General features: G+C 66.8%; 55 protein-coding genes and 1 tRNA gene (2 of these 56 only partly in view). 33 read left to right on the top strand and 23 right to left on the bottom strand.

Annotation, left to right across the window (positions count from 1 at the left end; all coding sequences use genetic code 11):
- Nucleotides 1-436, bottom strand: the start of a protein-coding gene (locus ACTXG9_RS07190) for an MBL fold metallo-hydrolase (protein ID WP_456115607.1). The gene continues 641 nt to the left of window position 1, outside the view; only the first 436 of its 1,077 coding nucleotides appear in the window; it begins with the start codon at nucleotides 434-436; its stop codon lies beyond the left edge, outside the window.
- A 104-nt stretch (nucleotides 437-540) separates the two neighbouring features.
- Here ACTXG9_RS07190 and ACTXG9_RS07195 point away from each other — a divergent pair, with 104 nt between their 5' ends.
- The gene (locus tag ACTXG9_RS07195; RefSeq protein ID WP_021202877.1) at nucleotides 541-1,152 is read left to right on the top strand and encodes a TetR/AcrR family transcriptional regulator; all 612 of its coding nucleotides are present in this window, start codon (nucleotides 541-543) and stop codon (nucleotides 1,150-1,152) included.
- On the opposite strand, the gene ACTXG9_RS07200 is transcribed toward ACTXG9_RS07195, so the two are convergent.
- Together ACTXG9_RS07200 and ACTXG9_RS07205 are read right to left on the bottom strand one after the other, a co-directional pair.
- On the bottom strand, nucleotides 1,149-3,095 hold the full coding sequence (locus ACTXG9_RS07200) for an EAL domain-containing protein (protein WP_456115608.1): 1,947 nt from the start codon (nucleotides 3,093-3,095) through the stop codon (nucleotides 1,149-1,151). The two genes, ACTXG9_RS07195 and ACTXG9_RS07200, sit on opposite strands and share 4 nt — an antisense overlap.
- A gap of 96 nt (nucleotides 3,096-3,191) precedes the next feature.
- Nucleotides 3,192-3,908, bottom strand: a complete 717-nt coding sequence (locus tag ACTXG9_RS07205) for an SDR family NAD(P)-dependent oxidoreductase (RefSeq protein ID WP_005413133.1) — start codon at nucleotides 3,906-3,908, stop codon at nucleotides 3,192-3,194.
- A gap of 90 nt (nucleotides 3,909-3,998) precedes the next feature.
- On the opposite strand from ACTXG9_RS07205, the gene ACTXG9_RS07210 reads away from it, so the two are divergent.
- Entirely contained in the window at nucleotides 3,999-4,802 is an 804-nt protein-coding gene (locus tag ACTXG9_RS07210; protein ID WP_111103743.1) for an APH(3')-II family aminoglycoside O-phosphotransferase, read from the top strand.
- Here the strand turns inward: ACTXG9_RS07210 and ACTXG9_RS07215 are convergent.
- On the bottom strand, nucleotides 4,775-5,200 hold the full coding sequence (locus ACTXG9_RS07215; protein ID WP_188249773.1) for a DoxX family protein: 426 nt from the start codon (nucleotides 5,198-5,200) through the stop codon (nucleotides 4,775-4,777). The genes ACTXG9_RS07210 and ACTXG9_RS07215 overlap by 28 nt on opposite strands.
- Nucleotides 5,201-5,342: 142 nt before the next feature.
- Between ACTXG9_RS07215 and ACTXG9_RS07220 the strand changes: the two genes are divergently transcribed.
- From ACTXG9_RS07220 to ACTXG9_RS07230, 3 genes are all read left to right on the top strand, one after another.
- Complete coding sequence (locus ACTXG9_RS07220; protein ID WP_206621813.1) at nucleotides 5,343-5,933, top strand: TetR/AcrR family transcriptional regulator; 591 nt, start codon at nucleotides 5,343-5,345, stop codon at nucleotides 5,931-5,933.
- Nucleotides 5,930-6,964, top strand: coding sequence for a DUF418 domain-containing protein (locus tag ACTXG9_RS07225; RefSeq protein ID WP_111103731.1), 1,035 nt, complete (start codon nucleotides 5,930-5,932; stop codon nucleotides 6,962-6,964). The genes ACTXG9_RS07220 and ACTXG9_RS07225 overlap by 4 nt, the downstream gene beginning before the upstream one ends.
- 99 nt (nucleotides 6,965-7,063) lie before the next feature.
- On the top strand, nucleotides 7,064-8,068 hold the full coding sequence (locus ACTXG9_RS07230; protein WP_019661358.1) for an aminoglycoside phosphotransferase family protein: 1,005 nt from the start codon (nucleotides 7,064-7,066) through the stop codon (nucleotides 8,066-8,068).
- A 118-nt stretch (nucleotides 8,069-8,186) separates the two neighbouring features.
- Here ACTXG9_RS07230 and ACTXG9_RS07235 read toward each other — a convergent pair whose 3' ends face one another.
- The 7 genes from ACTXG9_RS07235 to amaB all read right to left on the bottom strand — a co-directional run bounded on the left by ACTXG9_RS07235 (nucleotide 8,187) and on the right by amaB (nucleotide 14,844).
- Nucleotides 8,187-9,074, bottom strand: a complete 888-nt coding sequence (locus ACTXG9_RS07235; protein WP_019661359.1) for a DMT family transporter — start codon at nucleotides 9,072-9,074, stop codon at nucleotides 8,187-8,189.
- Nucleotides 9,075-9,106: 32 nt separating this feature from the next.
- Nucleotides 9,107-10,168, bottom strand: a complete 1,062-nt coding sequence (murB, locus tag ACTXG9_RS07240) for a UDP-N-acetylmuramate dehydrogenase (RefSeq protein WP_180832249.1) — start codon at nucleotides 10,166-10,168, stop codon at nucleotides 9,107-9,109.
- Nucleotides 10,169-10,176: 8 nt separating this feature from the next.
- Nucleotides 10,177-11,232 carry a quinone-dependent dihydroorotate dehydrogenase gene (locus ACTXG9_RS07245; RefSeq protein WP_049483210.1) on the bottom strand — a complete coding sequence of 352 codons (1,056 nt, stop codon included), beginning with the start codon at nucleotides 11,230-11,232 and terminating at the stop codon, nucleotides 10,177-10,179.
- A gap of 8 nt (nucleotides 11,233-11,240) precedes the next feature.
- A complete protein-coding gene (locus tag ACTXG9_RS07250; protein WP_180832247.1) occupies nucleotides 11,241-12,011 on the bottom strand; it encodes a class I SAM-dependent methyltransferase in 771 nt (256 codons plus the stop codon).
- Between the two features lie 4 nt (nucleotides 12,012-12,015).
- On the bottom strand, nucleotides 12,016-12,300 hold the full coding sequence (locus ACTXG9_RS07255; RefSeq protein WP_019661363.1) for a DUF4190 domain-containing protein: 285 nt from the start codon (nucleotides 12,298-12,300) through the stop codon (nucleotides 12,016-12,018).
- A gap of 161 nt (nucleotides 12,301-12,461) precedes the next feature.
- Entirely contained in the window at nucleotides 12,462-13,271 is an 810-nt protein-coding gene (locus tag ACTXG9_RS07260; protein ID WP_134735664.1) for an SDR family NAD(P)-dependent oxidoreductase, read from the bottom strand.
- Between the two features lie 40 nt (nucleotides 13,272-13,311).
- Nucleotides 13,312-14,844, bottom strand: a complete 1,533-nt coding sequence (amaB, locus tag ACTXG9_RS07265; protein WP_111099074.1) for an L-piperidine-6-carboxylate dehydrogenase — start codon at nucleotides 14,842-14,844, stop codon at nucleotides 13,312-13,314.
- 526 nt (nucleotides 14,845-15,370) lie between these two features.
- Between amaB and ACTXG9_RS07270 the strand changes: the two genes are divergently transcribed.
- The gene (locus tag ACTXG9_RS07270; RefSeq protein WP_227844668.1) at nucleotides 15,371-16,723 is read left to right on the top strand and encodes an undecaprenyl-phosphate glucose phosphotransferase; all 1,353 of its coding nucleotides are present in this window, start codon (nucleotides 15,371-15,373) and stop codon (nucleotides 16,721-16,723) included.
- 107 nt (nucleotides 16,724-16,830) lie between these two features.
- The gene (locus tag ACTXG9_RS07275) at nucleotides 16,831-17,265 is read left to right on the top strand and encodes a low molecular weight protein-tyrosine-phosphatase (RefSeq protein ID WP_058982710.1); all 435 of its coding nucleotides are present in this window, start codon (nucleotides 16,831-16,833) and stop codon (nucleotides 17,263-17,265) included.
- Nucleotides 17,266-17,331: 66 nt separating this feature from the next.
- Here ACTXG9_RS07275 and ACTXG9_RS07280 read toward each other — a convergent pair whose 3' ends face one another.
- The 6 genes from ACTXG9_RS07280 to ACTXG9_RS07305 all read right to left on the bottom strand — a co-directional run bounded on the left by ACTXG9_RS07280 (nucleotide 17,332) and on the right by ACTXG9_RS07305 (nucleotide 23,213).
- The gene (locus ACTXG9_RS07280; RefSeq protein WP_111103723.1) at nucleotides 17,332-19,521 is read right to left on the bottom strand and encodes a YjbH domain-containing protein; all 2,190 of its coding nucleotides are present in this window, start codon (nucleotides 19,519-19,521) and stop codon (nucleotides 17,332-17,334) included.
- Nucleotides 19,521-20,246, bottom strand: coding sequence for a capsule biosynthesis GfcC family protein (locus ACTXG9_RS07285; protein WP_181451892.1), 726 nt, complete (start codon nucleotides 20,244-20,246; stop codon nucleotides 19,521-19,523). The genes ACTXG9_RS07280 and ACTXG9_RS07285 overlap by 1 nt, the downstream gene beginning before the upstream one ends.
- Before the next feature lie 30 nt (nucleotides 20,247-20,276).
- Entirely contained in the window at nucleotides 20,277-20,951 is a 675-nt protein-coding gene (locus tag ACTXG9_RS07290) for a YjbF family lipoprotein (RefSeq protein WP_227844622.1), read from the bottom strand.
- Between the two features lies 1 nt (nucleotide 20,952).
- Nucleotides 20,953-22,062 (bottom strand): polysaccharide biosynthesis/export family protein, encoded by a 1,110-nt coding sequence (locus tag ACTXG9_RS07295; RefSeq protein WP_058982655.1) that lies wholly within the window; start codon nucleotides 22,060-22,062, stop codon nucleotides 20,953-20,955.
- Nucleotides 22,063-22,142: 80 nt separating this feature from the next.
- Nucleotides 22,143-22,493, bottom strand: a complete 351-nt coding sequence (locus ACTXG9_RS07300; protein WP_167649925.1) for a hypothetical protein — start codon at nucleotides 22,491-22,493, stop codon at nucleotides 22,143-22,145.
- A 60-nt stretch (nucleotides 22,494-22,553) separates the two neighbouring features.
- Complete coding sequence (locus ACTXG9_RS07305; protein ID WP_111103719.1) at nucleotides 22,554-23,213, bottom strand: phosphatase PAP2 family protein; 660 nt, start codon at nucleotides 23,211-23,213, stop codon at nucleotides 22,554-22,556.
- A gap of 116 nt (nucleotides 23,214-23,329) precedes the next feature.
- Here ACTXG9_RS07305 and ACTXG9_RS07310 point away from each other — a divergent pair.
- Nucleotides 23,330-23,406 (top strand) — tRNA-Arg (locus tag ACTXG9_RS07310).
- A 332-nt stretch (nucleotides 23,407-23,738) separates the two neighbouring features.
- The gene (locus tag ACTXG9_RS07315) at nucleotides 23,739-24,203 is read left to right on the top strand and encodes a GNAT family N-acetyltransferase (protein ID WP_111099126.1); all 465 of its coding nucleotides are present in this window, start codon (nucleotides 23,739-23,741) and stop codon (nucleotides 24,201-24,203) included.
- A 107-nt stretch (nucleotides 24,204-24,310) separates the two neighbouring features.
- On the opposite strand, the gene ACTXG9_RS07320 is transcribed toward ACTXG9_RS07315, so the two are convergent.
- Nucleotides 24,311-24,670, bottom strand: coding sequence for a response regulator (locus ACTXG9_RS07320; protein ID WP_021202849.1), 360 nt, complete (start codon nucleotides 24,668-24,670; stop codon nucleotides 24,311-24,313).
- On the bottom strand, nucleotides 24,660-25,823 hold the full coding sequence (locus ACTXG9_RS07325; RefSeq protein WP_425423335.1) for a two-component system sensor histidine kinase NtrB: 1,164 nt from the start codon (nucleotides 25,821-25,823) through the stop codon (nucleotides 24,660-24,662). Before ACTXG9_RS07325 ends, ACTXG9_RS07320 begins: the two co-directional genes overlap by 11 nt.
- 151 nt (nucleotides 25,824-25,974) lie before the next feature.
- Between ACTXG9_RS07325 and ACTXG9_RS07330 the strand changes: the two genes are divergently transcribed.
- The 5 genes from ACTXG9_RS07330 to ACTXG9_RS07350 all read left to right on the top strand — a co-directional run bounded on the left by ACTXG9_RS07330 (nucleotide 25,975) and on the right by ACTXG9_RS07350 (nucleotide 32,120).
- Nucleotides 25,975-29,082 (top strand): response regulator, encoded by a 3,108-nt coding sequence (locus ACTXG9_RS07330; protein WP_111103717.1) that lies wholly within the window; start codon nucleotides 25,975-25,977, stop codon nucleotides 29,080-29,082.
- Complete coding sequence (locus tag ACTXG9_RS07335) at nucleotides 29,079-29,903, top strand: CheR family methyltransferase (protein ID WP_111103715.1); 825 nt, start codon at nucleotides 29,079-29,081, stop codon at nucleotides 29,901-29,903. Before ACTXG9_RS07330 ends, ACTXG9_RS07335 begins: the two co-directional genes overlap by 4 nt.
- A complete protein-coding gene (locus ACTXG9_RS07340; protein WP_111103713.1) occupies nucleotides 29,903-30,478 on the top strand; it encodes a chemotaxis protein CheB in 576 nt (191 codons plus the stop codon). Before ACTXG9_RS07335 ends, ACTXG9_RS07340 begins: the two co-directional genes overlap by 1 nt.
- Nucleotides 30,475-31,608: a hybrid sensor histidine kinase/response regulator gene (locus tag ACTXG9_RS07345; protein ID WP_207049006.1), complete on the top strand. Its 1,134-nt coding sequence runs from the start codon at nucleotides 30,475-30,477 to the stop codon at nucleotides 31,606-31,608. Before ACTXG9_RS07340 ends, ACTXG9_RS07345 begins: the two co-directional genes overlap by 4 nt.
- Nucleotides 31,609-31,691: 83 nt before the next feature.
- Nucleotides 31,692-32,120, top strand: a complete 429-nt coding sequence (locus ACTXG9_RS07350) for a BLUF domain-containing protein (RefSeq protein WP_019661399.1) — start codon at nucleotides 31,692-31,694, stop codon at nucleotides 32,118-32,120.
- 9 nt (nucleotides 32,121-32,129) lie between these two features.
- Here ACTXG9_RS07350 and ACTXG9_RS07355 read toward each other — a convergent pair whose 3' ends face one another.
- Complete coding sequence (locus ACTXG9_RS07355) at nucleotides 32,130-32,444, bottom strand: ArsR/SmtB family transcription factor (protein WP_456115609.1); 315 nt, start codon at nucleotides 32,442-32,444, stop codon at nucleotides 32,130-32,132.
- A gap of 85 nt (nucleotides 32,445-32,529) precedes the next feature.
- On the opposite strand from ACTXG9_RS07355, the gene ACTXG9_RS07360 reads away from it, so the two are divergent.
- The 3 genes from ACTXG9_RS07360 (at nucleotide 32,530) to ACTXG9_RS07370 (ending at nucleotide 34,496) form a co-directional block, all read left to right on the top strand.
- On the top strand, nucleotides 32,530-32,967 hold the full coding sequence (locus ACTXG9_RS07360; RefSeq protein WP_021202846.1) for a YeeE/YedE family protein: 438 nt from the start codon (nucleotides 32,530-32,532) through the stop codon (nucleotides 32,965-32,967).
- Nucleotides 32,964-33,377, top strand: a complete 414-nt coding sequence (locus ACTXG9_RS07365) for a DUF6691 family protein (RefSeq protein WP_019661402.1) — start codon at nucleotides 32,964-32,966, stop codon at nucleotides 33,375-33,377. The genes ACTXG9_RS07360 and ACTXG9_RS07365 overlap by 4 nt, the downstream gene beginning before the upstream one ends.
- Nucleotides 33,378-33,443: 66 nt before the next feature.
- Complete coding sequence (locus tag ACTXG9_RS07370) at nucleotides 33,444-34,496, top strand: linear amide C-N hydrolase (protein WP_021202845.1); 1,053 nt, start codon at nucleotides 33,444-33,446, stop codon at nucleotides 34,494-34,496.
- Here ACTXG9_RS07370 and ACTXG9_RS07375 read toward each other — a convergent pair.
- The gene (locus tag ACTXG9_RS07375) at nucleotides 34,493-35,272 is read right to left on the bottom strand and encodes a DUF6491 family protein (protein WP_021202844.1); all 780 of its coding nucleotides are present in this window, start codon (nucleotides 35,270-35,272) and stop codon (nucleotides 34,493-34,495) included. The genes ACTXG9_RS07370 and ACTXG9_RS07375 overlap by 4 nt on opposite strands.
- 81 nt (nucleotides 35,273-35,353) lie before the next feature.
- Between ACTXG9_RS07375 and ACTXG9_RS07380 the strand changes: the two genes are divergently transcribed.
- The gene (locus tag ACTXG9_RS07380; protein ID WP_021202843.1) at nucleotides 35,354-36,049 is read left to right on the top strand and encodes a helix-turn-helix transcriptional regulator; all 696 of its coding nucleotides are present in this window, start codon (nucleotides 35,354-35,356) and stop codon (nucleotides 36,047-36,049) included.
- A gap of 168 nt (nucleotides 36,050-36,217) precedes the next feature.
- Nucleotides 36,218-37,168 (top strand): DMT family transporter, encoded by a 951-nt coding sequence (locus tag ACTXG9_RS07385; RefSeq protein WP_021202842.1) that lies wholly within the window; start codon nucleotides 36,218-36,220, stop codon nucleotides 37,166-37,168.
- A 60-nt stretch (nucleotides 37,169-37,228) separates the two neighbouring features.
- On the opposite strand, the gene ACTXG9_RS07390 is transcribed toward ACTXG9_RS07385, so the two are convergent.
- Complete coding sequence (locus ACTXG9_RS07390; protein WP_197575604.1) at nucleotides 37,229-37,498, bottom strand: hypothetical protein; 270 nt, start codon at nucleotides 37,496-37,498, stop codon at nucleotides 37,229-37,231.
- A gap of 27 nt (nucleotides 37,499-37,525) precedes the next feature.
- Here ACTXG9_RS07390 and thrA point away from each other — a divergent pair, with 27 nt between their 5' ends.
- The 3 genes from thrA to thrC are packed head-to-tail and all read left to right on the top strand — an operon-like array spanning nucleotide 37,526 to nucleotide 42,260.
- A complete protein-coding gene (gene thrA, locus ACTXG9_RS07395; RefSeq protein ID WP_206621805.1) occupies nucleotides 37,526-40,030 on the top strand; it encodes a bifunctional aspartate kinase/homoserine dehydrogenase I in 2,505 nt (834 codons plus the stop codon).
- Nucleotides 40,027-40,941 (top strand): homoserine kinase, encoded by a 915-nt coding sequence (locus tag ACTXG9_RS07400; protein WP_206621804.1) that lies wholly within the window; start codon nucleotides 40,027-40,029, stop codon nucleotides 40,939-40,941. The genes thrA and ACTXG9_RS07400 overlap by 4 nt, the downstream gene beginning before the upstream one ends.
- A gap of 29 nt (nucleotides 40,942-40,970) precedes the next feature.
- Nucleotides 40,971-42,260: a threonine synthase gene (gene thrC, locus ACTXG9_RS07405; protein WP_206621803.1), complete on the top strand. Its 1,290-nt coding sequence runs from the start codon at nucleotides 40,971-40,973 to the stop codon at nucleotides 42,258-42,260.
- 129 nt (nucleotides 42,261-42,389) lie between these two features.
- On the opposite strand, the gene ACTXG9_RS07410 is transcribed toward thrC, so the two are convergent.
- Complete coding sequence (locus tag ACTXG9_RS07410) at nucleotides 42,390-43,142, bottom strand: Crp/Fnr family transcriptional regulator (protein WP_021202837.1); 753 nt, start codon at nucleotides 43,140-43,142, stop codon at nucleotides 42,390-42,392.
- Between the two features lie 126 nt (nucleotides 43,143-43,268).
- On the opposite strand from ACTXG9_RS07410, the gene hisS reads away from it, so the two are divergent.
- From hisS to ACTXG9_RS07465, 11 genes are all read left to right on the top strand, one after another.
- The gene (hisS, locus tag ACTXG9_RS07415; protein ID WP_021202836.1) at nucleotides 43,269-44,663 is read left to right on the top strand and encodes a histidine--tRNA ligase; all 1,395 of its coding nucleotides are present in this window, start codon (nucleotides 43,269-43,271) and stop codon (nucleotides 44,661-44,663) included.
- 259 nt (nucleotides 44,664-44,922) lie between these two features.
- Nucleotides 44,923-45,231, top strand: a complete 309-nt coding sequence (locus ACTXG9_RS07420; protein WP_180832226.1) for a YerC/YecD family TrpR-related protein — start codon at nucleotides 44,923-44,925, stop codon at nucleotides 45,229-45,231.
- Nucleotides 45,232-45,265: 34 nt separating this feature from the next.
- Nucleotides 45,266-46,177 carry an ATP phosphoribosyltransferase gene (gene hisG, locus ACTXG9_RS07425; RefSeq protein WP_111102999.1) on the top strand — a complete coding sequence of 304 codons (912 nt, stop codon included), beginning with the start codon at nucleotides 45,266-45,268 and terminating at the stop codon, nucleotides 46,175-46,177.
- A complete protein-coding gene (gene hisD / locus ACTXG9_RS07430) occupies nucleotides 46,174-47,469 on the top strand; it encodes a histidinol dehydrogenase (RefSeq protein ID WP_111099133.1) in 1,296 nt (431 codons plus the stop codon). Before hisG ends, hisD begins: the two co-directional genes overlap by 4 nt.
- The gene (hisC, locus tag ACTXG9_RS07435; protein WP_111099134.1) at nucleotides 47,466-48,560 is read left to right on the top strand and encodes a histidinol-phosphate transaminase; all 1,095 of its coding nucleotides are present in this window, start codon (nucleotides 47,466-47,468) and stop codon (nucleotides 48,558-48,560) included. The genes hisD and hisC overlap by 4 nt, the downstream gene beginning before the upstream one ends.
- Nucleotides 48,557-49,630: a bifunctional histidinol-phosphatase/imidazoleglycerol-phosphate dehydratase HisB gene (gene hisB / locus ACTXG9_RS07440; RefSeq protein WP_111099135.1), complete on the top strand. Its 1,074-nt coding sequence runs from the start codon at nucleotides 48,557-48,559 to the stop codon at nucleotides 49,628-49,630. The genes hisC and hisB overlap by 4 nt, the downstream gene beginning before the upstream one ends.
- A complete protein-coding gene (gene hisH / locus ACTXG9_RS07445) occupies nucleotides 49,627-50,229 on the top strand; it encodes an imidazole glycerol phosphate synthase subunit HisH (RefSeq protein ID WP_006436751.1) in 603 nt (200 codons plus the stop codon). The genes hisB and hisH overlap by 4 nt, the downstream gene beginning before the upstream one ends.
- Entirely contained in the window at nucleotides 50,226-50,960 is a 735-nt protein-coding gene (gene hisA / locus ACTXG9_RS07450; protein ID WP_180832225.1) for a 1-(5-phosphoribosyl)-5-[(5-phosphoribosylamino)methylideneamino]imidazole-4-carboxamide isomerase, read from the top strand. The genes hisH and hisA overlap by 4 nt, the downstream gene beginning before the upstream one ends.
- Nucleotides 50,954-51,730: an imidazole glycerol phosphate synthase subunit HisF gene (gene hisF / locus ACTXG9_RS07455; RefSeq protein WP_206621937.1), complete on the top strand. Its 777-nt coding sequence runs from the start codon at nucleotides 50,954-50,956 to the stop codon at nucleotides 51,728-51,730. The genes hisA and hisF overlap by 7 nt, the downstream gene beginning before the upstream one ends.
- The gene (gene hisIE / locus ACTXG9_RS07460; protein ID WP_021202827.1) at nucleotides 51,720-52,340 is read left to right on the top strand and encodes a bifunctional phosphoribosyl-AMP cyclohydrolase/phosphoribosyl-ATP diphosphatase HisIE; all 621 of its coding nucleotides are present in this window, start codon (nucleotides 51,720-51,722) and stop codon (nucleotides 52,338-52,340) included. The genes hisF and hisIE overlap by 11 nt, the downstream gene beginning before the upstream one ends.
- A 147-nt stretch (nucleotides 52,341-52,487) precedes the next feature.
- Nucleotides 52,488-53,906, top strand: the 5' portion of a protein-coding gene (locus ACTXG9_RS07465) for a calcineurin-like phosphoesterase C-terminal domain-containing protein (RefSeq protein WP_021202826.1). 171 nt of this gene lie beyond the right edge of the window; 1,419 of the gene's 1,590 nt are visible here — the first part of the coding sequence; the start codon lies at nucleotides 52,488-52,490; its stop codon lies off the right edge, out of view.

Raw genomic sequence — 53,906 nt, forward strand, 5'->3', positions numbered from 1 at the left:
CGGCTATCGGCGGCAGCGCGTCGATGCTGATCGGTGGCGCATGGAAGCGGGCCGGGCCCATCCACTGCACCGGCGAGGCGCGCTCGGAGAACACCGGATCGGTCAGCCAGTACTGGCCACGCAGCTTCAGCAGGATCGTGGAGTGCCCCAGCCGGAACAGGCTGCGGTCCGGCGCGGCGTCCAGCGTGGCGCGGTCCAGCGGCTGCACCGGAATGGGGTGGGCCGGGACGGTGCCCTTGGGCTTGTTGAACAGGAACGTCCACCAGATCTCCGCACCGTCGCGCAGGCCCATCGCCGGACGGGGCAGGGCATTGCGGAACTTGCCATCACGGTACTGCGGCGAATCGGGGAAGTCGGGGAGGGACCAGGACTTGCAGAAGGTGTAGGCGGTCACAGCGAGGATTCCAAGCAGGAGGACAAGGAGCAGGCGCTTCATGGGTGACGTCCGCTGAGTACACTGCACAGTGTAGTTTCGTGTTTTTCAAAAGTACACTGTACGGTGTAAAATGTGCGCATCCGTTCAGTTATCCGGTTTCTGCCATGCCCCGTGCCCCGCAACGCCTGACCGACCGCAAACGCGAGGCTATCGTGCGCGCGGCGGTGGAGGAGTTCCGTGCATCGGGCTACGAGGCGACCAGCATGGACCGCATCGCCGAGGTGGCCGGGGTCTCCAAGCGCACCGTCTACAACCACTTCCCGAGCAAGGAAGCGCTGTTCTCGATGATCCTGGAGGAGCTGTGGGAACGCAGCGTGGCCAGCGACGCACTGCCGTATCGCGCGGACCAGCCGTTGCAGGCGCAGCTGCTGCAGTTGCTGGGCCAGAAGCTGGAACTTCTCAGCGATGCCAACTTCATCGACCTGGCACGGGTGGCGATGGCCGAGGTCATCCACTCACCGGAGCGGGCGCAGGCCATCGTCTGCCGCATGGGCGAGAAGGAAAGTGGCGAGAGTGCCTGGATCCGCGCAGCAATTGCCGATGGCCGCCTGCGCGAGGTGGATCCGGACTTTGCCGGCCACCAGTTGCACGGCCTGGTGAAGAGCTTTGCGTTCTGGCCGCAGGTCACGATGGGGCAGCCACCGCTGACCGCGCAGGAACGTGCGCGCGTGGCCGAATCGGCGGTTGCGATGTTCCTGGGCTTCTACGCGGTCTAGCTGGCGGCGAAGCGACGGAACTCGTCGGCCGGCAGCGCCGCCGAGTACAGATAGCCCTGGCCGACATCCACGCCCAGGGCTCGCAGCTTCTGCTCCTGCGCCAGGGTTCCGGTACCTTCGGCCACCACGATCGCGCCGCAGCGGTGCGCGACCTCGACGATGAAGCGCACGATCGACTGTGACTTGGCGTCGGACAGCGTGGCGATCAGTGCCTGCTCGATCTTGACCTCGGCGATGGCCAGCTGCGAAAGCAGGATCAGGGTTGAATAGCCGGCGCCGAAATCATCCAGCGACAGGGTGACCCCGGCTGCCAGCAGCTGCGTGATGTTGGCATCGACCACGTCGCGCTCGACGATTTCGGTCCATTCGACGATCTCCAGGCGCAGCATCGGACCGGGGATGTCATGCAGTTGTAGCAGCTCCTGCAGGCGCAGGCCGAAGTCGGGCAGGCGCAGGGATTCGGCTGACACATTGACTGCGATGGTCAGCGCCGCGCCGTCCTGCCGGAAGTGCTGCAGGAAGTGCACCGCCGACTGCAGTGTGGCCCATTCCAGGTCTGCCAGCCGGCCCTGCCGGCGCAGCAGCGAGATCACCCGCATCGGTGCAATCGGCCGGCCTTCGCCATCGCGCATGCGCAGCAGCGCTTCGGCGCCGACCAACTGGCGGTCCTGCAGGCGATGCTTGGGCTGGTAGCACAGCGGTGCATCGCCCTGCTGCAGCCAGCGTTCGAGAGCGACTTCGATCAGGGCGTCGATCTCGCTGTCGCGCTGGATCGGGTCGTCGAAGAACACGACGCCCGATTCGATCGCACTCATCGTCAGGGTGATCGCCCGGAACGGCAGGTGACCGTCGTGTGTATCGGTGGGGGGCTTGAGTTCGACTACCGCGCAACGGAACAACGGGCGGAAACCCGGCCAATCGCGGCCCACCCGTTCGGCCAGGTTGCTGGCCAGCTCGGTGATCTGCGGTTGCGTACGTAGTTCGGACAAGGACAGGTCGCGCACCAGGATCGCCAGCGCGGCATCGCCGAACTGGTAGATGTCCAGTTGCCCGGTCGGCAGCGATGGCAGCAGCCGATGTACTTCTTCGGTGCTGTCGCGCTGCCACAGGCCGCTTTCCTGCAGCGGACCGTAGCGCAGGCGCAGATCGCGCAGGTTGCCCATCTCGGCCACGATCAGGCAGGCCTTGCCGAGGCCGTCGTTGTCTCGCCAGTACTGCTGCAGACGTTCGCCCAGCGCACGCATGTTGGGCAGGCCGCTGATCGGATCGATGCGCAGCCAGGCGTGTTCGCGCTGACGCTGTGCATCGATCTGCGCATCGTTGTAGACCAGTGCGAACACCGCGCCCAGCATCAGCAGTGACAGCGGCAGTGCCAGCAGGCGCTGGATTGCCAACTCCTCCACGGGTAGCTGATTGGCGCCGATGATTGCGACGCCCAGTGCCAGGCCCAACGCAGTGACGACGATACGCACGCCCCAGGCCTGCAGGATCATGCGCAGCGAGAGTTCATTGAGCATGCGCGGGTGCAGGCGCCTGCGCAGCCAGACGCCTGCCAGCATCTGCAGCGTGGCCTCGAGGCCGGCCGGCAGAAAATACTGGGTGCCGGCGAACTGGTAGCGGGCCAGCAGGCTGGCACCCAGGCAGGCCAGGCCGCCGCGCCAGCCGCCGAGCAGTCCGCTGACCAGCAGGATGTCGAAGCCGAGGTGCAGCTTGACCACGCCCTGGGTGTAGCGGGCTACGAACCAGGCGTTGAACAGGTAGATCAGGCCCAGCGCCACGCCCACGTACAGGCGGCGGCCTTCAATGGCATGGCCAGCGCGACGGGTGGCGATCAGCAGCACGCCGATCATGCCGATCACCGCCGTGGCCTGCAGCAGGTACAGCGGCAGGCTGGGCAGGCCGCTGTCCAGGACCTGGGCCGAGACCCGTGAAAGCGCATCCATAGCAGGTTCCCGCCTGTGACCGACGGCCAGTGAGGAGCAGGGTAAACCACAGGCGCCCGAGCGGCCACCAAGGGCCCCGGGCCGAGGCCTCTGCAGTCAGTAGCGCGGGTCGGCGATGGCCGGCAGCACCAGTTCGCGCACGAAGCCGGACGGTGACAACTGCAGCAACGCGCGCACCATCGCAACGACGTCATGCACGGGCACTAATTCGCCGTCGCCGCGCGCTGCGGCCTCTGCAACCGGCACCGACAGTGCATCGTCGGTGTTGAGGTAGCCCAGCTGCAGGCTGGTCACCGCCAGACGGCGATCGCGGAAGCCCTCGCGCAGTGCATCGGCGATGCCGTTGAGTGCGAACTTGGACGCGCCGAACGCCACTTCCGGGCGGCCACTGCGCGGCAGTGCCGAGGTTGATCCGGTCAGCACCAGCTGTGGGCGTGGTGCGCCGAGCACTCGCGGCAGCAGGCGCTGCAGCAGCACCAAGGTGGCGGTGATGTTGACGTCGACCAGTTGGGTGAGCGCGGCATCGCTCTCGTCGAGGAAGGCGTACTCGTCGCTGAAGGCGGTCTCTTCCCAGATGCCCAGGTTGTGGATCAGCACATCCAGATCGGCCGGTGCCTGCGCTGCGATGTGATTGGCAGCCAGGGTGGGTTGGGACAGATCGGCTTCGATCCACTGCAGGGTGACGCCCTCGGGGCATTCAAGATCGCGCGGACGGCTGCGCGAAACGCCGATGACGGTGTCGCCCGCACTGCACAGGCCTTCCACGAACGCCCGACCGAGGCCCCTGCTGGCGCCGATGACCATCAATTTCATGTAGCTTCCTTCCATTGCGCGCTCTGCTGGGCGGTGTGCTTCGGGATCGGCGAGAATCCGTAGGGTCCCCAGCAACAGGAGCATCCCGACATGGGAGCACCCGATCCCTTCACTGATGGCCTGCCGCTGCCGCGGGCGTGGCAGGAAGCGTTGGCCGATGCGCACATCGAGCGGCAGTCGATCGGCGTGTCTCGTGCGGATGTCGCGCGGGTGCATCGTCCCGGGCAGGCTGACGCCTTCCTGAAGTCGGAAGTGATCGACGCCTTCAGTGAGCTGGGCGATGAGATCGCGCGCCTGCGCTGGCTGCAGGAACAGGGACAACCGGCGCCAACGGTAATTGCCACCGCCGAAGAAGCGGGCCGGCGCTGGTTGCTGATGAGCGCGCTGCCCGGCCGCGACCTGGCTTCGTCGCCGGAACTCGCGCCGCAGCAGTTGGTGGAACTGCTGGCCGACGCGCTGCGCGGGCTGCATGCGTTGCCGGTGGCAGCCTGCCCGTTCGACCAGCGACTGGCCTCGCGCCTGGAGGCCGCGCAGGCCCGCGTCGAAGCGAGCCTGGTGGATGCCGATGATTTCGATGATGAGCGCCTGGGCCAGAGTCCACAGCAGGTCTTCGCTGAACTGTGCAGCACCCGTCCCGATCATGAAGATCTGGTGATCTGCCATGGCGATGCCTGCCTTCCGAATCTGATGGTGGCCGAGGGGCGTTTCAGCGGGTTCATCGACTGTGGGCGGCTGGGCGTGGCGGACCGCTACCAGGACCTGGCGCTGGCCGCGCGCAGCCTGGTCCACAACTTCGGCGACACGCGTTGGGTGGCGCCGTTGTTCCAGCGCTACGGCGCGTTGGCCGACGAGCGTCGGCTGGCGTTCTACCGGTTGCTCGACGAGTTCTTTTGAGCCCGCGCATGGCTGGCGATGGCCGCGCAGATCAGGCCACCGACCACGCTCAAGTGTTCCAGCGCGAAGAACAGGGCCAGCTGCTGTTCCGCGCCATGCTTGGTCCAGAAGGTATGCACGACGGCGATGGTCAGCAGCATGAACACTGCCAGCGCGCCGCTGCCCAGCCAGAGCAGGCGATCTAGCAGCAGGCACAGTACGCCGCCCAGCAGCACCACCGCGCTGGCGAGGTTGAACAGCACAGGCGGCTGCAGCCCGGCGGCCTGCATTTCGGCCACGCTGTTGTCCCACGCCAGCAGCTTGGCCAGGCCCGAGGACAGGAACACCACGGCCAGCAGCAGCCGGGCGAGGAACCACAGCACGCGGCTGTCGAGCAGGGTGGTGATCATCCGTGGCATGCAGGAACTCCGGGTTGGGCATGGAACAGGTCGCGCAGCATCGGGCCTCAACCGCAGTTGAGGTCAAGGCCGGCTGAACGGAGTCCGATGGTGGCCAGGTCGACATCTACAAAATGGACGAACGTTCGTTCATGATTGTGGCATGAGCCGAATCGACCGCAACGAGCAGCGCGTGACCCTGATCCTGCAGGCGGCCCTGCGGTGCTTCCTCGCCAAGGGATTCCACCAGACCAGCATGCGTGACATCGCGCAGGCGGCTGGCGTCAGCCTGGGCAACCTCTACAACCACTTCCCGGGCAAGGAAGCGATCATCCTTGCAGTGGCAGTGGCCGAGAGCGAAGAACTGGCACCGTTGCTGCGTCGACTGGCCGCGTCCGAAGGCGAGCGCGCACAGGTACTGAGTTTCCTTCAGGACTTCCACGCACTGTGCCGCCAGCCGGAATGGGCGACGCTTGCCGTCGAAGTGCTGGCCGAGAGCGCACGCAATCCGGCCGTGGCCGAGGCATTTGCGGCCAATCGCAGGCAATTGCAGGCGACCCTGGCCGAAGCCCTGCAGCAGGTGGCACGGCGCGAACGTCGGCGTCCCGTGCTGGCCCCGGCATTGCAGGCGCAGGTGCTGCTGGATGCCATTGAAAGCGATGCGCTGCGTCGGGGGCTGGGCGAAGCCGATGGCATCGATGAGGCCTCGCTGGATCTTGGCCTGCTCGCGCTGCTGCTCGGGGCACGCGCATGAGTGCCGTTGACCGGCGATTGCACGGCCTTGATCTGGCGCGCTACCTGGCCCTGGCCGGCATGGTGCTGGTCAACTTCCGCCTGGCGATGGCCGTGCCGGCAGAGGGTGAGAGTTGGTTGGCAGGGTTCTTCCATCTGCTGGAAGGCAAAGCCTCGGCGACGTTCGTCACTCTGGCCGGTCTTGGCCTGGTGCTGGCCACGCAGCGGCAGGGGTGGTGGCCGGCCAGCGTGCAGACCTGGAGGCGCGCGCTGTTCCTGATGGTGCTGGGCCTGCTCAACCTGACTCTGTTCCCGGCCGATATCCTGCACTACTACGCGGTGTATTTCGCGTTGGCGGTGGTGTGGCTGCGTGCGTCGCCGCGGGTGTTGCTGGCCAGCATCGTGGGCCTGGCGGCGTGTTCGTTCTGGGCGTTGCTGCGCTGGGACTACAGCCAGGGATGGAACTGGCAGACGCTGGAATACGCCGACCTGTGGCAATGGCCGGGCGCGGCCCGCAACCTGTTGTTCAACGGCTTCCATCCGCTGCTGCCGTGGCTGTGCTTCTTCCTGCTGGGGATGCTGCTGGCACGCCTTCAGCTGTCGCAACCGCGGGTGCAGCGAGCATTGCTGGTGCTGGGGCTGCTGCTGATCGCGGCCGGCCATGGCGTGCAGCAGCTTGCGCAGGGAACGCCTTGGCAGGTGTGGCTGGGAACGCAGCCGATGCCGCCGGGACCGGCTTATGTGCTCACGGGTGCGGGTGCGGCCTGCAGTGTCATTGCCGCCTGCCTGTGGCTGACGCGTGTGCAACCCGGGGACTGGCTGGAGCCGTTCATCGCGGCCGGACGCATGACCCTGACCCTGTACGTGGGCCACATCCTGCTGGGCATGGGCACGCTGGAAAGCTTGGGCCTGCTCGATGGCAGCGCGTCGCTCGCATCGGTGCTGCTGTGGGCGATGCTGTTCCTGATGCTGGCGACCGGCGCGGCCTGGCTGTGGTCGTGGCAGTTCGCACGCGGCCCCCTGGAGATGGTGATGCGACGCATCGCAGGCTAGTTCTCTGGTCGCGGCGAGCTGATGTTGTGACGGACATGTCTGTGTCGCGGCGGATGCATCTGCGATAGTGGCAGCAGGCAATACTTTCCGCTTGCATCCATGTCATTCGCTTCGGCGCAGCATCTCGGCGAAGTCCTGCAACAATCCTATGGCATCACTGCCACCGCCGTGGTGCCACGCCCGGTGGGTGCCGACGCCAATGCCAGCGTGTATCGCGTCGATGCGCGGCACGGGCAGTGGTGGTTGAAATGCCGCACCTACCAGGTCGCCCCAGCGGTGTGGGACAGCCTGCATTGGCTGCGCGGCACGCTGGGTATCGATGAGATCGTTGCGCCGTGGCCAGCATTGACCGGCGGCGCATCGGTACAGCGGTGGGGGCTGCAGTTCACCCTGTTCCCTTATGTGGAAGGGCAGTCCGGATTCGAGGCGGCGTTGAGCCGCACGCAGTGGAAGCGGTTGGGCGAGGTACTGCGGCGCCTGCACGGCGCGCAACTGCCAGCGCAACTGCAGCAGGCGCTGCCGATCGTACGGCTGGAAACCGCGGCGCTGGAGACGGTCGGTCAATGGCTGGCCGGCGAAGGCCTGGCGGCCGCGAAGGACGGGCTGGGCCGCGCATTTGTTTCGGTATGGGACCAGCAGCATGCGCGCATCGCGGCGCTGCATGCGCAGGCACGGGAGCTGCTCGTGGCATTGCAGGACGTACCGGTAGATCTGCATCTGTGTCACACCGACCTGCATGCCGGCAACCTGCTGATGGGCAATGACGGGGGCCTGCACCTGATCGATTGGGACGGCCTTTCGCTGGCCCCGCGCGAGCGCGACCTGATGTTCATTGGTGCGGCGGTTGGTGGGCGCTGGGGGCGCGAGAATCCGCTGGGCTTCGAGGAGGGCTACGGCAGCGACCGCGGCGATCCGCGCTGGATCGCCTGGTACCGGCATTGGCGCATCCTGCAGGACCTGATCGAGTTCCAGCAGGTGCTGTTGGGCAGCGATGGCGAGGAGCGTTCGCCGCAGTTGCGCCGGCAGTCGTTGCACTATCTGGGCGAGCAGTTCGCGCCGGGCAATGTGTTCGATGCGGCGGAGCGGGTGTATCGCGCACTGTAGATCCACGCCATGCGTGGATGAACCCTGCGCGCTCAGTCAACGGTGGAGGCGCGAAGAGCAGCCGAGCGTAGGCTCGGCTCTACAGAGGAGTGCAGCGTCATCCACGTGTGGCGTGGATCTACTCGGCGGGCTTGGCCGCTGCAGAGGCCGCCGCGCTTGCAGCGCGGCGTGACAGCACGGCTTCGCGGTGGGCGATGTAGGCGTTGGCGGCGAGGATGATGCCGGCACCGATGATCGTCCAGCGGTCCACCGTTTCGTTGAACAGCAGCCAGCCGAACAGCGTTACCAGTGGCAGCTGCAGGAAGCTGATCGGGGTCAGGGCGGAGACTTCGCCCAGCCGTAGCGCGCGGGTCCACAACAGCTGGCCGACGGTGCCGAGCACGCCGGTGGCCAGCAGCCACAGCCACGCCATGCCGGAGGGCCAGACCCAGACGAACAGTGCCGGGACCAGCGACAGCGGCACCCAGAACACGTAGGTGTAGAGCACCACGGTGTCAGCGCTGTCGACACGGGTCAGCTGCTTGATCTGGATCGCCACCAATGAGCTGAGCACGGCGGCTGCCACCGCTACCAGGCTGCCCGCGGTGAAGCCGGCGGTACCGGGGCGCACGATCACCAGCACACCGATGAATCCAACCACCACCGCAGCCCAGCGGCGTACACGCACGGTCTCGCCCAGCCACAGCACGGCGGCGATGGTGACGAACAACGGCGTGGAGTACGAGAGGGAAACCGCCTGCGCCAGTGGCAGATGGCCCAGTGCCCAGAATGCGCACAGCATCGAACCCAGGCCAATCGCACTGCGCACGAAATAACGCGGCAGCTGCTGCGTTTTCAGTGGTGCATGGCCGGGGCGCAGCAGCATCGGCAGCAACGCGAGCAGGCCAAAGGCATTGCGAAAGAACGCCACTTCCTGGGTTGGTACGTACCGGGTGGCGTAGCGGATGGCGACGGCCATCAGGCCGAATGCCATCGTGCTGCCGAGCATCAGCAGCGCCGCCCGCATCGGGGTGGCGCTGGGGGAGAGGGCGGGGGTGTTCACCACTGTGCGCCGAGCAGGCGGGGCTCCGGTTCGATCGGCACGCCGAACTTTTCCAGCACCGAGGCCGAGATGCGTCGCGCCAGCGCCAGCAGCTCAGCACCGGTGGCGTTGCCGTAATTGACCAGCACCAGCGCGTGGCTCGGCGCGACGCCGGCATCGCCTTCGCGGAAGCCCTTCCAGCCGCAGGACTCGATCATCCAGGCCGCAGAGACCTTGCGCTTGTCGTCCTGTTCGGCCGGGAACACCGGCAGCTCGGGGAAGTGCTGCAGCAGTACGTCCACCTGTTCCAGTGGCAGTACCGGGTTCTTGAAGAAGCTGCCGGCGTTGCCCAGCACATCCGGATCGGGCAGCTTGCGGCGGCGGATCGCGATCACCGCATTGGCCACGTCCACGGCACTGGGCAGCTCCACGCCCTGTGCCCGCAGTTCCTCACGGATGCCGGCGTAGTCCATGCGCAGGTCGTGCAGCAGCGGCAGCCTGAGCTCGATGGCGGTGATCAGGTAGCGATCGGGTTGCTGCTTGAAAACGCTGTCGCGGTAGGCGAAGCCACACTGTTCGTTGTCCAGCCGCACCCAGGCCTGCTCCTGGCAGTCCCAGGCTTCAACGGCCTGGATGAACTCGCCGACCTGCGCGCCATAGGCACCGATGTTCTGGATCGGCGCGGCACCGGCCGTGCCGGGAATCAGCGCCAGGTTCTCCAGGCCGGACAGGCCTTCCTGCAGGGACCACATCACCAGGCCATGCCAGGACACGCCAGCGCCGGCGCGGATCACCGCATGGTCGGCGCGGTGCTCCAGGAAGCTGATGTCCCGGTTGCCGAACACCAGCACGGTGCCAGGCAGGTCTTCGGCGATCAGTACGTTGCTGCCGCTGCCCAGCACCAGCAGCGGGCCGCTGGCCACCTCGGGCAGCGCCAGCACGTCCGGCAGCAGTGCGGCATCGTGCAGTTCCAGCAGCTGCGTGGCGCTGGCCTGCACGTGGAAGGTGTTCAGCGCCTGCAGCGGCGCATTGCGGGTGAGCGTCCAGCGCAGCGGGGCGTTGCCGTCGACGGTATCCATGGGCGCGCTCACAGTGGGGCCACCGCGCCGCGGCTCGGCGCTTCGCGGCGGCGACGGATCGCCTCCACGCATTCAGAGACCAACGCCGGGCCACGGAAGATCAAGCCGCTGTAGCACTGCACCAGCGCCGCGCCTGCGGCCATCTTGGCCACCGCATCGGCACCGGACAGGATGCCGCCGACGCCGACCAGCGGGACCGATTCGGGCAGGCGCGAACGCAGGCGGCGCAGTACCAGCGTGGACTGCTCCAGCACCGGCGCGCCGGACAGGCCGCCGGCTTCGTTGGCCAGCGGATCGCCGGCCACCTTGCTGTGGTCGATGGTGGTATTGGTGGCGATCACGCCGTCCACCTGCAGCTCGCCGAGCACGCGGGCGGCGGCATCGATGTCGCGCTCGCTCAGGTCCGGTGCCACCTTCACCAGCATCGGCACGCGGCGACCATGCTGCGCGGCCAGGGCTTCCTGGCGGTCACGCAGCTGGCTGACCAGTTGGCGCAGCGCGGTTTCTTCCTGCAGCTCACGCAGGCCGGCGGTGTTGGGCGAGGAGATGTTGACGGTGATGTAGTCGGCCAGCGGATAGACCTTGTCCAGGCAGGCGATGTAATCGTCCACCGCCTGTTCGTTGGGGGTGTCCTTGTTCTTGCCGATGTTGATGCCGAGCAGGCCGCGACGGTTGCGCGCGCGTTCGACGTTGCGCACCAGCGCGTCCACGCCCGCATTGTTGAAGCCCATGCGGTTGATGATTGCGTTGTGCGCCGGCAGGCGGAACAGGCGCGGCTGCGGATTGCCGGCCTGCGGACGCGGGGTGATGGTGCCGATCTCGACGAAGCCGAAACCCAGCGCGAACAATGCATCGATGTGCTCGCCATTCTTGTCCAGGCCGGCGGCCAGGCCGACCGGATTGGGGAAGGTCAGCCCGAACACGGTGCTCGGCATCGGCGCGATGCGTGCGGCCAGCAGCGGCGTGGTGCCGGTGCGATAGGCCAGGTCCAGTGCGGACAGGCCGAGGCCGTGGGCGCGCTCGGCGTCGAGCGAGAACAGGAAGGGGCGGGCAAGCGAATACATGCGTCGGTTCAGTCCAGCGTGCCAAGGAAGGCTCGGGTTCGATATTCAAAAGCAACCTGGCCGTCGACCGCGTGGGCGGCGAACAGGTCCTGCAGGGCGGCGATCATCGGCGCATGGCGCGGATGACCGGCTTGCGGGGCGTAGGAGGAGGAGAGCAGGCGCCCGCGCAGGGCGTCGAAATCCAGATGTTGCACGTTCGGCAGCTCCACCATGCCGCGCAGACCGGGGCCGAACCAGGCCTGCATGGTGGCGTCGTCCTGGTAGCGCTCGGCAACGGCGGTGTAGTCGGTGCCGTAGTCCAGCAGCAGCTGCTCGTAGCCGACCAGGAACGGGCTGGCATCGAGCAGGCGCGAGTTCCAGTAGATCAGTGCCAGGCCACCCGGGCGCAGGATGCGCTGCCACTCGGCGCGCACCGCCACGGTGTCGAACCAGTGGAAGGCCTGCGCGACGCTGACCAGATCGATGCTGGCATCGTCCAGTGTGGTGGCCTCGGCGCGGCCGTCCACCGCACGGAACTGCGGGTACTGCGGTGCCAGCCATTCCTCGGCCGCGCCCCGCATGGCGGCGTTGGGTTCAACCGCGACTACTGGATGGCCGCTGGCCAGGAACAGGCGACTGGAAATACCGGTGCCGGCGCCGATGTCGGCGACCACGGCCTCGTGGCTGACGCCCATCGGGCCATGCAGCCACTCCAACAGGGCGGGCGGGTAATCGGGCCGGTAGCGGACGTAGTCGGCGACGCGGCTGCTGAAGCGTTCAGTGCTGTCGGAGGCAGTCATGGCGTCACTTCGACACTGCCGCCAGCCATGCCAGGCCGCCGAAGAACAGGATGAAGACCAGGATGGCGGCAAGCACGGCGCCGACCATGACCCAGCCCAGCACAAGGCCGGTAACGGCCATGCCATCGCCTTCCAGTTCAAGCGGGCGGCGCCGGATTTCGGCGCGGGCCATGTGGCCGGTGATGATGGCCACGATGCTGGCCACGAAGGGCAGGACGGTCCAGCTGGCGATGCCCATGACCAGGCTGACCACGGCCAGGGCGCTTGTCTGTCGGGGTGCCACGCTCATCGGGGTCCTCCTTGGCAGTGTGCACATGATAGTGCGTCTGCCCGGGCAATCCCATGGGCAGTGCCCTGTAGAGCCGAGCCCATGCTCGGCTGCCCCCTTGGGCTGATGCGGGATCGACCGCGTCTTGCGCGCAAGCCGAGCATGGGCTCGTCTCTACAGATTCAGCCCATCAACACCTGGCCGCCATCCACGTTGAGCACATGACCGGTGATCCAGCGCGCCAGCGGCGAGCACAGGAACAGGGCAGCGTCGGCGATCTCGCGCGGGTGGCCGAAGCGGCCGAACGGGATCTTCGCCAGGGTGCCGTGGTACAGGGCGGGATCTTCGGTGCGGCGGCGATCCCACAGGCCGTCATCGAACTCGATCGAGCCCGGGGCGATGGCATTGACCCGGATCCGGTCCTTGGCCAGCGCCAGTGCCTGCGAGGTGGTGTAGTGCGACAGCGCGGCCTTGGCGGCAGCGTAGGGCGCGCCACCGGGACGCGGCTGCTGGGCGGCGATCGAGGACAGGTTGAGGATGCAGGCATCGCTGGATGCGCGCAGCCACGGCAGTGCCAGGCGCGAGGCCCGTACCGCCGCCATCAGGTCGATCTGCAGGCTGGCGGCCCAGCCGTCCTCGTCATCGGCCATGCCATAGCCGGTGGCGTTGTTGACCAGTACATCGATACCGCCGAGGGCATCGGCGGCGGCCTGCAGCCAGGCCTGGATCTGGCCGGGATCGGCCAGATCGGTAGAGAACGCGTGCAGTTCGAAGCCCTGCGCCCGTGCATCGGCACGCAGGGCATCCAGGCCGGCCTGGCCGCGGGCGCAGGCCGAGACCTGCGCACCGGCGCCGGCAAATGCCAGCGCCATTTCACGGCCGATGCCCTTGCTGCCGCCGGCGATGAGCACGCGGCGGCCGGTGAAATCAATCACCGGCTTGCCACCCTGTAGCGCCGAGCCATGCTCGGCTGCATTTCCTGCGGTGTTCATGGCGCATCCTGCCGGGCATGGCCCCGCACTACAGATTGCGTTACAGGTCGAACTTGATGCCCTGGGCCAGCGGCAGCGAGTCCGAATAGTTGATGGTGTTGGTCTGGCGGCGCATGTAGACCTTCCACGCATCCGAACCGGATTCGCGGCCACCGCCGGTGTCCTTCTCGCCACCGAAGGCGCCGCCGATCTCCGCACCGGACGTGCCGATGTTGACGTTGGCGATGCCGCAGTCGCTGCCGGCGGCCGACAGGAACTTCTCGGCGGTCTTCAGGTTCTGGGTGAAGATCGAGGACGACAGGCCCTGCGGCACGCCGTTCTGCATGTCGATGGCTTCGTCGAGGGTGTCGTACGGCATCACGTACAGGATCGGCGCGAAGGTCTCGTGCTGGACCACGGCGTCGCTGTTCTTCAGACCGGAGACGATGGCGGGCAGTACGAAGTTACCCGGTCGATCGATGCGGGTGCCGCCGGTTTCGATGGTGCCGCCGGCGGCCTTGGCCTGGGCGATGGCATCGAGGAACTGCTGTACGGCGCCTTCGCTGTTCAGCGGGCCCATCAGGTTGGCGGCATCGGTCGGGTCGCCGATCTTGCCTTCCACCTGCTTGTAAGCCTTGACCAGGGTGGCCAGTACGTCGGCGTAGATCGAGCGGTGCACGATCAGGCGGCGGGTGGTGGTGCAGCGCTGGCCGGCGGTGCCGACCGCACCGAACACGATGCCCGGCACGGCCAGCTTCAGGTCGGCGGTTTCGTCCAGGATGATGGCGTTGTTGCCGCCCAGTTCCAGCAGGCAGCGGCCAAGGCGGCGCGCAACCTTCTCGTTGACGGTGCGGCCGACCTGGGTCGAGCCGGTGAAGCTGATCAGCGGCACGCGGCGGTCATCGACCATCTTCTCCGACAGCGCGGTGCCGGCATCGTTGATGAGGAAGAAGATGTCCGGGAAACCGGCTTCGCGCAGGGCCTCGTTGCAGATCTTCAGCGAGGCGATGGCGGTCAGCGGGGTCTTGTTGGACGGCTTCCAGATGCAGACGTCGCCACAGACGGCGGCCAGGAACGAATTCCAGCTCCACACCGCGACCGGGAAGTTGAAGGCCGAGATGATGCCGACCAGGCCCAGCGGATGGTACTGCTCGTACATGCGGTGGCCGGGGCGCTCGGAATGCATGGTGTAGCCGTACAGCATGCGGCTCTGGCCCACGGCGAAATCGGCGATGTCGATCATCTCCTGCACTTCGCCGTCGCCTTCCGGCTTGCTCTTGCCCATTTCCAGGGCGACCAGCGAACCCAGCGCATCCTTGTGCCTGCGCAGCGCTTCGCCGCACAGGCGCACGGCCTCACCGCGGCGCGGGGCAGGCGTGGTGCGCCAGACCTTGAAGGCTTCCTGCGCGCGGGCGACGACGGTCTCGTACTCGGCCTCGGTGGTCGCGCGGACCTGTGCGATCGGCTCGCCGGTGGTCGGGTTGACCGGGGTGATCAGCTCACCACTGGTCGCGCTCGACCACTCCCCGTTGCCCAGGTACGTGCCAGCGTTGATCGCGTCCAGGCCAAGGGACTTGAGCAGCTCGGAAGACATGCAGACTCCTGTGTTTCGTTACGTTGTTTGGCGCCATCGCGGGCAGGTGGGGGACGCGATGAACAGAACCGCCGATGGTAGCAGAGGGTGGTGGTTGGGCTTTGGTGCGGTGCGGGGTGGCCCCCCGGCGCCAGCGGACCGACATGAGGCGCGCAATCGCGTTCCTTTATTGACGCGAAATGACGCATGTTGATTCAAATTGACACAGTTGGGATTTTCATTTTTTTCAATGGCTTAGGTTCAACTGATGACGCCTTTCCAGGTCTGTGTCTTAACGGAATTCCTATCTTTTGGTCAAAATTTCATCCACAATTCCTCCACATTTGATTGAAACAACCTCGATGATTCCGTGCTGGCTGGGGAGTCCATGCACGTGGGCACTGGTTCCGCGCCCCCTCGAGCCGAGATATGGAGAAGTGCATTGCTACATGGATCAGTAGAAGACCTTCCCGCAGAGCGGGCCCGGGCGGGCCGCCGCCGTGTTGAAGCGCGCGCTGCCCTGGAGTTGGGGTTGCGCTTGGGCGACATGTTGTTGCTGCCGGGGATGGCAGTGCTTTCTCACTTTCTTTTGTACGGAACAGGTGCGCCGGATTCTTCCCAGCGAATCGTATTTGGTGCGGTGGTTCTCAGCGCTGTCGTTTGCTTCTCGGTCGCGCCGTTGTATCGGAACTGGCGGATGCGAGGGCTTCTCGCTGATCTCTGGCTGCTGCTGTTGGCGTGGTCTGCCACTTTTGCGCTGTTCTCGCTCTACGTCGTCCTGGTCGGGCTTGCCGATGTGGTGCCGTCGACGTGGCTGATTGGCTGGTATGCCTTTGGCCTGGGATCGATGGCGGCGCTGCGTGTGCTGCTGAGGGTGCAGTTGCATCGGCTGCGCTCGCGTGGGATGGACCGCGAACGGGTCCTGCTGGTCGGACTTCGCGCCCCGGCCCTGAAACTGCACCGCCTGCTGCGTGGCAAGCCGGAGCTGGGCAAGGAAGTCATTGGCTACTTCGCCGGTGCAGGCGATATCGCCACCCGCCGTGGCGGTGATGCGCCGCGCCGACTGGGCTTGCTGGCTGAGGTCCCGCAGTACATGGATCAGCATCGGGGTGAGTTCGATCAAGTCTGGGTGTCGATGCCGATGGGGGATGCCGCCGCGGTCAGGGACATGCTCAAGCAGATCGAGCGATTTCCGGTGCCTGTGCGTCTGATCCCTGATACCACGGGCCTGGGGGCGCTCAACCCCGGTCTGCACCAAGTGGGTGATGTGCCGATGATCGGTGTGCGGCAGGGCTTGGCAGACCACCGGTTTCGCCTGTTCAAGCGGATCGAGGACATCCTCGTGGCTGGTGTCGCGGTGGTCCTGCTGGCGCCGTTGTTTGTCGTGCTCGCCATTGGCGTGAAGCTGAGTTCGCCCGGGCCAGTGCTGTTCCGCCAGAAGCGTCACGGGCTGGGTGGCAAGGAGTTCTGGATGCTCAAGTTCCGCTCCATGCGCGTGCATGCAGAGGGAGAGGGGCAGATTACCCAGGCTAGGCGCGGTGATCCGCGAGTCACCCGGTTCGGCGCCTTCCTGCGCCGCAGCAGCCTGGACGAACTGCCGCAGTTCTTCAACGTGCTGGGTGGAAACATGTCGGTGGTCGGGCCGCGCCCGCACGCGATCCAGCACAACAACCACTACGAGCGCGTGATCGAGCGCTACATGCATCGTCACTACGTCAAGCCTGGGATTACCGGCTGGGCGCAGGTGCACGGCCTGCGTGGCGAGACGCCGGAGCTGCGCTCGATGAAGAAACGCGTGCAGTACGACATCGATTACATCCGGCGCTGGAGCCCGACGCTTGACGTGCGGATCATTGTGCTGACCGCGCTGAAGGTGCTGGGGCAGAAATCGGCGTATTAGTGCAAGGTTTGCGCCGGGATGCGTCGGTAGGCTCGTGTGGATGCATCTGGGTGGCAGCAGCGCGCTGCATTTCTCGTGTATTGAAGAACTGATGGAAACCGTTGTCCGTGTTCAAGAATATTCTGGTTGTGTGTGTCGGCAACATCTGCCGTAGCCCGTCGGCGGAAGTGATGCTGCGTGAGGCTGTGAGCGGCAAGGGCATCACAGTGTCCTCGGCCGGCCTGGGGGCCCTGGTTAACCACGGTGTGGATGCTACCGCGCAAGCACTGTTGACCGAGCATGGCCTGGATGGCAGCAGCCATCGTGCGCGGCAGATCGACCGGAGCATCCTTGCAGCTTCGGATCTGGTACTGGTGATGGAGCGCAAGCATGTCCATCGCATCATCGAAATCGCGCCGGAGGCGTCGGGCAAGACCTTCCTGCTGGGCAAGTGGCAGTCCGATCGCGAGATTCCCGATCCTTATCGCCAGCAACGTGCTGCATTCGAGCACGTTTACACTCTGATGGATGAGGGGGTGAAGAGCTGGGTGCGTTACCTCTGATTGCACAAGCCCTTGGAAATTGCGCTGCGGATGAAAGGCCGGGGGCTGTCAGGCGCCCGGCCTTTCTCATTCCCCGACGTTACGCAGATTGTCATAGAAGAAGCGTTCATCGCGGTCACCCGTCATGCCGTACAGGCCATACTTGCGGCCGAGCATGGCGCCGCCATCGCGGATCAGCGGGTTCCAATTGAAGGCCGCACGGCCGCGCGTGGAGCGTGGCAGGAATCCATCGAGCGGAATACTGAAGTAGATGCCCTTGTCGAAGCTGCCTTCGCCGAAATCGCGTGCCGATACGTTGGTCTTGGTTGCATAAGCGCCCATAGTTACGCCGTTGTCGAACACGCGGGCCAGGTCCAGAGTGGCACCCTTGTCGCCGGCCAGGTACTGGCCCACCGACAGCGAGCCGATGATGCGTTCACGGGCGTCGAAGGCATAGTAGAGCGTGGCGTGGCCGGTGGTGACCCTATAGTCGCGGAGGCCCCAGTGCTGATCGTAGTCGCGCTGCTGCACCCGGTTGAGATTCGCGCCAACCGCCCAGCGCTCGCCGCTTGGGCGATACAGCAGTTCGCCGCCGACGCCGGCATACATCCACTCCAGGTAGCCTGCGTAGGCGATGCCATACAGGTCCGGTGCCAGCCGTCCGGCGATGTTGGCCTGCAGATTGGGCAGCATGATGTCGGAGGTGGTCAGGTACTGGCGGATGTCCGTCCGCACGCGTGGCAGGCGGCTTGGGGCGTTGTACTTGAACTTGTGGTAGTTGTTGGTGACATCAGCACTGACGGTGCCGGTCAGCCAGATGTTGTCGCGCAGGAACAGGCTGCCCGAGTAATTGGCTGCGATCTGGTACAGGATGAAGCCATCAGGGCCGCCAAGATTCTGCCGGTAGCCGATGTTGAAGCCGCCGCCGAATGGGTTGCGCTTGGGCGTGTACAGCGTTTCGCGCGCGAGCGCGCCGGGCGCCTGCAGTTCCGTGCTCCGCCGCAGTACGTCTTCGCTGACTGTGCCATCCAGGTACCCCGCGAACGCATCGCGGTTGATTGACAGATCGGCGATCGGCATGCCCACGCGGGTGGTGCGCAGGGTGAACCAGTCGTAGTCATCGCCGGTCGCGTTGGCAAGAATGCGCGTCGCGCGTCCAAGGCCCTTGGCAGGATGCAGGTAGCGGGTCTGGTAACCGTCGACATAGAGTTCGTCGCCGCGGCGCGAAATGCGTTCGACACGGAACCCGGCATTGCGCTGCAGTTCGGTGCTGATTGCTGCCCAGTCGGTACTGGTGCCAGGAGCGGCACCAGAAGCGTCGCTGCTGGCGACTGATGCGCGCTGATCGGCGGCGGTTGTCGCGGGCAACAGCCGCTGCGGTGGCGGGTCGAACGGCTTCGGCGCAGCTGGCGCGTTGCCGGGATTGCCACGCAGGGTGAGCGAGAACATCGCCGCGTCGCCGCGCTCCCAGGCTGCAGTCAGTTCGACATTGCGGTTCGGCACATAGACCAGCCCCACGTTGAATGGCGTGCGCTGGCGGAGGTTGTTGTTTCGCGGTTCACGCCGGTAGTCGTTGCCGTCGTATTCCACTTTGAGCAGCAGCTCATCCATCGGCGTCTGGTAGGTGATGCCGCCGAAGATACCGACCGGCCCCTTGAACATGTTGCTCAGGCCGAACTTTCCGGACTGCGTGATGTCGCTGTTGGCAATGGAGCGCCGGTCTTTGAAACGATCATCGATGGCGCCCAGTGGGTTCGAGAAATCGCCGCGATTGCCGATGTATCCGGTGGCAAGTCCGATCGAGGCATCGATCGGGCCGAAATTCTTGTTAGCAACCAGGTATTCGCTGGAAAAGAATCCGGTGCCGCCCAGATCGCGCACACCAAAGGCAAGCTGCGGGAGCAGGCGTGATTCCTGCCGCAGGCGCAGTTTGAAGTCGATCGACTTGTCCTTGTAATGCTGATCGCCGGCAATGCTAGGCCCGTACAGCAAATTGTTGACGTTGATGTAGCGGAATGAGGCCTCCAGCCACGGGAATGGCTGAAGTGTCAGGTTGTAGCGAGCGTAGGGGGCGTTGTACGACGCAGTGAAGCTCAGGTCTCCGTCGCTTGCCATGCGCGCGGTAGGTGTCTGCAGAAGACCGATCCCACCCCATTCGTTGGCAGTGGGAGGCGGTGCCTCCTGGGCATGCAGTGCGCAGGACAGCGACAACGCAAGCGCGCTCAGTGCAAAACGGGCGGGGCGCACTGGGTGCGCACGCAGGCAGGACTGGATCATCACGGGTTGACGGGCTGGGTGGCGATGAACGCGGCGAAATCGCTGTTGAACAGCGGGTCGATGCGCTTGATCAGGGAGGCGCGCACGGGCACGAAAACCGTACCCCCGGGCGCGACAGCCTGGGAATCTGCGCGGTTCCACAGGCCGATGCCCAACTGCTGGATTCGCCCGTCGGGCTGGATCACGTAGATGTCGTTGCGGTCGGCAAGGGGACTGGGATGACAGTCACGCAGATAGTCGCGTGCATCGCGATGCGGACCGTGTGGCAGCTCGCACTCCTGCTCCACTGCGCCCATGACAGTGACGGTGCGTGGCCGTAGCGGAAACCGCAGCCTGTCACCTGTGGCTAGCACCGGGTTGTTCGCAGGCTGGACCTGGATCAGTCGCGCGGGCCCGGATATGGGCGTCCGGCCGGTGGCCGGATGTGTCTCCAGCCAGGTCTGCAATGCCTGCGCGAGCGTCACGACCTCTGCGTCGGCAGACTCTGCCAGCTGCCCGGCGCCATACTGCAGCCCCGCGCGCAGCCGCACCTGGGCCGGCAGGGCCTGCGGGCGTTCGAGACTTGCCCCCAGCAGGTAGGCGTCGGCCTTGGGACGGGCCAGCAGCAGGCCGTCGGCCAGACGGGCGCCGGTACGCAGCTCGTACTGCCCTGCTGCTTCAACGGCACCTTCGATATGTACCTGCGCGGCTTGGACGCCAGTGGCAGCGAACAGCGCGGCAAGCACTACCAGGTTGATAAATCTGAACGTCATGGCTCAGTCCTTGGCCGGGCGATAGGGTTTGAGCTGGGTCAGCTCAGCAACACGACCGGGCGCCAGATGCTGGCGGCTCTTCCAGATGAAGCCTGTGGCCGGATCGGCCCAGTAGACATTGCGGCCACTCATGCCACCGCCTTGCAGCTGCTCGTCGAACCGCCGCAGGGTCCGGCGCGAACCCAGTATCTCCACCTGCTCCAGTTCGCCCCTGCTCAGGATCCCGGTCACGGCTACGTCGACCTGGTAGGCGGGAACCCAGTCATACCGGCGCTGCACCGCAACGGGCGTGGTCACTGTACGCAGGTCATCGAACGGCGAGGGTCCATCGATACGCGCGTGCCATTGCTGCCCGAGGCCGCTGCCACCCAGCAGCAGGCCGTGGGCGTCCATTTCGAACACCGCATGTGAACCCGCGAACCACTGCTGGCGGCCTCCATCGACGTAGCCCAGAACAGCCACTGCGGTGAGGTCGGGAGTTTCCACCTGCATCTGCGGGAAGCGGTTGCTGGCCACGCCTTCTGCGGTCGCTTGTGCCGGGCGATGGGTGATCAGCCGGAAGGTATCCAGTGTGGAGCGGCTGCCGGTGGTGCACCCGGAGAACAGCAGGGCGGCGACGGCGACCAGCAACAGCGCGCCATGGGCGCGATGGTGGCAGGCCGCATCCATGCGAGCCATGTCAGTTGTCCTTGATTTCGGTTCCGGTACGCGCCGCGTTGTACAGGATATTGGTGAAGGGCAGCAGCTGATTCACGAAGCGGTTCCAACGGCTGACGCCGGCTGCGCCGACAAATACGACGTCGCCCGGCTGCAGATGGAACTGACTGCCGGCGGCAAAAGCGGTCGGAGAGCGCGCCTCCAGCTGATAGACCATCGAGGGCTCCTGTTGCAGGTCCGTGCTGCCGCGGATGACATACACGGCATTGCCGTTTGCGGTCTGTTGAAGCAGGCCGCGAGCACGGCCGAGTGCCTGGTTCAGCGAGACATCACCGGTTCGGAAGCTGTAGGCGCCGGGCTGATTCACTTCGCCCACCACGAAGATCTCTTTGCGATCAAGGTAGGGCACGAAGATGGAGTCGCCATCCTTGAGGAGTAATTGGCGGCCGCCAAACTCGCGAGCCAGGGTTTCCAGGTTGATCGTGTAAGTGATGCCTTCCCGGCTGAGCTGGATGCCCGACAAGTCGGCCTGCTGGTTGTCCAGTCCGGATTGGCTGATAGCATCTGCCAGCGTCAGCGGCGAGGTGCCCAGAGCAATCGGCGAGGATCGCTGGGCAGCGCCTGTTACCCAGACCCGCTGGCTGCCATAGGTGAGGACGGATACGTCCACCTGGGGCGATTCCACGTACTTGGCCAAGCGGGTGCTGATTTCCTCACGGAGCTGCATCGGCGTCTTTCCCGAGGCTGTGACCTTGCCGATGTATGGGTAGAACATCGTGCCGTCACTCTGCACAAGGCGCCCTGCCAGAGCACCCTGCTGCTGGGGACCGGCTGGCACGGTCAATTCGGGGTGATCCCATACGGTGACATAGAGAATGTCGCCGGCCCCGACCGTGTACGGTGCCGGCTGGTAATCGAACAACGCAGCTGGCAGTGAATTCTGCGTCCGCGCGGCGTTTTCCTGGGCGATCAGCTTCGGCGTGATGCTGACGATTTCCAGCTGACCATCGCCGCTCTTGCGGTCGACGGCAACGTCGCTGCGGCGCAGGTGCTGTCCCGGCGCAAGCGCACAGCTGGACAGTGCCAGTGCGGTCAACGCAGCGGCAAGGAGGCGAGGGGTGATGTTATTCATGGGGATGAGAGTCTGGCAGGCATAAAAAACCCCCGCCGGGCCGCGCCCGGCGAGGGCCTGAGTGGTACGCAGTGCGCTGATCAGCCGCCGGTGCCGCCTGTACCACCGGTGCCGCCCGTACCGCCCGTACCGCCGGTGCCACCCGTACCAGGGCCGCCCGGACCCGGGCCGCCCGGATCAGTGCCGCCGCCGCCGTCATTGCTGCCGCTGGTGCTGTCGCCGCCGATGCTGTACGCAACGGCCGCGGCGGCCACGCCGATTACGGTGGTGCCCACGACAGCAGCGGTCGAGACGCCTGCAGCCTCCGCTCCGGCAACTTCCGCCGCAGTGGCCTCCGTGCCGGCCGTAGCCTGCGCTTCCTGCGCGAAACTCATCATCGGGGAGGCGGACAGGGCCGCCAGTGCCACAACTGCGATCGTCTTCTTGAACATGGGAGGCCTGCTCCGTCAGGGAAAATTCCTTTCACATGTTCTTCGGATGAATCCTTGCTGTCAAGGTTTGTGATTGCTATCGCCATGATGGCCGCTGACTGGGACCGAATGGCCGCGTAGGCCGTGGCGCTCGAACGCTTGCGCGCGGCCGGACAGTGTCTTCGCCGCGGCCTTCACGAGGTCATGGGTGTGCAAGTCTGCAAGCAGTATCGGGGAGGTCACGGCGGCGGCAATGGCCAGCAGCGCGGCGCGGCCACGCACGACCAGCGTGTTGCCCAGAGTATGTCCGCCACGCAGCACCCATGCTGACGCGGCCAGGCCGAGGCTGAGTCCCATGACGATTTCGGATGGGGAGTGGGCTCGCAATGGCAGTCGAGAGTAGCCGATCGCGAGCGCTAGGCCTGCGCCCACGACGGCCCAGGCCCGCAGCTGTAGGCTGCGTCCGCTGGCCAGCAGCCAGAAGGTCACGGGATAGAGGGTGCTGGACATGGCGGCGTGCCCGGAGACGCCGGTGAAATCCAGATGCTTCAAGCCGAAACCCCAACCCATGAAGGCAATCTTGCTCGCTAGCGTGGTTGCGGCAACTACAATCATTGCCGCTGCCCAGCGCCATAGCAGGTGTCGGTGAGAAGGCGGCAGAAACAAGGCGAGTACAGCGGCAAACGGAAACAAGGCGCGGCTGTCGCCGAGTGCAGACAGGCTCTGCCAGAAGGTCATCATGCGGCGACGGCAAGTGCAGCGGGGAGATGCGCACAGATTACTGACGGTGGGCGTACTGCAGAACGCCCGGCGCTTGGTCCATTCAGCCAGACGAGGTATCCTTCTCCGCTGCCAATGGCCCCGTAGCTCAGCTGGATAGAGCGTCCCCCTCCTAAGGGGAAGGTCGCCCGTTCGAATCGGGCCGGGGTCACCATCTGCTACAGCCGCATGGCAACCGCTCGCCGGACGGCAGCGGCAGGCAGTCCTCCCCAGACAGCCCAGCGCCGCCGCCGCGCAGGCCATGACGCGAATCCACGTGGGCGTGGCTGCCGGTCACGCGCCCGATCAGTCGCGAAAACACCCGCTTCAGAGGGCGGGGCAACGGGAAACGCGCCGAGGCCTTTGAACACGCGAAACCGGGCTGGGCTGGGTGCGGCGGCACACGGGGCGTGATGGAGGCGCGTCTGGAATCTATTGCCCTATGGCAGATCCCAAATGCGGCCGCGCAGCGTGTAGGCCTGGCGCAGATGACGCACCATGAACGCCATGAGCCCCCAGCTTCGCCCCGTCCAGCCGTCGCACTACGCCATCGTGGCCAACTGGCCTGAATCAGCCGAGGCGACCCGGCGCTGGGCAGGCCCCGGTGTGCCGTTTCCCCTGCTGCCTGAACGGTTCGCGCAGGTGCTCGAACTCGGGTCGCGCCCAGGCTGGGCGCTGCTGGACGAGCAGGGTACCTGCGTTGGATTCGGCCAATACTGGATGACTGACGCCCGCACCGCACATCTGGGCCGCATCATCGTTTCCCCGCTGGCACGCGGGCGCGGCCTTGGCCGGCTGCTCATGCAGGCATTGAGTGCACAGGCCCTGGGCCAAGCGGATGTGCAGCAGCTCACCCTGCGCGTCTATCGTGACAACACGGCTGCCGTGGCGCTGTACCGGGACCTCGGTTTCCAGCAGGTTGAAGCGTTCTCGACCCCCGACCTTCTGTTCATGCAGCGCACCTCGGGCTGAACGCTGCTCCGGCGTGGCGGCCTTCAGGGCACACCATTGCCCGCAGGATAATTGCAAGCCGTTGGGGCGTCAGGGATGAGGGCCGTCGAGCGCTGGACCGGCCTTCCTCAATCCTGCTTCAGCAGCTCCACCAGCTGGCGCAAACGATACGGCTTGGGCAGGAATTCCACCTGATCGGGCAGTGGCGGCAGCTGCGAGCGCGCATATCCGGATGAGAGGATCATCCGCGCCTGCGGCTGTTCGCGCGCCACATGCTCGCTCAGCTCGATACCGGACATGCCGTTGGGCATGCTGACATCGCTGAACACCACGTCGAAGCGTGCGTCGCCTTTCAGCAACGCGGCGGCTTCATGGCCGTCGGCGGTGGTGGATACCTCGATGCCGAAATCGCGCAGGGCCATGCCGATCATCTCGCGCAGATCGTTCTGGTCCTCCACCATCAGTACGCGGATCGGTTCATCGGTCATCGGTTGCATCCTCTGTTGCGGGGAGTAGCAGGCTGACCGTGGTGCCGACACCGGGGGTGGTGGACACATCGACGAAGCCGCCGCTCTGGGTAGTGAATCCGAACACCTGGCTCAGGCCCAGGCCGCTGCCCTTGCCGATGTCCTTGGTGGTGAAGAAGGGCTCGCTGGCCCGCTCGGCGATGTCGGCGGCCATGCCGTGGCCTTCGTCGCAGACGCTGAGGGTGACATAGCCGCGTTGCAGCGTGGTGTCCGCATCCGGGTCGAGGCGATGTTCCAGTGCGGTGCCGATCAGGATGCGGCCGCCATCGGCGGTGGCCTCCACGGCATTGGCCACCAGGTTCGCCAGGGCGGTCTGCAATTGCATCGCATCGGTGCTCACCTGCGGCAGGCCGGGGGTGAGATGGGCATCCAGCGTCACCGTGGGCGGGCAGGCGCGTTGCAGGTCCGGCAGCCACTGCCGCACCAGCGTATTGATGTCCACCGGTTCGCGGATCAGGGTCTGGCCGGTGCTGAAGGCCAGCAGCTGGCGGGTCAGCAGCGCGCCACGGTCAGTGGCCGCCTGCGCGGCATCCAGCAGCTCGGCGGCGCGTGCATCGTCACCGCTGACGCGCAGCGACAGCAGGTCCAGCGCGTTGCCGATGGTGGTCAGCAGGTTGTTGAACTCGTGCGACAGGCCGCGGCTGAGCCGGCCGACCGTTTCGAACTGCTGGGTATTGCGCAGCGCACGCTGGGCATCACGCAGCAGCCGTTGCGCCTGCCACTGCTCGGTGATGTCACGGGTGATCTTGACGAAGCCGAGCAGTTCGCCCGCTTCGACGACCGGCTCGATGACCACGCTGGCGCGGAACGACGACCCATCACGGCGTACCCGCCAGCCCTCGCTGGCGACATGCCCTTGTTGCGCTGCGACGCGGAGCAGGCGCTGCGGTTCGCCGGCCTCGCGGTCGGCGGCCAGATAGAAGCGGCTGAAGTGGGTTCCAACCACTTCGTCGGCTGAATAGCCTTTGATGCGTTCGGCGCCGGGGTTCCAGCTGCAGACGATGCCTTCAGGATCAAGCAGGTACAGCGCATGATCGCGCACGCTGTCGATCAGCAGTCGCAGTTGTCGGGAAGGGTCCGTCAGCACGGACGTCGTAGAGGCAGCTGCGTCCACGTGTAAATAAGTGTTACCCCTGTGAGGGACGTGAAGCTAGGCATTCAAGTGTGAAGGATGCGTGCACACCTGACACGTGCCATTTGTCCTGTGCGGCTGAATGCGACACGGAGTACCATCTTCCACCCTTTGCCTTCTGGAACCGACCTGCATGCGTCCTGGTGCGACTACGCGTGACCGCTGGATCTGGATGACGTCCGCTGTGCTGCTGGCCGCGACCATCGCGTTGGAACTGGTCGTCCCGCTCGGCTATGCCGTATGGCTGGCCTACTTCCTGGCTGTTGGCGTCACGGTGTTCCAGCGCAGCGCGCGGGCGCCGTTCGTGGTGGCCCTGCTGTCCTGCCTCCTGCTGGTCATCGGCTTCAACGTCGCGCCCGCCAGTTCCAACTCGGCGTTCTCCTTCGTCAACCGGACCATTGGCGGCTGTGCCTTCCTGATGATCGCACTGATCGTCTCGCGCGCGATCCAGGCCCGGCGCCAGGCAATGCGCGCGCTCTGGCTGCAGGAAGCCGAGAACGCGGTGGCGATGAGCCTTCGCGGTGACCTGGGGCCGGAACAGATCGCCGAGGCTGCAGCGACAAGCCTGGCCGCGCAGCTCGGCGCGGAGGTAGGTGCGGTCTACCGACTGGAAGGCGGGCGGTTGCAGCTGACCGGTGGCATCGCCTTGCCTGCGGGAACGCCAGCGTCGCTGGCCCTTCACGAAGGGCTGGCCGGGCAGGTCGCCCGTGATGAACGCATCCGCCACCTTCACGGCGATGATGCCGCCGTGCTTGAACTGCAGACCAGCCTCGGCCGGTTGCCGGTGCGCGAGCGCATCCTGGCGCCGATCAGCAGCGATGGCGCGGTGGTCGGGGTCATCGAGCTGGGTCGCGCCAAGGTGGGCGAACTGCGTGATCTGGATCGCGAACTTCTGGAGCGCTGTGCGGAGACCGTCGGCATGGCGCTGCGCGCATCGCTGCTGCGTGCGCAGCTGGTGGTGCTGCTGGAAGAGTCGCAGCGCCAGGGTGAAGAGCTGCAGGCCCAGCAGGAAGAGCTGCGCGTGGCCAACGAAGAACTGGAAGAGCAGAGCCGCAGCCTGCTGCAGTCGCAGAGCCACCTGGAAGAACAGCAGGCCGAGCTGGAACAGAGCAACGTGCAGCTGGAAGAGCGCACCCACGAGCTGGAGGCGCAGAAGCAGGCGCTGCTGGTGGCGCAGAGCCAGCTGGTGCGCAACAGCAACGAGCTGGCCGCGACCTCGCGCTACAAGTCCGAGTTCCTGGCCAACATGTCGCATGAGCTGCGCACGCCGCTGAACAGCTCGCTGATCCTGGCCAAGCTGCTGGCCGACAACAAGGATGGCACGCTCACCGAGGAGCAGGTGAAGTACGCGCGTGCGATCCTCTCGTCCAACAACGACCTGCTGGCGCTGATCAACGACATCCTGGACCTGTCGCGCATCGAGGCCGGCCACGTCGAACTGTCCGATGAAGTGGTGGTGGTCGAGAGCGCGCTGCAGCGCCTGCGCGAGACCTTCGAACCGATGGCGCGGCAGAAGGGCCTGGCGTTGCAGATCGAAGCCGACGCGCTTGCACCGACCCAGCTGGTGGTCGACAGCCAGCGGCTGCAGCAGATCCTGAAGAACCTGCTGGCCAACGCAGTGAAGTTCACCGAGCATGGAAAGGTCACCCTGCACGTGCGTGCCGGCGGCAACGGCCGCATCCGGTTCGAGGTCTGCGACACCGGCATCGGCATTGCCCGCGAGCAGCTGGACGTCATCTTTGAAGCCTTCCGCCAGGCCGACGGCAGCACCCGCCGTCGCTACGGCGGTACCGGGCTGGGCCTGTCGATCTCGCGCGATCTGGCCGAGCGCATGGGCGGTGGCATCCAGGTCGACAGTGAGCCCGGACGCGGCAGCTGCTTCATCCTGGAGCTGCCGTTGCAGGGTGCGCCCGCCGCGAGCGCGGCTGACGCTGCCGAGGGTCCCTTGGCAGCGCCGCCGGCGGCACCGGCCGTGCTGCCAGCCGCGCCCGTGCGCGTTGCGGGCGCGGCAGCGCCGGTCACTGCGACGGCCGGCGTGGCCGACGACCGTGGTCGCCGGCAGCGCGCCGGTCGCCTGATCCTGGCGGTGGAGGACGATGCCACGTTCGCCGAAGCGCTGGTGGCGCTGGCCCATGAACTGGACTTCGACTGTGTGGTGGCGGGCACGGCGGAAGAGGCGCTGGCCCTGGCCAGCGAACTGCGCCCGAATGGCATCCTGCTCGATATCGGCCTGCCGGACGTGTCGGGGCTGAGCGTGCTGGAGCGCCTGAAGCGCAACCCGGATACCCGCCATATCCCGGTGCATGTGGTCTCGGCCACGGATCGCAGCCAGGTGGCGCGCGAGCTGGGCGCGATCGGGTTTGCGATCAAGCCGACCACGCGCGAGCGGCTGGTGACGGCCATCGAGCAGCTGGAACAGACCAGCCAACGCGACGTGCGGCGGCTGCTGATCGTCGAGGACGACAGCGAGCTGCGCCGCAACCTGGAACTGTTGCTGGGCCGCGACCAGCTGCAGATCGTCGCGGTGGGCACCTTGGCCGGCGCACTGGAACAGCTCAGCACGGTCACGTTCGACTGCATGGTGATGGACCTGTCGCTGCCCGACGGCAGTGGCTACGACCTGCTCGAGCACATGGCCGGCAACGACGATGTCGGTTTCCCGCCGGTGATCGTCTACACCGGTCGCGCGCTCAGCCGCGAGGAAGAGCAGCGCCTGCGTCGCTATTCCAAGAGCATCATCATCAAGGGCGCACGTTCGCCCGAGCGCCTGCTGGACGAGGTCACCCTGTTCCTGCACAGCGTGGAGGCCAGCCTGCCGACCGACCAGCAGCGCCTGCTGCGCGAGGCGCGCCGTCGCGATACTGTGCTCGACGGTCGGACGGTGCTGCTGGCCGAGGACGACGTGCGCAACATCTTCGCACTGTCCAGTGTGCTTGAACCGCTGGGCGTGACCCTGGAGATCGCGCGCAATGGCCAGGAAGCGGTGGATCGCCTGGCCGAGCGCGAGGTCGACCTGGTGCTGATGGACATCATGATGCCGGAGAAGGATGGGCTGGCCGCAATGCGGGAGATCCGCGCGCAACGCCACCTGCAGGACCTGCCGATCATCGCGCTGACCGCCAAGGCCATGCCGGACGATCGTGAGCGCTGCCTGCAGGCCGGTGCCAACGACTACATCGCCAAGCCCATCGACGTCGACAAGCTGGTATCGCTGTGCCGGGTCTGGTGCTCGCGGCAATGAACGAGCAGGCCCTGTTCGACCTGGAGCTGAAGGTGCTGCTGGAAGCGTTGTACCAGCGCTACCACTACGATTTCCGCAGTTACGCGGTGTCATCGCTGCGCCGACGGATCCGCCAGGCCATGCAGCGTTATGAGTGCGGGCGGCTGGCCGATCTGCAGCACCGCCTGCTGCACGAGCCGGACCTGTTCACGCAGGCGATGCAGTTCTTCACCGTGCAGGTCTCGGAGATGTTCCGTGACCCCGCCTATTTCCGTGAGCTGCGCGAGCAGGTAGTGCCGGTACTGCGCACCTATCCGTCGGTGAAGCTGTGGGTGGCCGGTTGCAGCACGGGCGAAGAAGTCTGGTCGCTGGCGATCCTGTTGCACGAGGAAGGCCTGCTCGAGCGCAGCATCGTCTACGCCACCGACATCAATCCAGCGGCGCTGGCCACCGCGGAAGCCGGGGCCTATGGCATCGACCGGATGGCGCAGTTCAGCCGCAACTATCTGGCGGCCGGTGGCGCCGCGTCGCTGTCCGATTACTACGCCACGGCTTACGATGGCGCGGTGTTCGACCGGCAGCTGCGCCGCAACGTGGTGTTTGCCGACCACAGCCTGGCCACCGACACGGTGTTCTCCGAAGTACACCTGGTGTCGTGCCGCAACGTGCTGATCTATTTCAACCGCGACCTGCAGGACCGCGCGGTGGGCCTGTTCCGTGAAGCGCTGGTGCACCGCGGCTTCCTGGGCCTGGGCAGCAAGGAGTCGCTGCAGTTCGGGTGCCACCACGATGCGTTCGAGGTCTGTTCGCGCGAGCATCGCCTGTACCGGAAGGTGGCCTGATGGCCACGCCGACACCCCCGGCCGTACTGGTGATCGGGGCTTCGGCCGGTGGCGTCGCGGCCCTGCAGGCGGTGCTCGGCGCGCTGCCCGCGACGCTGCCGGTGCCGGTGCTGGCGGTGCTGCACCTGCCACGCGATCGCAGCAGCCGCATCGCCGAAGTGCTGGCACCGTACTGCGCGCTGCCGGTGCGCGAGGCCGAAGACAAGCAGCCGTTGCTGCGTGGCACGGTGACCTTCGCGCCGCCGGATTACCACCTGCTGGTGGAAGACGCCGGCTCGCTGGCGCTGTCGGTGGACGCGCCGGTGCTGTTCTCGCGCCCGGCCATCGATCCGCTGTTCGAATCGGCAGCGGCCGTATTCGGCGACCAGGTGCTGGCCCTGCTGCTGACCGGCGCCAGCAGCGATGGCAGTGAAGGGGTGGCGGCAGTGCGCGGCGCCGGTGGTCGAGCCTGGCTGCAATGTCCCGAGGAGGCCGAGGCATCGATGATGCCGGCCTCCGCCCTGCAGCACGCTGGTGCCGATGCCGTGCTGTCCCTTGAACTGATGTGTCGTCGCCTGAAGGAGCTGTTTGCATGAACCTGTTGCCGCCGGACCCTGCGCAGTCGCAGTCCCCGGTCAACCTGCTGATCGTCGACGACGTGCCGCAGAATCTGGTGGCCATGCAGGCGCTGTTGCAGCGCGAGGGCGTGAACCTGCTGCTGGCCGGTTCGGGAGCGGAGGCGCTGGAGCTGCTGCTGGAGCACGAGGTGGCGCTGGCGTTGCTCGATGTGCACATGCCCGAGATCGATGGCTTCACCCTGGCCGAACTGATGCGCGGCTCGCATCGCAGCCGCACGGTGCCGATCATCTTCCTGACCGCCTCGCCGGACGATCCGCTGCGTGCGTTCAAGGGCTACGAAACCGGTGCGGTGGATTTCCTGCACAAGCCGGTGGCACCACAGGTGATCCTGAGCAAGGTCAACGTCTTCATCGAGCTGTACCAGCAGCGCCAGCTGCTGAAGGCCCGCAACGAGGCGCTGGAGCGGGCACTGAAGCTCAACGAGACGATGGCCGCCGTGTTGACCCACGACCTGCGCACGCCGTTGTCGGCGATCCTGTTGTGTGCCGACAAGCTGGCGCTGGAGCTTCCGGCGAACAACAGCAGCGCGCAGCAGACACTGGCGCATCTGGAGGCCAGTACCCTGCGCATGGCGCGGATGGTCGAGCAGTTGCTGGACTTTTCGCGGATCCGCAGTGGTGGCCTGCGGCTGCAGGCTGCCGCCTGCGACCTGCGTGAGGTCACCCGTGCGGTGATCGCCGAAGCGGGCAGTGCCCACGGTCAGGAGCGCATTCGTTTCGACGCCGTCGGCGACACGCGCATGCAGGGCGACATGGACCGCCTGGGCCAGATCGCAGCAAACCTGGTGGGCAATGCGTTGACGCATGGCAGCGAGGCACACGTGCAGCTGGATGGCAACGATGCCCGCGCGGTGGTGCTGCGGGTGAGCAATGCCGGCCATATCGATGACGCGCTGTTGCCGCGCTTGTTCGAGCCGTTCAAGGCCAGTTTCCACCAGAGCAAGGGACTGGGGCTGGGCCTGTACATCGTGGATCAGTTCGTGCGCGCGCACGGCGGCCGGATCGGGGCGCGCAACGAGGCAGGCCAGGTCGTGTTCGAAGCCGTGCTGCCGCGGCGGTGGGACGGGGCGGGCGCCATCGCAACCTGAATTCTTCAGGGAACGGGCGGGCGTATTGAGACGGGCTCGTCCGCAACTGCTACCGTGCGTTCACACCCAGCCAAGGAAGCACCATGCCATTGCGCGCCATCGCCTACATCAGCCGGGCGCTGCCGGAACTCTCCAGCCAACGCCTGCAGGCGCTGGTCGAAGACGCTGCGCGTTTCAACAAGATGGCGGGGGTGACCGGAGTGCTGCTGCACGATGGCAATCGTTTCCTGCAGTACATCGAGGGGCCGCCGGATGGCATCGACTCGGTGTATGAGCGCATTCTCCAGGCCGGCAGTCACATCGACATCATCGAGCTGGCGCGAGGCCGCCTCGGCCAGCGCCAGTTTCCCTACTGGTCGATGCGGGCGTTGCCGGTGGAGGCAGCGCTGCTGCGCCAGTTGTCATCCAGTGACTGGGCCGGTTTCAGCCGGGCGCTGGAGGGGGATCGCGCGGCGCCGACACCGGTCGACCTGCTGGACACGGTGGTGCAGCCGGCGCTGCATGCCGGCTGACATTCAACCTCACGCCCGGCCGCAGTAGGCAGCGTGCAGGGCCTGCAGCACACACAGCGCAGGCCCTTCGACCACCCGATAGTGGATCGCCTGTGCCTCGCGCCGGGTTGCCACGATCTTCATCGCGCGCAGTACCGCCAGGTGCTGGGACAGCGCCGACGCGCTCAGCCCGGTAAGCGCCTGCAGCTCCGCTACTGCCGCCTCGCCTTCGACCAGGCGGCACAACACCCGCAGCCGGGCGGGGTGGGCCAGGCCTTTGAGCAGCGTGGCTGCCTCTGAAGCGTGTTCGGCCATGGCTGCGCCGTCGGGCAGGGACCGGACCATGTTGACTCCTTTGTTTAGGATGATCTAATTTAGAGTAGTCTAAATTAAGGAGCAATTCCATGTGCGGTGGCGAAGAGGGTGGGGCATGAACCTGCCCTGGGGTGCGGTCACCGGCGGCGCCTTGATCGGTGCCGGTGCGGTGCTGTTGCTGGCCAGCATCGGGCGCGTGGCGGGCATCAGCGGCATCGCCGCGGGCAGCCTGCGGGCAGCCGAAGGCGAGCGTGGCTGGCGCTGGGCATTCCTGGCCGGCCTGCTGGCATCGGCGGGGCTGGTGCTGTGGTGGCAGTCGGTGCCCGCGGCATCGCCACGCGCACTGCTGCGTGATGCATTGCCAGCCTGGCAGTTGGTCGGCGCCGGCCTGCTGGTCGGCTTCGGCACCCGCTTGGGCAGCGGCTGTACCAGTGGCCACGGCGTGTGTGGCCTGGCGCGCGGTTCGAAGCGATCGTCGCTGGCGGTGCTGTTATTCATGGCGTTCGCGATGCTGACGACCTTCCTGGCCCGGCACGGTGGAGCCCTGGCATGAGTCGTCCGAGGGCTGCTGCCGCTGTAGCGGGTGCGCTGTTCGGCGCAGGCCTGGCCCTTTCCGGCATGACCGATGCGCGTCGCGTGCTCGGCTTCCTTGATGTCACCGGGGATTTCGATCCCACCCTGCTATGGGTGCTGGGGTCGGCGCTGCTGGTCAGTGCGGCCGGCCAGCGCTGGGCGCTGCGGCGCGCGCGGCCGTGGTTCGCGATGCGCTTCCAGTTGCCCACCGCGCGCGATGTCGATACGCGTCTACTGCTGGGCGCCGCACTGTTTGGTATCGGCTGGGGATGGGCCGGCTACTGCCCGGGCCCGGCCATCGCGGGGCTGGCGGCGGCATCGCGCGAGGCGCTGTGGTTCGTGCCTGCCATGGTCCTGGGCTTCTGGGCGCACGATCGGTTCGTGCGCTGAGGCTTCACTCCGATGTCACCCTGGATCGGATCAGATCATGCATCACGGGGAAAAGGAGCGTAGTGCATGGCACGGATGAACTGGAAAGGAAAGATGATGCTGGCCGTGGCGTTGGCGTCCGCGACCACGCCGGCACTGGCCTGCACGCGTGCGGTGTACCTGGGTGACAACGGCGATGTGATCACCGCGCGCTCGATGGACTGGAAGGTCGATGTGGCGACCAACCTCTACATACTGCCGCGCGGCATTGAGCGCACCGGCCAGGCCGGCCCGAAGTCGCTGGCGTGGACCGCGCGCTACGGCAGCGTGGTGGCCACCGGCTACGACGTGTCGACCACCGACGGCATGAACGAAAAGGGCCTGGTGGCCAACCTGCTGTGGCTGGTCGAATCGGAGTATCCGCAGAAGCGTGGCAGCAAGCCGGGCCTGGCGATTTCGCTGTGGGCGCAGTATGTGCTGGACAACTTCGCTACCGTCGAAGAGGCGGTCACCGCGTTGAAGCGCGAGCCGTACTCGATCGTCACCGACAAGGTGCCCGGCGAAGACCGCCAGGCGACGCTGCACCTGTCGCTGTCCGATGCCAGCGGCGACAGCGCGATCGTCGAATACATCGGCGGTCGCCAGGTGATCCATCATGACCGGCGCTACCAGGTGATGACCAACTCGCCGATCTTCGAGCACCAGCTGGCGCTGAACAGCTATTGGCAGCAGATCGGTGGCACGGTGATGCTGCCCGGCACCAACCGTTCCGCCGACCGCTTCGCCCGCGCCTCGTTCTACATCAATGCCATTCCCAAGTCCGAAGACCCGGTGATGGCGCTGGCCAGCGTGTTCAGCGTGATCCGCAATGCATCGGTGCCGTATGGCATCACCACGCCAGGCGAGCCGAACATTTCTTCCACGCGCTGGCGCACCGTAGCCGACCACAAGCGGCGGTTGTACTTCTTCGAGTCGGCGTTGACCCCGAACACCTTCTGGGTTGATCTGAACAAGGTCGACTTCGGCGGCCAGGTCCTCAAGCTGGACCTCGGCAAGGACCAGCGCAACACCTTTGCCGGCGATGCGCTGGGCCAGTTCGTACCCAGCGCACCGTTCACCTTCCTCGGCGTCGACGGTTAGTTCGACGCCTGGCTGGAAGCCGGATAGACCGCCTGGATCGTGCAGCCGCCGTGGGTGTACTGCGGCAGCGGCGCCAGTGCATCGTTGCGCAGGTCACCCTTCTCGAATCCGGCGGTAAGGATGCGATCGCCCGGATTGCCACAGATCAGGCCGTTCTGCATGCCGGAGTGGAAGCTCAGCTGTGGCGCACGGTCGAGCTGGCGGCAGTGGCTGCCAAGCTCCACGCGATAGTAGCGGTGACCACCATTGCGATGCGGATTGGTCTCCACCAGCATGCCCTGCGGGTCGGACGACCACGCGCGCACGTTGCGCGTGGCAAAGCAGTACGACGGCGAACCACCGAAACTGCGGCGGATGTCCCTGCGCTCGCGGATGGTCAGGGCGGGCAGGGTGGCCATGCGCAGGCGGTCGCTGTCGCGGGCCACGTTGGCGTAGTCGCGATCCTGCACGGGGGTCACCGCGCTGATCGCGCAGGTGCGGCCATCGACCACCACACGCTCGCTGGGGCGACCGCAGGCCCAGCCAGCGGGCGCCTCAAGTTTCAGCGTGGTGGCACCGCGGACGCCGGGGCACTCCTCGCTGAAGTCGATCCGATAAGCCTGGCCCGAGGCGGCTCGCAGGGCGATTGAACGCGGTGACGCCTGCTCCACTTCCTGGACGCCGACCGCGTCCATGCAGTGCGGCGCCGGTGGGGTACGTTCCTGCGCGGAGGCCGGGGCGGTGAGCGCCAGGCCGAGGCTGGTGGCAAGCACCAGGGACAGCTGCTGATGGGTCATGACCTGCACTCCCTGCGTTGGATGACGGACCGACTATAGCAGCGGTTTGCACGGCCGTTGTTACACGCGCACACTGCCCGGATGGGCGCCATCTTCCATCTGCGGCACTACGGGCAGGCCACCGGCCTGGACCGCCATGACTACGCGCAGTGGGTTCTGCCGCTGCAGGGCGAGCTGCAGTTCGAGATGGAAGGGCGCGGCGGTCGGCTGGACCTGCTGCAGGGGGCATTTGTTGCTGCCGGCGAAGCGCATGACCAGATGGCGGACGGCCCCAATGGTTTCGTGATCGTTGATTGTCCTCCAGGCGTGCTTGATGACGGCACGCAGGAGCATCTGTGCCGGCAGCGCTGGCTGCATCTGCCGCTGGCGTTGCGCCGGTGCCTGGCCGACGTGCAGACAGGGCAGCCGATGCCGGCGCTGCTGCCGCAGCTGCTGCAGGTGTTTGCACCGGCGGGCAGTGGCGCGCGCATGCAGGGCCTGTGTGCGGCGGTGCAGGCCGATCCCGGCCGGGCCTGGCCGGTTGCCCGGATGGCCGGATTTGTCGGTGTCAGCGAGAGCCGGTTGCACGCATTGTTCCAGCGCGAGTTCGGGCTGAGCCCGCAGGCCTGGCTCAGCGCGTGCCGGCTGCGCTGGGCCAAGCACCAGCTTCGCACCAGTACGGCGCCGATCAGCGATATCGCGCTGGCCGCAGGCTATTCCGAGCAGAGCGCACTGACTCGTGCGCTGCGCCGCGAGTGTGGCCAGACCCCGGCTGCGTGGCGCAGGAGCGCCGGCTGATCTATAGAGCCGAGCCCACGCTCGGCTGCCCTTATCTGCACAGCGGCCAATCGCAGCCGAGCAGTGGCTCGGCTCTACAGAGATGACAAGGCAATAGCCTGGGTCAAGAGCCCCTACCGGCCAGCGCTTACACTGCGCGGCCTGGTATCTCTCCCCCGAAGAACCCGAATGCGCAACAACCCGATGGCCCTGGGCATCGCCAATGGCGTTGCCGCTGGCGCACTGTGGGGCGTGGTCTTTCTCGCACCTGCCGTGCTTCAGTCCTTCAATGCGCTGCAACTGTCCGCTGGTCGCTACCTGGTCTATGGCCTGATGGCAGTCGCCCTGCTGCTGCCGCGATGGAAGCGGCTGGCACCGCGGCTGGGCCGTGCCGAATGGATCGGCCTGCTGTGGCTGAGCCTGGCAGGCAACCTGGTCTATTTCCTGCTGCTGGCCGTGGCGGTGCAGTGGGCTGGTGGCGCTGCAGCCTCCTTGATTGTCGGCCTGATCCCGGTGGTGGTCACCCTCGTTGGCGTGCGCGAGCAGGGGGCGGTGCCGCTGAGGCAGCTGCTGCCGGCGCTGGGCCTGTGCGTGCTCGGCGTGGGACTGGTTGGCTGGGAAGCGCTGATGTCCGAGCATCTGGCCACCCCGTGGCGGCAGCGCCTGATCGGCCTGCTGTGCGCGTTCGGCGCGCTGTTCTCGTGGGCGCTGTACTCGATCGGCAACAGCCGCTGGCTGGCGCGCAGGCCGGACCTGTCCAGCCATGACTGGTCGCTGCTGACCGGCGTCACTACCGGCGGCCTGGCCCTGCTGCTGGTGCCGATGGCCTTCATCGGTCACACCGGCAGCCATTCGGCGGCGCAGTGGAGTGGGTTCTGGGCGATCAGCGCCGGTGTGGCAGTGGTGGCCTCGATCCTCGGCAACGCATTCTGGAACCGCGCCAGCCGCCTGCTGCCGCTGACCCTGACTGGCCAGATGATCGTGTTCGAAACACTGTTCGCACTGCTGTATGCCTTCGCCTGGCAACAGCGTTGGCCGTCGCTGCTGGAAGCACTGGCGATCGTGATGCTGATTGCCGGCGTGATGCTGTGCGCGCATGCCCATCGCACGCCGCGGGCGATCGCCGAACATGCCGGCTGAATCCGGTCGACAAGCGTGCTGATGCGCGCTTGGTCTCAGTTGCAACCAAATGTACGCACGTTAGCCGATGATCGCGGCAGTGGTCTTTTGCGGTGCAACACTTGACAGCAGGCCCATGCGCAGTGTTTTCTGTGCGCCATGGTCCTTGATGCCGCCCACGCCAGCCTGATCGCCCCCGCCACTGCGGGCCGTTCGACTGCGCCGGTCGCCACCACCACCATTACCACCACCACCGTCACCACTGCCCTGGTGCGGCCCGTCGTCTTCGTGTAACTCCCGAAAACCACGGCCCCGCACCATCCAGGTGGCGGGGAAACTCGACACCTGCATGCGACGGGGCCTCCTGCCGAGGTCTGCATGTCTTCCCACACCCCCGCCCATCGCGTTCCCCTGGCCGATCTGGCTGCGCCGTCCACTGTCGTGCACAAGTTCGGCGGCACCTCGGTGGCCGATGCCGAACGCTATCGCCATGTTGCCGGCCTGCTGCTGGCCCGCCCCGAAGCGCTGCAGGTCACTGTCGTCTCGGCGATGAAGGGCGTCACTGACGCGCTGATTGATCTGGCGCAGCTGGCGGCCAAGGGCGACGAAGGTTGGCGCGAGGCGTGGCATGCCCTGCGCGCGCGCCATCGCGGCGCCGCCGTGGCGCTGCTGGGCGAGCAGGTCGGCGAGACGGTCGAATGGATCGACGCCCGCTTCGATCAGCTGGCCGAAGTGCTGGCGGCGCTGGCGGTGATCGGCGAGCTGCCGCGCGAAGTGCTCGACCGTGTGCAGGGCCTGGGCGAAGTGTTTTCCGCACAGCTGCTCGGCAGCCACCTGCGTGCCCTGGGCGAAGACTGTGCGGTACTCGATGCACGCGACGTGCTGGTGGTCGGGCATGGCGAACTGGGTGTGGATGTCGACTGGGAGTCCAGCGCGGACCGCCTGGCCAAGTGGCGCCTGCGGCATCCGCAGATGCGCCTGGTCGCCACCGGTTTCGTTGCCCGTGACCGCCATGACCGCATCACCACGCTGGGCCGCAACGGCAGCGACTATTCCGGCGCGATCTTCGCCGCGTTGTTCAATGCCGATGAACTGCACATCTGGACCGACGTCGACGGCGTGCTGTCGGCCGACCCGCGGCTGGTGCCCGAGGCGGTGCAGCTGGAGTCACTGAGCTACGACGAGGCCTGCGAGCTGGCTTATTTCGGCGCCAAGGTGGTGCACCCGCAGACGATGTCGCCGGCCATCCGCCTCGGCCTGCCGATCTTCATCCGCAATACCTTCCAGCCGGCGCATCCGGGGACGCGCATCAGCGCCGAGCGCTCGCCGCGCGGGCCGGTGAAGGGCCTGACCCTGAGCCCCGGCTTGGCCCTGTTGAACCTGGAGGGCACCGGCCTGATCGGCGTGCCCGGTACCGCCGAGCGCGTGTTCGCGGCGCTGCGCCAGGCGCAGGTGTCGGTGGTGATGATCTCGCAGGGTTCGTCAGAGCATTCGATCTGCTGCGTGGTTCGCGCCGCCGAAGCGGCGCGTGGCCGTGAGGCACTGCTGCATGCGTTCGCGCATGAACTGTCGGTAGGGCAGGTGCAGCGCGTGCAGGTCAGCGAGGGCGTCAGCGTGCTGGCGGCAGTGGGCGACGGCATGGCCGGCCAGCCCGGTGTGGCGGCGCGCCTGTTCGAGGCGCTGGGACGCGCGCAGGTGAACATCCTGGCGATCGCGCAGGGCTCGTCGGAGCGCAATATTTCTGTGGCGGTGGACAGTGCCGATGCCACCCGCGCATTGCGGGCCGCACATGCGGGCTTCTGGCTGTCGCCGCAGACGTTCGCGGTCGGTGTGATCGGGCCGGGCAACGTCGGCGCGGCACTGCTGGACCAGCTGCTGGCGGCCCGCCCGCAGCTGCTGGCCAAGGCCAATGTGGATCTTCGCCTGCGCGCGCTGGCCTCGCGTTCGCGCATGCGGCTGGAAGTGGATGGCCTGCACGCCGATTGGCGGGAGGCCTTGCAGGACGCGGGCGAGCCCAGCGACCTGGATCGCTTCACCGAACACCTGCTGGCCGCGCACCTGCCGCATGCGGTGGTGATCGACTGCAGTGGCAGCGCCGAGGTGGCCGAGCGCTACGAGGGCTGGCTGGCAGCCGGCATCCACGTGGTGACCCCGAACAAGCAAGCCGGTGCTGGCCCACTGCCGCGCTACCAGCGCATCCGCGCTGCTGCTGCGGCCAGTGGTGCGCGCTTCCGCTACGAAGCCACGGTGGGCGCGGGCCTGCCGGTGATCACCACGCTGCGTGATCTGGTCGATACGGGCGACGAGGTGCTGGCGATCGAAGGCATCTTCTCCGGCACGCTGGCCTGGCTGTTCAACCGCTTCGATGGCAGCCAGCCGTTCTCGCAGCTGGTCGCGCAGGCGCGGTCGATGGGCTACACCGAGCCGGACCCGCGTGACGATCTTTCGGGCGTGGACGTGGCGCGCAAGCTGGTGATCCTCGCCCGCGAGGCCGGCCACGCGCTCAGCCTGGAACAGGTACAGGTGGAAAGCCTGGTGCCGGCGCTGCTGCGCGACGGCAGCGTGGATGACTTCATGGCGCGGCTGGGCGAGTCCGATGCCAGCCTGTTGCAGCGGTTGCAGGACGCGCGGGCGCGTGGCGCGGTGCTGCGCTACGTGGCACAGCTGGGCGCTGACGGTGCCTCGGTGGGCCTGCAGGAACTGCCCGCCGACCACGCCTTCGCCAACCTTCGGTTGACCGACAACGTGGTGCAGTTCCGTACCCGTCGCTACTGCGACAACCCGTTGGTGGTGCAGGGTCCGGGTGCGGGTCCGGAGGTGACGGCAGCGGGTGTGTTCGCGGACCTGCTGCGGGTCGCCGCCGGTGAAGGAGCGCGGCTGTGATCGCACGTGCGTTCGCGCCTGCCTCGGTGGCCAACGTGGCAGTGGGCTTCGACATTCTCGGCCATGCCATTGCCGGTATCGGCGATACCGTGAGCGTGCGCCGCATCAACGAGCCTGCGGTGCGCATCGATGCGATCCGTGGCAGTGCTGTCGCGCTGCCACTGGACGCAGCCGGCAACACCGCCGGGGCTGCGCTGATGTCGCTGCGCGAAGGCCTGGGCCTGGATTTCGGTTTCGCAGTCGAGATCGACAAGGGCATCCCGTTCGGTTCCGGCATGGGCGGTTCGGCAGCGTCGAGTGTCGCGGCCCTGGTCGCCGCCAATGCGCTGCTGGATGCGCCGCTGACGCGCGAGGCGCTGTATCCATTTGCGCTGGATGGCGAGGCGGTGGCCAGTGGTGGCCGTCACGGTGACAACGTGGGGCCATTGCTGCTGGGCGGGCTTGCACTGTGCACGGCCGACCGCCTGCTGCCGATTCCGGTACCGGCTACCTGGCACAGCCTGCTGGTGCATCCGCACGCGGTGCTGGAAACACGCCGTGCGCGCCAGGTGCTGCAGGGCAGCTATGCGCTGGGTGAATTCGTGGCACAGAGTGCGAACCTCGCGCTGGTACTCAGTGGTTGCCATCGCAGCGACGCCGCGCTGGTCCGCGCAGGCCTGCGTGATGTGCTGGTGGAGCCTCGCCGCGCCGGCCTGATTGCGGGCTTCGAGGCCGCACGCGATGCGGCGCTGTCTGCGCATGCGATGGGCGCGGGCATTTCGGGCGCTGGCCCCAGCGTGTTCGCCTGGTTCGAGGACGCCGACCAGGCCCGCGCCGCTGCCGCACCGGTGCAGGCGGCATTCGCCGCCGCCGGTTTCGACAGCGATGCCTGGGTGTCGCCGCTGGATGCACCGGGAGCCCGCTTGTGCTGAATCCTTCCCCTTTACTGGATACCCAACCTATGCAATTTGTTTCGACCCGCGGCCAGTCCCCGGCCGTCGGCCTCAGTGCGGCGATCGCTGCAGGATTGGCGCCCGATGGTGGGCTGTATGTTCCGCAGGTGCTGCCGGCGCCACGTGAGCTGCAGGCCGGCGCAACGCTGGCCGATACCGCCGCCGATCTGCTGGCACCGTTCTTCGCAGGTGATGCTCTGGAGGCAGCGCTGCCTTCGATCTGCCGCGAGGCGTTCGACTTCCCGGTGCCACTGCGTGCACTCGGCGACGGTGACCATGTGCTGGAGCTGTTCCATGGGCCGACGGCGGCGTTCAAGGATATCGGTGCGCGCTTCCTGGCCGGTACGCTGTCGCGGCTGCAGGCCGGCAAGGACCGTGATCTGACCATCGTCGTCGCCACCTCCGGCGATACCGGCGCCGCCGTTGCCGCGGCCTTCCATCGCCAGCCCGGCGTACGCGTGGTGGTGCTGTATCCGGATGGCCGCGTGTCACCGCGGCAGGCGCATCAGCTCGGTTGTTTCGGCGACAACATCCAGGCGCTGCGCGTGGCCGGCGCCTTCGACGATTGCCAGGCGATGGTCAAGCAGGCACTGGCTGACCGCGAACTGCAGGCGCAGGTGCCGCTGAGTTCGGCCAACAGCATCAGCCTCGGCCGCCTGCTGCCGCAGATGAGTTATTACGCGCATGCGGCGTTGTCCCATTACGCGACGCATCGTCGCCGGCTCAACCTGGTGGTGCCGACCGGCAACCTTGGCAATGCGATGGCGGCCGTGCTGGCGCGCGCGCTGGGCGTGCCGATCGGGCAGATCGTGCTGGCCACCAATGCCAATGCGGTACTGCCGGCGTACTTCAACGGTGGCGACTACCAGCCGCAGGCCAGTGTGGCCACGGTTGCCAACGCAATGGATGTGGGGGCGCCAAGCAACTTCGAACGCCTGCGCTGGCTCTATCACGGTGATGATGCCGAGCTGCGCGCTGCCTTCCGCGCGTTCTCGGTAGATGACGTGACCATCCGCGCGACGATTGCGGCGGCGCACGCCAGCAACGGCGAACTGTTCTGCCCGCATACGGCCACAGCGGTGAAGGTGCTGCAGGACCTGCGCGCGCGTGGTGCCAAGGGTGACTGGGCGGTGGTGGCTACCGCCCATCCGGCCAAGTTCGAGGCTGTGGTCGAACCGTTGATCGGCGAACCCGTGGCCGTGCCGCCTGCATTGGATGCGTTGTTGCAGCGGCCGGCGCACGCCGAACCGTTGGCCGCCGATTACGCGGCGTTGCGTGAGGTGTTGGCTCCCATGTAGAGCCGAGCCATGCTCGGCTGCTGTTCGCGCACGGCGCGATGAGTCGAGCATGGCTCGACTCTACAATGCCCTTCGCGCAACACGGGTAGTGCCGGCCGCTGGCCGGCAACCCAGCCAACCGCGATGCGGTCAGATCAACCCTTCACCGGCCAGCGTGCGCAGTCCATCCTCATCGAGGATCTCCACCACGTTCAAATGGGGCAGGGCGATCAACCCCTGCTGGCGCAGCTTGGTGAAGGTGCGGCTGACCGTTTCCATGGTCAGGCCCAGGTGGTCGGCGATATCGCCACGCCCCATCGGCAGCGATACGCGCAGGCCGTCACCACCGAGCCTGGCCTCGCGCGCGGCCAGGCGCAGCAGGAAATCAGCCAGCTTCTCTGCCGGCTGCAGGCGTGCCAGCGCCAGTGCAGCGTCCTGCGCGGCATCCAGTTCCTGGCAGGCACGCTGCAGCAGCTTGCGCTCCAGGTGCGGGAAGCGGCTGCGCAGCGCCTTCATCTGCGGCAACGCGACGCGGCATACGCGGCTGTCGGCGATGGCTTCGATGTCGTAGCGGTGATGGTCGCTGCCACTCAGTCCGAGGTAGTCGCCGGGAAGCACGAAACCGTTGATCTGGCGGCGGCCGTCGGCCAGGGTGCGTACCAGTCGCAGTGCGCCAGCGGTCAATGTATAGACATGGTCGCGCTCTTCACCCGTGCGTGCCAGCGTGCTGCCCATGCTGACCTGCTGTGACACGGTGACCTGTTCCAGCGCCTGCACTTCATCGGGCGACAGCGCCGAGCACACCGCAAGGTGGCGAACCGAGCAGTGCAGGCAGTCCAGCGTGGTGCAGGACGGCGCGGCGGGATCGTTGGTGGCGGGCGGAGCGCCGGAAGGCCGTGACATGGTGCGGGGGCGTATCGCGGGCGGGGAGGGCCTTATGATACTTCAAGCGGCCGTTCGACCCTGCCCGAGGCGGGGGCGCTAGAATGTCGCCCCCTCCCACGTCCCGTTCCAGCAGGAGTTCCGCCCGTGATCAAGCCCCGTACCCCGCCCGGCACCCTTGAACTGCTGCCGCGCGAGCAGATTGCATTCCAGCGCATGCTGGACGTGATCCGCCGCAACTACGAGCGCTTCGGGTTCCTGCCGGTGGAGACGCCGGTGTTCGAACTGTCCGACGTGCTGCTGACCAAGTCCGGCGGCGAGACCGAGCGCCAAGTGTACTTCGTGCAGTCCACCGGTGCGCTGGCCAATGCGGCCGAATCGGGCGACCGTTCGCTGCCGGAGATGGCGCTGCGCTTCGACCTGACCGTGCCGCTGGCACGCTACGTGGCCGAGCACGAACACGAACTCACCTTCCCGTTCCGTCGCTACCAGATGCAGCGCGTGTACCGCGGCGAGCGTGCCCAGCGCGGCCGTTTCCGTGAGTTCTACCAGTGCGACATCGACGTGATCGGCAAGGACAGCCTGAGCGTTCGCTATGATGCCGAAGTGCTGGCGGTCATCCACGCCGTGTTCTCGGAACTGCGCATCGGTGACTTCAGCATCCAGCTGAACAACCGCAAGCTGATGCGCGGCTTCTTCGAAAGCCTGGGCGTGGCCGAAGGCGAGCGCCAGCTGGCGGTGCTGCGCGAAGTGGACAAGCTCGACAAGCGCGGCGCCGATTACGTGCGCGAGACGCTGGTCGGCGAAGGCTTCGGGATCCCGGCCGAACAGGTCGAGAAGATCCTGGCCTTCGTGGCTGTGCGTTCGCAGGGCCATGCCGATGCGCTGGCGCACCTGGCCACGCTTGAAGCCGACGCCGGTTCTTCGGAGATCCTGCGTGCCGGTGTTGCTGAACTACGCGAAGTGCTGCAGCTGGTGCAGGCGCTTGGCGTGCCGGAAAGCGCCTATTGCCTGAATTTCTCGATTGCGCGTGGCCTGGATTACTACACCGGTACCGTGTACGAGACCACGCTGACCGACCACCCGCAGATCGGCTCCATCTGCTCGGGCGGCCGTTATGAAGACCTGGCCAGCCACTACAGCAAGTCGAAGCTGCCGGGCGTAGGCATCTCCATCGGCCTTTCGCGCCTGTTCTGGCAGCTGCGCGAGGCCGGCCTGATCGACGGCATCGAAGCCAGCAGCGTGCAGGCGCTGGTGGCGCTGATGGACGAGCAGGGCATGCCGCAGTCGCTGGACATCGCGCGTCGCCTGCGCGCCGGTGGCATCAACACCGAAGTGCAGATGGAGCCGAAGAAGATCGGCAAGCAGTTCCAGTACGCCGCCAAGGCGGGCATCCGCTTCGTGGTGTTGGCCGGTGAGGACGAGCTGGCGCGCGGGGTGGTGGCGGTGAAGGACCTGGTGCGCGAGCAGCAGTTCGAAGTCTCCCGCGACGAGCTGGCCAGCACTTTGCAGGTGGAGCTGGAGCAGTCGAAGGTGATGTAACGGCCATTGGCAGCATGCAGCGCTTCAACGAAACGCCCACCCACCGGTGGGCGTTGTCGTTTCCGGACCCCGGCCGTCCCAACAGCTCGCGGCCAACTGTCGAAGGCGGGGGTGGTCCGAACCCCCCTTTGCCGCTGCTCCGGCCTGTGCGGGCGCAGGGCAGCAGCCCTGCCGCCCCCTCACCCCCCTATTTGACGCGTCGCGGAATAATGCGCTAATGTACTAACGCGCTATTACATTGATGCATGGAAACGACCCCGTGAAAGCCCGTCCCGACATTGCCGCCAAAGACCCCAGGGCCGACCTGGAAGCCCTGGCCCGGGCCTTTGCCGCCCTGCGCGAGCCGGAACAGGTCGAGGCCTTCCTGCGCGATCTGTGCACCCCCGCTGAGCTGGAAGCCATGGCCGACCGCTGGAAAGTGGTGCCGCTGCTGCAGCAGGGCGTGCCGTACCGCGAGATCCACGAGCGCACTGGCGTCAGCGTGACCACCACCGGACGGGTGGCGCGAACGCTCGAGCATGGCCATCGAGGCTATGCCGCCGCCATCGACCGCCTTGCTTCGCGCTGATCCGCGCCCCGTTCCGAACTTCGAGACCTCCCCCATGAGTGCAACCCAGGCAGCGCCGGCACGAGACCGGCTGCGTATCGCCATCCAGAAGAGTGGCCGGCTGGCCGAGCCCGCCCGCAACCTGCTCAGTGCCTGTGGCCTGAGCTGGCGCGAGAGCCGCGACAAGCTGTTCTGCTACGGTGAATCGCTGCCGGTGGATCTGCTGCTGGTGCGCGACGACGACATCCCGGGCCTGATCGCCGACGGCGTCTGCGACCTCGGCATCGTCGGCCGCAACGAGCTGGACGAGCAGGCTGCGGCACGTCGCCAGATCGGCCTGCCGGATGCCTACGAGGCACTGCGCGGGCTGGGCTTTGGCCAGTGCCGGCTGATGCTGGCGGTACCCGAGGAGTGGCAGTGGCAGGGACCGGCGCAGCTGGCCGGTACCCGCATCGCCACCAGCTACCCGGCCATCCTCAAGCAGTGGCTGGCCGAGCAGAACGTGGATGCACAGGTGGTCGAGCTGTCCGGTTCGGTGGAAATCGCACCGCGCCTGGGCACGGCCGACCTGATCTGCGATCTGGTGTCCAGCGGCGCGACACTGCGCGCCAATCAGCTGACCCCGGTACACAACCTGCTCGACAGCGAAGCAGTGCTGGCCGGTGCAGTGCGCGTACCGGATGATGCGCGCGCATCGCTGCGCGCGATGCTGCTGCGCCGCCTCGACGGCGTGGTGCAGCGCCAGGACCGCAAGCTGCTGATGTTCCGCGCCAGCGAGGATCGCGTCGACGCGCTGGCGCAGCTGCTGGCCGATGCCGAGCCGCTGGTGCGGCTGCCGGCCGATGGCGGCGCGCTGCGCCTGCAGACCATGTGCCCGGGCCCGCTGAGCTGGCAGCGCATGGAAGAACTCGAGCGCGCCGGCGCGCAGGGCCTGATGGTGTTGAGCGTGGAGCGGTCGCTGGCATGAACCGTCTGACCTGGTCCCGACTTGATGAAACCGCGCGCCGCGCCGCGCTGACCCGCCCGGTGCAGACCGTGGCGCAGCAGACCCGCGACGCGGTGGCTGCGTTGATCGCGCAGGTGCGTGCGCAGGGCGACGACGCACTGCGTGCGATCACCGCGCGTTTCGATGGTGTCGAGCTCTCGTCCTTTGAGGTGAGCGAAGCCGAATTTGCCGCTGCCGAAGCCGCCGTGCCCGCCGAACTTCGCCAGGCCATGGTGGACGCCGCCGAGCGCATCGCCCGCTTCCACGCCGCCGGCATGGGCAAGGGATACGCGGTGGAGACCGCGCCGGGGGTGGTCTGCGAACGCATGCTGCGTCCGATCGGACGGGTAGGGCTCTACGTGCCGGCCGGCAGCGCACCGCTGCCGTCCACTGCGTTGATGCTGGGCGTGCCCGCGCAGCTGGCTGGCTGCCCGCAGGTGGTGCTGTGCACGCCGCCACGCGCCGACGGAAGTGCCGATCCGGCAGTGCTGGTAGCCGCCCGCCTGACCGGCGTGCGGCGCGTGTTCAAGCTGGGCGGCGCGCAGGCGATCGCCGCGATGGCCTATGGCACCGCCAGCGTTCCGGCCTGCGACAAGCTGTTCGGGCCCGGCAACAGCTTCGTGACCGAAGCCAAGCAGCAGGTCGCGCAGGATGGCGCCGCCGCCATCGATATGCCGGCCGGTCCCTCCGAAGTGCTGGTGATTGCCGATGCTGGTGCCAATCCGGCGTTCGTCGCCGCCGACCTGCTGTCGCAGGCCGAGCACGGCCCGGATTCACAGGTGCTGCTGCTGACCGACGATGCCGCGATGCTGGCCGCGGTCGAAGTCGAGGTGGAGCGCCAGGTGGTCTTGTTGCCGCGCCAGCAGATCGCGCGCCAGGCCTTGTCGGCCTCGCGGTTGATCCAGGTCGATTCGCTGGAGGAAGCCTTCGCGATCAGCAACCGCTATGCGCCGGAGCACCTGATCCTGGCACTGCGTGATCCGCGCGCGTGGCTGGACAAGGTGCAGGCGGCCGGCTCGGTGTTCCTGGGGGATTACACGCCCGAAGCACTGGGCGACTACTGCAGTGGCACCAATCACGTGCTGCCGACCGCCGGTGCGGCGCGTGCCTACAGTGGCGTCAGCGTCGCCAGCTTCCAGAACCTGATCAGCGTGCAGAGCGCCAGCGCCGCCGGCCTGGCCGCGATCGGCCGCTGCGCGCGCATCATCGCCAGCGCCGAAGGCCTGGATGCACATGAACGTGCGGTCGCAGTGCGCATGGAGGTGGCAGCATGAGCACGGCGATCGATGACGTGCTGGGGCTGGTGCGCCCCGATCTGCAGGCCTTCGCTGGCTACAGTTCGGCGCGCAGCGCGGCGGTGCAGGGCGAGGTCTGGTTGAACGCCAACGAGTCGGCCTGGGCCAATCCGGCCGACGCGGCTGGCAGCAGCCGGCGCTATCCCGAACCGCAGCCGTTGGCATTGCGTGAGGGACTGGCGGCGCTGTACGGCGTGACGCCACAGCAGCTGCTGATCGGTCGCGGCAGCGACGAAGCCATTGATCTGCTGGTGCGCGCGCTGTGCGTGCCGGGCCGCGATGGCGTGCTGGTCACGCCGCCGGTGTTCGGCATGTACGCTGTCTGCGCACGCCTGCAGGGTGCCGCATTGATTGAAGTGCCGCTGGTGGACAGCGAGGATGGCCTGCGCGCCGACCTGGATGCGGTGATCGACGCGGCCAAGGCGCAAGGCGCCAAGCTGGTGTTCCTGTGCGCCCCGTCGAACCCGGCCGGCAGTGATATCGCCCTGGATGAAGTCGAGCGCGTGGTGGTTGCGCTGCGCGGGCAGGCGCTGGTGGTGGTGGACGAGGCCTATGTCGAGTACGCAGGGCGCGCATCGGCCATCACGCTTCTGGCCGCACATGCCAATCTTGCAGTACTGCGCACCTTGTCCAAGGCGCACGCGCTGGCTGCTGCCCGCGTCGGCACCCTCATCGCCGCCCCGGAGCTGATTGCCGTGCTGCGCCGCTGCCAGGCGCCGTACCCGGTGCCGACGCCGTGCGCGGAACTGGCGGTACAGGCGCTGCAACCCGGCGCGCTGGCCAGGACCGCCGAACGCGTAGCCACGGTGATTGCCGAGCGCGAACGCCTGCGCGTGGCGCTGCCGGGCCTGCCCGGCGTGCGTCGCGTCTACCGCTCATCCGGCAACTACCTGCTGGTGCGCTTCGCCGATGCCCAGGCCGCGTTCGATACGCTGCTGGCTGCGGGCGTGGTGGTGCGGGACCAGCGCGCCGCGCCGCAGTTGGGTGATGCGCTGCGCATCAGCATCGGCAGCCCAGAAGAGAATGACCGCGTGCTTGCGGCCCTGTCGGCGCGGAGGGCCGCAGCATGACCCCGATCCTGTTCATTGACCGCGACGGCACCCTCATCGAGGAGCCGTCCGACTTCCAGATCGACGCCTACGAGAAGCTGCGCTTCGTGCCGCAGGTGATCCCGGCGCTGCTGAAGCTGCGTGACGCCGGCTACCAGTTCGTGATCGTCACCAACCAGGACGGCCTCGGCAGCGACAGCTACCCGCGCGCCAGCTTCGATGGCCCCAACGACCTGATGCTGCAGATCTTCGAGAGCCAAGGCATCACCTTCCGTGATGTGCTGATCGACTGCAGCTGGCCGCACGACAATGCGCCGACCCGCAAGCCGGGCATCGGACTGATGACGGCTTATCTGCAGGACCGCAGCATCGACTGGGCGCGTTCGGGCATGGTCGGCGATCGCATCACCGACCTGCAGTTTGCCGACAACCTCAACATCCGCGGTTTCCAGTTGCGCACCGCGCAGTTCGGTGGTCAGTGGGACTGGCCGGGCATTGCCCACGCGCTGGCCGACGCACCGCGCACCGCCGTGGTCCAGCGAAATACGAAAGAAACGAAGATCCGCGTGGAACTGGACCTGGACCGTGCCGCTGATGCACGCATCTCCACAGGCCTGCCGTTCTTCGACCACATGCTGGAACAGATCGGCAAGCATGGCGGCTTCGCGCTGGACATCCAGGCCGAGGGTGACCTGCACATCGACGAGCACCACACCATCGAGGACACCGGGCTGGCCCTGGGCCAGGCCCTGCGCGAAGCACTAGGCGACAAGCGCGGCATCGGCCGCTACGGTTTCACCCTGCCGATGGACGAGACGCTGGCCAGCGCCGCACTGGATTTCAGCGGCCGCCCGTACTTTGTGTTCGAAGGTGAGTTCAAGCGTGAGCGCGTGGGCGATATGCCGACCGAGCTGGTGCCGCACTTCTTCCGTTCGCTGTGCGATGCCAGCGGTTTGAACCTTAACCTGCAGGTACGGGGCGACAACGATCACCACAAGGTCGAGGCCTGCTTCAAGGCGCTGGCACGCGCGCTGCGCCCTGCATTGGCCCGGCAGGGCACGGCACTGCCGAGTACCAAGGGGGCGTTGTGAGTGACGTCGCGCTGATCGATGCCGGTGGTGCCAACCTGGGCTCGGTGCGCTATGCGCTCGAACGTCTTGGCGCCAGCGTTCGGCTGGTGCGCGATGCCGATGGACTGGTCGGCGCGCAGCGGGTGATCCTGCCCGGCGTCGGTGCCGCCGGTCCCGGCATGCAGCGCCTGCATGCGCAGGGCCTGGTCGAGCCGTTGCAGCGGCTGGAAGTGCCGTTGATGGGCATCTGCCTGGGCATGCAGCTGTTGTTCGAGCGCTCCGAGGAAGCCGGCGTGGAAACGCTGGGGCTGATTCCCGGGGTGGTGCGCAAGCTGGTACCAGCCTGCGGCATCCGGGTGCCGCACATGGGTTGGAACCGCCTGCTGCCGCTACGTGAGTCGCTGCTGTTGCAGGGTGTACCCGAGCGGGCCAGCGCCTATTTCGTGCACAGCTATGCGGCGCCACTGAATACCCACACCGTTGCTGCCTGTGATCACGGCGGCCTGTTCACGGCCGTGGTGGAGCAGGGCCGCTACTACGGCGCACAGTTCCATCCCGAGCGCTCCGGCGAGACCGGCTCGCTGATGCTGCGCAACTTCCTTGAGGGCACTGCTGCATGAGTTTCATCGTCTACCCCGCGCTGGATATCCGCGACGGCCGCGTGGTGCGGCTGCGCCAGGGTGACTACGCGCAGGAAACCTCGTATGGCGACGATCCGCTGCCGCGTGCACAGGCCTTCGCTGCGCAGGGCGCGCAGTGGATGCATCTGGTCGACCTGGACGCTGCGCGTGCCGGTGGCTACACCCTTGCGCCGCTGCTGGCGTCGATCCGTGCGCAGACGCCGCTGCAGGTGCAGACCGGCGGTGGCGTGCGCGGCCGCGACGACGTGGCGCGCATCCTCGATGCCGGCGCCGGTCGCGTAGTGGTCGGCTCGCTGGCGGTGCGTCGCCCCGATGAAGTGGTCGGCTGGCTGGAGGAATTCGGCGCCGAGCGCATCACCATCGCGCTGGATGCGCGTCAGGATGCCCAAGGCCAATGGCAGCTGCCGGTGCACGGCTGGACCGAGAACGCCGGGGTGACCCTGGATGACCTGGCCCAGCGCTACGCACGCGCCGGCATGCGCCACCTGCTGTGCACCGACATTGCCCGCGACGGCATGCTGGCTGGGCCCAACATCAGCCTCTACCAGCACCTGTCGGCGTTGCTGCCGGGCGTGGCCGTGCAGGCTTCCGGTGGCATCCGCGACGTGGACGATGTGGCCGAGGCCCGTGCTGCCGGCTGCGGCGGTGCCATCCTCGGCAAGGCCCTGCTGGAGCAGCGCATGGACCTGGCGGAGGCACTGGCATGTTGAGCCGCCGCATCATTCCGTGCCTGGACGTGCGTGAGGGCCGCGTGGTCAAGGGCGTGCGCTTCCGCGATCACGTCGACATGGGCGATATCGCCGAGCTGGCGCAGCGCTACCGTGACCAGGGCGCCGACGAGCTGGTGTTTTATGACATCGGCGCCAGCCCCGAGGCGCGTTCGGTCGACGTTGCCTGGATCGAGCGTATCGCGCGACTGATCGACATCCCGTTCTGCGTGGCCGGTGGCATCGACAGCGTCGAAACGGCACGCCGCGTGCTGTTCGCCGGTGCCGACAAGGTGTCGATCAACTCGCCGGCGCTGGGGCGCCCGGAACTGATCACCGAGCTGGCCGACGAGTTCGGCGTGCAGTGCGTGGTGGTCGGCGTCGATTCGGTGCGCGAGGCCGATGGGCAATGGCGGGTGCGCCGTTTCAGCGGCGACCCGGACAAGACCCAGGCGGTGCGGCTGCGCACGCTGGACTGGATCGTCGAAGCACAACGGCGTGGCGCCGGTGAGATCGTGTTGAACTGCATGGACAGCGATGGCGTGCGCCGTGGCTACGATGTCGTGCAGCTGCAGCAGGCACGGGCACTCTGCCAGGTGCCGCTGATCGCCTCCGGTGGCGCCGGTGCGATGGAACATTTCGCAGAAGCCTTCGACCAGGCCGACGTCGATGGTGCACTGGCGGCGAGCGTGTTCCACAGCGGTGCCATCGCCATTCCAGAATTGAAGCGCTACCTGCGCGGACAGCAGATCGAGGTGCGGGATGTCTATTGAAGTCAGGCCGTCGTCGGACGCATTGCAGGCGCTGGACTGGAGCAAGGGCGACGGCCTGCTGCCGGCCGTGGTTCAGGATGCCGACACCCTGCAGGTGCTGATGCTGGGCTATGTGAGTGCCGAATCGCTGGCGGCCACGCTGGCCATCAGCCACATGACGTTCTTCAGCCGCAGCAAGCAGCGGTTGTGGACCAAGGGCGAGCAGTCCGGCAACGTGCTGGTGGTGCAGTCGATCAGCGTCGACTGCGATGCCGATACTTTGCTGGTGATGGCACGGCCGGCGGGGCCAACCTGCCACACCGGTGCAGAGAGCTGCTTTGACCAGGCGCCGAAGGATTTCCTGGGCGGGCTGGGCCAGCTGGTGGCGATGCGTGAGGCGCAACGCCCGCCGGGCAGCTACACCACCAGCCTGTTCGAGGGCGGCATCCGCCGTATCGCGCAGAAGGTGGGCGAGGAGGGCGTGGAGACCGCATTGGCCGCCGTGGCGCAGGATGACGAGGCATTGCTGGGCGAGGCGTCGGACCTGCTGTACCACCTGCTGGTGCTGCTGCGCGCGCGCGGGCTGTCGCTGGATGATGCGCGCGCGGTACTGGAAAAGCGCCATCGTTGAGCGGCGGTAGTGCCGGCCGCTGGCCGGCAACTCATGCTCGCCTGGCATCTGAGGCTTGCCGGCCAGCGGCCGGCACGACCCGCCGGCAATGCAGCCGAGCATGGCTCGGCTCTACAATACCGCGTCTCTTTCTGCCGGATCTCCCTCATGAAACTGCCTGCCGCGTGGCTGTGCTGCCTGTTGCTGACCTCGCCGGCCTGGGCCGCGGACACCGTGGTCAGCGGCAAGGTGTATCTGGAGCGTGACGGCAAGCCTGGCCGCGGTGCGACCGATCCGGGCCTGGCCGGGGTGCAGGTTTCCAACGGCGAGATCATCGTCAAGACTGCCGCTGACGGCAGCTACAGCCTGCCGGTGCGCGACGGCCAGACCGTATTCGTGATCAAGCCTGATGCGTATTCCTTCCCGAAAGCGGCCGACGGCCTGCCTTCGTTCTGGCGGCACTATCGCCCGAACGGTTCGCCGGCGTTGAAGTACGGCGGCATCGCCGCGACCAGCGACGTCACCCGCAACTGGGATTTCGCCCTGCAGTCGGATCGCCATGACAGTCGGCGCGGCTTCCAGATGCTGGTGTTCACCGACTCCCAGACCGCGAGCCTGAAGGACATCGGCTACTACCAGCAGTCGATCGTGGCGCCGCTGGTCGGCCAGACCAAGGCGCGCATGGGCACCACCCTGGGTGACATCGTCAACGATGACTTGACGCTCTACCCGGCGATCAACAAGGTCACCACCGGACTTGGCGTGCCGTGGTTCCATGTGCCGGGCAACCACGACCTCGATTTCGATGCGGCCAGCGACGAACACTCGCTGGACAGCTGGCGCAACATCTACGGTCCGGACACCTACGCGGTGGAAGAGGGCGGCGCCAGTTTCGTGTTCCTGGACGACGTGGTGTACGACCCCAAGGCCAGGCCGAAGTACATCGGCGGCCTGCGCGAAGACCAGTTCGCCTTCCTCGCCAGCTACCTGAAGGGCCTGCACAAGGATCGCCTGCTGGTGCTGGGCATGCACATCCCGCTGTTCGACGCGGCGCCGGGGCGCGAGACCTTCCGCCATGCCGACCGCCAGCGCCTGTTCGACCTGCTCAAGGACTTCCGCAACGTGCTCGTGCTCAGCGGCCACAGCCACACCCAGCAGCACGTCTACCACGGCAAGGCCGACGGCTGGAACGGCGACAAACCGCTGCACGAATACAACGTGGGTGCCAACTGCGGCGCGTTCTGGTCGGGGGTGAAGGATGCCGCCGGCGTGCCGGACAGCACCATGAGTGATGGCACGCCGAAGGGCTACGCATTGCTCGACGTGGCCGGCAACGGCAGCTATCGCCTGCAGTACCGCGTGGCCGGCAAGCCGGCCAGCGAGCAGATCGGCCTGCATGCGCCGAAAGTGCTGCGCCAGGGGGCTTACCCGGCGTGGGGCATCTATGCCAACGTCTACATGGGTGAGGATGCCAGCGTGGTTGAGTACCGCGTTGATGGCGGCGCTTGGCAGCCGATGAAGCAGGTCAGCCAGCCCGACCCGCGCCTGATGGTGGAGAACGTGGCCGACGATCTGGCTGACAGCCTG

It is taken from the genome of Stenotrophomonas maltophilia group sp. LNF247 (genome assembly GCF_054083135.1).

What these genes read in the sequence shown, in the direction of transcription:
- ACTXG9_RS07195 (WP_021202877.1), top strand. Translation starts at nt 541, where the DNA reads ATGCCCCGTGCCCCGCAACGCCTGACCGACCGCAAACGCGAGGCTATC.
- ACTXG9_RS07200 (WP_456115608.1), bottom strand. Translation starts at nt 3,095, where the DNA reads ATGGATGCGCTTTCACGGGTCTCGGCCCAGGTCCTGGACAGCGGCCTG.
- ACTXG9_RS07205 (WP_005413133.1), bottom strand. Translation starts at nt 3,908, where the DNA reads ATGAAATTGATGGTCATCGGCGCCAGCAGGGGCCTCGGTCGGGCGTTC.
- ACTXG9_RS07210 (WP_111103743.1), top strand. Translation starts at nt 3,999, where the DNA reads ATGGGAGCACCCGATCCCTTCACTGATGGCCTGCCGCTGCCGCGGGCG.
- ACTXG9_RS07215 (WP_188249773.1), bottom strand. Translation starts at nt 5,200, where the DNA reads ATGCCACGGATGATCACCACCCTGCTCGACAGCCGCGTGCTGTGGTTC.
- ACTXG9_RS07220 (WP_206621813.1), top strand. Translation starts at nt 5,343, where the DNA reads ATGAGCCGAATCGACCGCAACGAGCAGCGCGTGACCCTGATCCTGCAG.
- ACTXG9_RS07225 (WP_111103731.1), top strand. Translation starts at nt 5,930, where the DNA reads ATGAGTGCCGTTGACCGGCGATTGCACGGCCTTGATCTGGCGCGCTAC.
- ACTXG9_RS07230 (WP_019661358.1), top strand. Translation starts at nt 7,064, where the DNA reads ATGTCATTCGCTTCGGCGCAGCATCTCGGCGAAGTCCTGCAACAATCC.
- ACTXG9_RS07235 (WP_019661359.1), bottom strand. Translation starts at nt 9,074, where the DNA reads ATGCGGGCGGCGCTGCTGATGCTCGGCAGCACGATGGCATTCGGCCTG.
- murB (WP_180832249.1), bottom strand. Translation starts at nt 10,168, where the DNA reads ATGGATACCGTCGACGGCAACGCCCCGCTGCGCTGGACGCTCACCCGC.
- ACTXG9_RS07245 (WP_049483210.1), bottom strand. Translation starts at nt 11,232, where the DNA reads ATGTATTCGCTTGCCCGCCCCTTCCTGTTCTCGCTCGACGCCGAGCGC.
- ACTXG9_RS07250 (WP_180832247.1), bottom strand. Translation starts at nt 12,011, where the DNA reads ATGACTGCCTCCGACAGCACTGAACGCTTCAGCAGCCGCGTCGCCGAC.
- ACTXG9_RS07255 (WP_019661363.1), bottom strand. Translation starts at nt 12,300, where the DNA reads ATGAGCGTGGCACCCCGACAGACAAGCGCCCTGGCCGTGGTCAGCCTG.
- ACTXG9_RS07260 (WP_134735664.1), bottom strand. Translation starts at nt 13,271, where the DNA reads ATGAACACCGCAGGAAATGCAGCCGAGCATGGCTCGGCGCTACAGGGT.
- amaB (WP_111099074.1), bottom strand. Translation starts at nt 14,844, where the DNA reads ATGTCTTCCGAGCTGCTCAAGTCCCTTGGCCTGGACGCGATCAACGCT.
- ACTXG9_RS07270 (WP_227844668.1), top strand. Translation starts at nt 15,371, where the DNA reads ATGTTGTTGCTGCCGGGGATGGCAGTGCTTTCTCACTTTCTTTTGTAC.
- ACTXG9_RS07280 (WP_111103723.1), bottom strand. Translation starts at nt 19,521, where the DNA reads ATGATCCAGTCCTGCCTGCGTGCGCACCCAGTGCGCCCCGCCCGTTTT.
- ACTXG9_RS07290 (WP_227844622.1), bottom strand. Translation starts at nt 20,951, where the DNA reads ATGGCTCGCATGGATGCGGCCTGCCACCATCGCGCCCATGGCGCGCTG.
- ACTXG9_RS07295 (WP_058982655.1), bottom strand. Translation starts at nt 22,062, where the DNA reads ATGAATAACATCACCCCTCGCCTCCTTGCCGCTGCGTTGACCGCACTG.
- ACTXG9_RS07300 (WP_167649925.1), bottom strand. Translation starts at nt 22,493, where the DNA reads ATGTTCAAGAAGACGATCGCAGTTGTGGCACTGGCGGCCCTGTCCGCC.
- ACTXG9_RS07305 (WP_111103719.1), bottom strand. Translation starts at nt 23,213, where the DNA reads ATGATGACCTTCTGGCAGAGCCTGTCTGCACTCGGCGACAGCCGCGCC.
- ACTXG9_RS07315 (WP_111099126.1), top strand. Translation starts at nt 23,739, where the DNA reads ATGAGCCCCCAGCTTCGCCCCGTCCAGCCGTCGCACTACGCCATCGTG.
- ACTXG9_RS07320 (WP_021202849.1), bottom strand. Translation starts at nt 24,670, where the DNA reads ATGACCGATGAACCGATCCGCGTACTGATGGTGGAGGACCAGAACGAT.
- ACTXG9_RS07330 (WP_111103717.1), top strand. Translation starts at nt 25,975, where the DNA reads ATGCGTCCTGGTGCGACTACGCGTGACCGCTGGATCTGGATGACGTCC.
- ACTXG9_RS07335 (WP_111103715.1), top strand. Translation starts at nt 29,079, where the DNA reads ATGAACGAGCAGGCCCTGTTCGACCTGGAGCTGAAGGTGCTGCTGGAA.
- ACTXG9_RS07340 (WP_111103713.1), top strand. Translation starts at nt 29,903, where the DNA reads ATGGCCACGCCGACACCCCCGGCCGTACTGGTGATCGGGGCTTCGGCC.
- ACTXG9_RS07345 (WP_207049006.1), top strand. Translation starts at nt 30,475, where the DNA reads ATGAACCTGTTGCCGCCGGACCCTGCGCAGTCGCAGTCCCCGGTCAAC.
- ACTXG9_RS07350 (WP_019661399.1), top strand. Translation starts at nt 31,692, where the DNA reads ATGCCATTGCGCGCCATCGCCTACATCAGCCGGGCGCTGCCGGAACTC.
- ACTXG9_RS07355 (WP_456115609.1), bottom strand. Translation starts at nt 32,444, where the DNA reads ATGGTCCGGTCCCTGCCCGACGGCGCAGCCATGGCCGAACACGCTTCA.
- ACTXG9_RS07360 (WP_021202846.1), top strand. Translation starts at nt 32,530, where the DNA reads ATGAACCTGCCCTGGGGTGCGGTCACCGGCGGCGCCTTGATCGGTGCC.
- ACTXG9_RS07365 (WP_019661402.1), top strand. Translation starts at nt 32,964, where the DNA reads ATGAGTCGTCCGAGGGCTGCTGCCGCTGTAGCGGGTGCGCTGTTCGGC.
- ACTXG9_RS07370 (WP_021202845.1), top strand. Translation starts at nt 33,444, where the DNA reads ATGGCACGGATGAACTGGAAAGGAAAGATGATGCTGGCCGTGGCGTTG.
- ACTXG9_RS07375 (WP_021202844.1), bottom strand. Translation starts at nt 35,272, where the DNA reads ATGACCCATCAGCAGCTGTCCCTGGTGCTTGCCACCAGCCTCGGCCTG.
- ACTXG9_RS07380 (WP_021202843.1), top strand. Translation starts at nt 35,354, where the DNA reads ATGGGCGCCATCTTCCATCTGCGGCACTACGGGCAGGCCACCGGCCTG.
- ACTXG9_RS07385 (WP_021202842.1), top strand. Translation starts at nt 36,218, where the DNA reads ATGCGCAACAACCCGATGGCCCTGGGCATCGCCAATGGCGTTGCCGCT.
- ACTXG9_RS07390 (WP_197575604.1), bottom strand. Translation starts at nt 37,498, where the DNA reads ATGCAGGTGTCGAGTTTCCCCGCCACCTGGATGGTGCGGGGCCGTGGT.
- thrA (WP_206621805.1), top strand. Translation starts at nt 37,526, where the DNA reads ATGTCTTCCCACACCCCCGCCCATCGCGTTCCCCTGGCCGATCTGGCT.
- thrC (WP_206621803.1), top strand. Translation starts at nt 40,971, where the DNA reads ATGCAATTTGTTTCGACCCGCGGCCAGTCCCCGGCCGTCGGCCTCAGT.
- ACTXG9_RS07410 (WP_021202837.1), bottom strand. Translation starts at nt 43,142, where the DNA reads ATGTCACGGCCTTCCGGCGCTCCGCCCGCCACCAACGATCCCGCCGCG.
- hisG (WP_111102999.1), top strand. Translation starts at nt 45,266, where the DNA reads ATGAGTGCAACCCAGGCAGCGCCGGCACGAGACCGGCTGCGTATCGCC.
- hisD (WP_111099133.1), top strand. Translation starts at nt 46,174, where the DNA reads ATGAACCGTCTGACCTGGTCCCGACTTGATGAAACCGCGCGCCGCGCC.
- hisC (WP_111099134.1), top strand. Translation starts at nt 47,466, where the DNA reads ATGAGCACGGCGATCGATGACGTGCTGGGGCTGGTGCGCCCCGATCTG.
- hisB (WP_111099135.1), top strand. Translation starts at nt 48,557, where the DNA reads ATGACCCCGATCCTGTTCATTGACCGCGACGGCACCCTCATCGAGGAG.
- hisA (WP_180832225.1), top strand. Translation starts at nt 50,226, where the DNA reads ATGAGTTTCATCGTCTACCCCGCGCTGGATATCCGCGACGGCCGCGTG.
- hisF (WP_206621937.1), top strand. Translation starts at nt 50,954, where the DNA reads ATGTTGAGCCGCCGCATCATTCCGTGCCTGGACGTGCGTGAGGGCCGC.
- hisIE (WP_021202827.1), top strand. Translation starts at nt 51,720, where the DNA reads ATGTCTATTGAAGTCAGGCCGTCGTCGGACGCATTGCAGGCGCTGGAC.